The sequence below is a fragment of the Neorhizobium galegae genome (genome assembly GCF_021391675.1).
In the GTDB taxonomy this organism is placed as follows: Bacteria; Pseudomonadota; Alphaproteobacteria; order Rhizobiales; family Rhizobiaceae; genus Neorhizobium; species Neorhizobium galegae_B.
The window spans coordinates 1,860,573-1,916,107 of record NZ_CP090095.1 but is presented as its reverse complement, the minus strand read 5'-3'; the positions used below and the strand labels follow the sequence as shown (position 1 = coordinate 1,916,107).

54 protein-coding genes, 4 tRNA genes and 3 pseudogenes (2 of these 61 cut by a window edge) are annotated in these 55,535 nt (G+C 61.9%); 18 read left to right on the top strand and 43 right to left on the bottom strand.

Features of this window, described 5'->3' with window-relative positions; translation table 11 throughout:
- The 5 genes from LZK81_RS09625 to LZK81_RS09605 all read right to left on the bottom strand — a co-directional run.
- Window positions 1-251, bottom strand: partial view of an ETC complex I subunit gene (locus tag LZK81_RS09625; protein ID WP_038542496.1) — the 5' portion only. Its footprint begins 55 nt before the window's first position; the window shows 251 of its 306 coding nt (coding positions 1-251); the start codon lies at window positions 249-251; its stop codon lies off the left edge, out of view.
- Window positions 252-302: 51 nt separating this feature from the next.
- Window positions 303-379 (bottom strand) — tRNA-Pro (locus LZK81_RS09620).
- A gap of 96 nt (window positions 380-475) precedes the next feature.
- Window positions 476-1,288 (bottom strand): IS5 family transposase, encoded by an 813-nt coding sequence (locus LZK81_RS09615; RefSeq protein ID WP_046612902.1) that lies wholly within the window; start codon window positions 1,286-1,288, stop codon window positions 476-478.
- 93 nt (window positions 1,289-1,381) lie between these two features.
- On the bottom strand, window positions 1,382-1,861 hold the full coding sequence (locus LZK81_RS09610; RefSeq protein ID WP_233956018.1) for a DUF192 domain-containing protein: 480 nt from the start codon (window positions 1,859-1,861) through the stop codon (window positions 1,382-1,384).
- The gene (locus LZK81_RS09605; RefSeq protein WP_037084473.1) at window positions 1,861-2,439 is read right to left on the bottom strand and encodes a cold-shock protein; all 579 of its coding nucleotides are present in this window, start codon (window positions 2,437-2,439) and stop codon (window positions 1,861-1,863) included. The genes LZK81_RS09610 and LZK81_RS09605 overlap by 1 nt, the downstream gene beginning before the upstream one ends.
- A 222-nt stretch (window positions 2,440-2,661) precedes the next feature.
- Between LZK81_RS09605 and gloA the strand changes: the two genes are divergently transcribed.
- The 4 genes from gloA (at window position 2,662) to LZK81_RS09585 (ending at window position 4,256) form a co-directional block, all read left to right on the top strand.
- On the top strand, window positions 2,662-3,102 hold the full coding sequence (gloA, locus tag LZK81_RS09600; RefSeq protein WP_046606257.1) for a lactoylglutathione lyase: 441 nt from the start codon (window positions 2,662-2,664) through the stop codon (window positions 3,100-3,102).
- A gap of 168 nt (window positions 3,103-3,270) precedes the next feature.
- Window positions 3,271-3,825 carry a hypothetical protein gene (locus LZK81_RS09595; RefSeq protein ID WP_233956016.1) on the top strand — a complete coding sequence of 185 codons (555 nt, stop codon included), beginning with the start codon at window positions 3,271-3,273 and terminating at the stop codon, window positions 3,823-3,825.
- Window positions 3,826-3,946: 121 nt separating this feature from the next.
- Window positions 3,947-4,021: transfer RNA gene (locus LZK81_RS09590), tRNA-Glu, on the top strand.
- Between the two features lie 160 nt (window positions 4,022-4,181).
- A tRNA-Glu gene (locus tag LZK81_RS09585) sits at window positions 4,182-4,256 on the top strand.
- A gap of 49 nt (window positions 4,257-4,305) precedes the next feature.
- Here LZK81_RS09585 and recJ read toward each other — a convergent pair.
- The 5 genes and pseudogenes from recJ to LZK81_RS09560 form a co-directional block, all read right to left on the bottom strand.
- Window positions 4,306-6,139, bottom strand: a pseudogene (recJ, locus tag LZK81_RS09580) (single-stranded-DNA-specific exonuclease RecJ).
- Window positions 6,140-6,227: 88 nt separating this feature from the next.
- Window positions 6,228-6,506: a hypothetical protein gene (locus LZK81_RS09575; protein WP_233956013.1), complete on the bottom strand. Its 279-nt coding sequence runs from the start codon at window positions 6,504-6,506 to the stop codon at window positions 6,228-6,230.
- A gap of 131 nt (window positions 6,507-6,637) precedes the next feature.
- Window positions 6,638-7,960 (bottom strand): homoserine dehydrogenase, encoded by a 1,323-nt coding sequence (locus LZK81_RS09570; RefSeq protein ID WP_046624071.1) that lies wholly within the window; start codon window positions 7,958-7,960, stop codon window positions 6,638-6,640.
- A gap of 63 nt (window positions 7,961-8,023) precedes the next feature.
- On the bottom strand, window positions 8,024-9,241 hold the full coding sequence (locus tag LZK81_RS09565) for an LL-diaminopimelate aminotransferase (protein ID WP_046606252.1): 1,218 nt from the start codon (window positions 9,239-9,241) through the stop codon (window positions 8,024-8,026).
- Window positions 9,242-9,386: 145 nt separating this feature from the next.
- Entirely contained in the window at window positions 9,387-9,788 is a 402-nt protein-coding gene (locus tag LZK81_RS09560) for a hypothetical protein (protein ID WP_233956011.1), read from the bottom strand.
- A 123-nt stretch (window positions 9,789-9,911) separates the two neighbouring features.
- Here LZK81_RS09560 and LZK81_RS09555 point away from each other — a divergent pair, with 123 nt between their 5' ends.
- Together LZK81_RS09555 and sfsA are read left to right on the top strand one after the other, a co-directional pair.
- Window positions 9,912-11,759, top strand: a complete 1,848-nt coding sequence (locus LZK81_RS09555) for a PHA/PHB synthase family protein (protein ID WP_233956009.1) — start codon at window positions 9,912-9,914, stop codon at window positions 11,757-11,759.
- A gap of 12 nt (window positions 11,760-11,771) precedes the next feature.
- Window positions 11,772-12,500, top strand: a complete 729-nt coding sequence (gene sfsA / locus LZK81_RS09550) for a DNA/RNA nuclease SfsA (protein WP_233956008.1) — start codon at window positions 11,772-11,774, stop codon at window positions 12,498-12,500.
- On the opposite strand, the gene LZK81_RS09545 is transcribed toward sfsA, so the two are convergent.
- Together LZK81_RS09545 and LZK81_RS09540 are read right to left on the bottom strand one after the other, a co-directional pair.
- Complete coding sequence (locus LZK81_RS09545; RefSeq protein ID WP_046606249.1) at window positions 12,476-12,757, bottom strand: type II toxin-antitoxin system RelE family toxin; 282 nt, start codon at window positions 12,755-12,757, stop codon at window positions 12,476-12,478. The genes sfsA and LZK81_RS09545 overlap by 25 nt on opposite strands.
- Window positions 12,747-12,995, bottom strand: coding sequence for a type II toxin-antitoxin system Phd/YefM family antitoxin (locus LZK81_RS09540; RefSeq protein ID WP_038542472.1), 249 nt, complete (start codon window positions 12,993-12,995; stop codon window positions 12,747-12,749). The genes LZK81_RS09545 and LZK81_RS09540 overlap by 11 nt, the downstream gene beginning before the upstream one ends.
- Before the next feature lie 175 nt (window positions 12,996-13,170).
- Here LZK81_RS09540 and map point away from each other — a divergent pair, with 175 nt between their 5' ends.
- Both map and radC read left to right on the top strand, forming a co-directional pair.
- Window positions 13,171-14,007, top strand: a complete 837-nt coding sequence (gene map, locus LZK81_RS09535) for a type I methionyl aminopeptidase (protein WP_046606248.1) — start codon at window positions 13,171-13,173, stop codon at window positions 14,005-14,007.
- Between the two features lie 3 nt (window positions 14,008-14,010).
- Entirely contained in the window at window positions 14,011-14,814 is an 804-nt protein-coding gene (radC, locus tag LZK81_RS09530) for a RadC family protein (protein WP_046606247.1), read from the top strand.
- A 12-nt stretch (window positions 14,815-14,826) separates the two neighbouring features.
- Here the strand turns inward: radC and LZK81_RS09525 are convergent, their stop codons facing one another.
- Window positions 14,827-15,714, bottom strand: a complete 888-nt coding sequence (locus LZK81_RS09525) for an SDR family oxidoreductase (RefSeq protein ID WP_233956007.1) — start codon at window positions 15,712-15,714, stop codon at window positions 14,827-14,829.
- A 98-nt stretch (window positions 15,715-15,812) separates the two neighbouring features.
- Here LZK81_RS09525 and LZK81_RS09520 point away from each other — a divergent pair, with 98 nt between their 5' ends.
- Window positions 15,813-16,652 carry a helix-turn-helix transcriptional regulator gene (locus LZK81_RS09520; protein ID WP_233956006.1) on the top strand — a complete coding sequence of 280 codons (840 nt, stop codon included), beginning with the start codon at window positions 15,813-15,815 and terminating at the stop codon, window positions 16,650-16,652.
- Window positions 16,653-16,672: 20 nt separating this feature from the next.
- On the opposite strand, the gene LZK81_RS09515 is transcribed toward LZK81_RS09520, so the two are convergent.
- The 7 genes from LZK81_RS09515 to LZK81_RS09485 form a co-directional block, all read right to left on the bottom strand.
- A complete protein-coding gene (locus LZK81_RS09515; RefSeq protein WP_233956005.1) occupies window positions 16,673-18,484 on the bottom strand; it encodes an ABC transporter ATP-binding protein in 1,812 nt (603 codons plus the stop codon).
- Window positions 18,485-18,495: 11 nt separating this feature from the next.
- A complete protein-coding gene (locus tag LZK81_RS09510; RefSeq protein WP_233956003.1) occupies window positions 18,496-19,260 on the bottom strand; it encodes a DUF1028 domain-containing protein in 765 nt (254 codons plus the stop codon).
- A gap of 3 nt (window positions 19,261-19,263) precedes the next feature.
- Window positions 19,264-21,048 (bottom strand): gamma-glutamyltransferase family protein, encoded by a 1,785-nt coding sequence (locus LZK81_RS09505; protein WP_233956001.1) that lies wholly within the window; start codon window positions 21,046-21,048, stop codon window positions 19,264-19,266.
- A 19-nt stretch (window positions 21,049-21,067) separates the two neighbouring features.
- Window positions 21,068-21,943, bottom strand: coding sequence for an ABC transporter permease (locus tag LZK81_RS09500; RefSeq protein WP_233955999.1), 876 nt, complete (start codon window positions 21,941-21,943; stop codon window positions 21,068-21,070).
- Window positions 21,940-22,887, bottom strand: a complete 948-nt coding sequence (locus LZK81_RS09495) for an ABC transporter permease (protein WP_046606240.1) — start codon at window positions 22,885-22,887, stop codon at window positions 21,940-21,942. The genes LZK81_RS09500 and LZK81_RS09495 overlap by 4 nt, the downstream gene beginning before the upstream one ends.
- Before the next feature lie 84 nt (window positions 22,888-22,971).
- Window positions 22,972-24,477: an ABC transporter substrate-binding protein gene (locus LZK81_RS09490; RefSeq protein ID WP_233956516.1), complete on the bottom strand. Its 1,506-nt coding sequence runs from the start codon at window positions 24,475-24,477 to the stop codon at window positions 22,972-22,974.
- Between the two features lie 89 nt (window positions 24,478-24,566).
- Window positions 24,567-25,307, bottom strand: coding sequence for a FadR/GntR family transcriptional regulator (locus LZK81_RS09485; RefSeq protein ID WP_233955997.1), 741 nt, complete (start codon window positions 25,305-25,307; stop codon window positions 24,567-24,569).
- 216 nt (window positions 25,308-25,523) lie between these two features.
- Between LZK81_RS09485 and sthA the strand changes: the two genes are divergently transcribed.
- A complete protein-coding gene (gene sthA / locus LZK81_RS09480; protein WP_046606238.1) occupies window positions 25,524-27,008 on the top strand; it encodes a Si-specific NAD(P)(+) transhydrogenase in 1,485 nt (494 codons plus the stop codon).
- 114 nt (window positions 27,009-27,122) lie between these two features.
- Here the strand turns inward: sthA and rpsD are convergent, their stop codons facing one another.
- Entirely contained in the window at window positions 27,123-27,740 is a 618-nt protein-coding gene (rpsD, locus tag LZK81_RS09475) for a 30S ribosomal protein S4 (protein WP_046606237.1), read from the bottom strand.
- A gap of 297 nt (window positions 27,741-28,037) precedes the next feature.
- Here rpsD and LZK81_RS09470 point away from each other — a divergent pair, with 297 nt between their 5' ends.
- The gene (locus LZK81_RS09470; RefSeq protein WP_046606236.1) at window positions 28,038-28,283 is read left to right on the top strand and encodes a DUF982 domain-containing protein; all 246 of its coding nucleotides are present in this window, start codon (window positions 28,038-28,040) and stop codon (window positions 28,281-28,283) included.
- A 4-nt stretch (window positions 28,284-28,287) separates the two neighbouring features.
- Here LZK81_RS09470 and LZK81_RS09465 read toward each other — a convergent pair whose 3' ends face one another.
- The 9 genes from LZK81_RS09465 to LZK81_RS09420 form a co-directional block, all read right to left on the bottom strand.
- The gene (locus LZK81_RS09465) at window positions 28,288-29,802 is read right to left on the bottom strand and encodes an ATP-binding protein (protein ID WP_233955996.1); all 1,515 of its coding nucleotides are present in this window, start codon (window positions 29,800-29,802) and stop codon (window positions 28,288-28,290) included.
- Window positions 29,803-29,927: 125 nt separating this feature from the next.
- Window positions 29,928-30,560, bottom strand: a complete 633-nt coding sequence (locus LZK81_RS09460) for a LysE family translocator (RefSeq protein ID WP_233955995.1) — start codon at window positions 30,558-30,560, stop codon at window positions 29,928-29,930.
- Between the two features lie 10 nt (window positions 30,561-30,570).
- Complete coding sequence (locus LZK81_RS09455; protein WP_233955993.1) at window positions 30,571-30,942, bottom strand: GFA family protein; 372 nt, start codon at window positions 30,940-30,942, stop codon at window positions 30,571-30,573.
- 23 nt (window positions 30,943-30,965) lie between these two features.
- The gene (locus LZK81_RS09450) at window positions 30,966-31,604 is read right to left on the bottom strand and encodes a LysE family translocator (RefSeq protein WP_233955992.1); all 639 of its coding nucleotides are present in this window, start codon (window positions 31,602-31,604) and stop codon (window positions 30,966-30,968) included.
- Window positions 31,605-31,672: 68 nt separating this feature from the next.
- A complete protein-coding gene (locus LZK81_RS09445) occupies window positions 31,673-32,140 on the bottom strand; it encodes a GNAT family N-acetyltransferase (protein WP_046606231.1) in 468 nt (155 codons plus the stop codon).
- A 677-nt stretch (window positions 32,141-32,817) separates the two neighbouring features.
- A complete protein-coding gene (gene murI, locus LZK81_RS09435; protein ID WP_046624090.1) occupies window positions 32,818-33,615 on the bottom strand; it encodes a glutamate racemase in 798 nt (265 codons plus the stop codon).
- A complete protein-coding gene (locus tag LZK81_RS09430) occupies window positions 33,612-34,451 on the bottom strand; it encodes an RNA methyltransferase (RefSeq protein WP_233955990.1) in 840 nt (279 codons plus the stop codon). Before LZK81_RS09430 ends, murI begins: the two co-directional genes overlap by 4 nt.
- Window positions 34,452-34,511: 60 nt before the next feature.
- On the bottom strand, window positions 34,512-36,503 hold the full coding sequence (locus tag LZK81_RS09425; RefSeq protein ID WP_233955988.1) for an FUSC family protein: 1,992 nt from the start codon (window positions 36,501-36,503) through the stop codon (window positions 34,512-34,514).
- Window positions 36,504-36,635: 132 nt separating this feature from the next.
- A complete protein-coding gene (locus LZK81_RS09420; protein ID WP_046606227.1) occupies window positions 36,636-37,166 on the bottom strand; it encodes a hypothetical protein in 531 nt (176 codons plus the stop codon).
- Window positions 37,167-37,393: 227 nt separating this feature from the next.
- Between LZK81_RS09420 and LZK81_RS09415 the strand changes: the two genes are divergently transcribed.
- The 3 genes from LZK81_RS09415 to LZK81_RS09405 all read left to right on the top strand — a co-directional run bounded on the left by LZK81_RS09415 (window position 37,394) and on the right by LZK81_RS09405 (window position 39,842).
- Window positions 37,394-38,608, top strand: a complete 1,215-nt coding sequence (locus LZK81_RS09415) for an NADP-dependent isocitrate dehydrogenase (RefSeq protein WP_046608982.1) — start codon at window positions 37,394-37,396, stop codon at window positions 38,606-38,608.
- 73 nt (window positions 38,609-38,681) lie between these two features.
- Window positions 38,682-39,143, top strand: coding sequence for a GNAT family N-acetyltransferase (locus LZK81_RS09410; protein ID WP_233955986.1), 462 nt, complete (start codon window positions 38,682-38,684; stop codon window positions 39,141-39,143).
- A 69-nt stretch (window positions 39,144-39,212) separates the two neighbouring features.
- Entirely contained in the window at window positions 39,213-39,842 is a 630-nt protein-coding gene (locus tag LZK81_RS09405; protein WP_233955984.1) for a glutathione S-transferase family protein, read from the top strand.
- A 10-nt stretch (window positions 39,843-39,852) separates the two neighbouring features.
- Here the strand turns inward: LZK81_RS09405 and LZK81_RS09400 are convergent, their stop codons facing one another.
- The 4 genes from LZK81_RS09400 to LZK81_RS09385 form a co-directional block, all read right to left on the bottom strand.
- Window positions 39,853-40,743, bottom strand: coding sequence for a cell wall hydrolase (locus tag LZK81_RS09400; RefSeq protein WP_233955982.1), 891 nt, complete (start codon window positions 40,741-40,743; stop codon window positions 39,853-39,855).
- A 330-nt stretch (window positions 40,744-41,073) separates the two neighbouring features.
- Complete coding sequence (locus LZK81_RS09395) at window positions 41,074-42,696, bottom strand: ABC-F family ATP-binding cassette domain-containing protein (protein WP_233955980.1); 1,623 nt, start codon at window positions 42,694-42,696, stop codon at window positions 41,074-41,076.
- Between the two features lie 83 nt (window positions 42,697-42,779).
- Window positions 42,780-44,273 (bottom strand): trigger factor, encoded by a 1,494-nt coding sequence (gene tig / locus LZK81_RS09390; RefSeq protein WP_233955978.1) that lies wholly within the window; start codon window positions 44,271-44,273, stop codon window positions 42,780-42,782.
- 162 nt (window positions 44,274-44,435) lie between these two features.
- A tRNA-Leu gene (locus LZK81_RS09385) sits at window positions 44,436-44,520 on the bottom strand.
- 728 nt (window positions 44,521-45,248) lie between these two features.
- Here LZK81_RS09385 and LZK81_RS09380 point away from each other — a divergent pair.
- From LZK81_RS09380 to trmFO, 3 genes and pseudogenes are all read left to right on the top strand, one after another.
- On the top strand, window positions 45,249-45,395 hold the full coding sequence (locus LZK81_RS09380; RefSeq protein WP_065814773.1) for a DUF1127 domain-containing protein: 147 nt from the start codon (window positions 45,249-45,251) through the stop codon (window positions 45,393-45,395).
- A gap of 253 nt (window positions 45,396-45,648) precedes the next feature.
- Window positions 45,649-45,792, top strand: coding sequence for a DUF1127 domain-containing protein (locus tag LZK81_RS09375; protein ID WP_007762204.1), 144 nt, complete (start codon window positions 45,649-45,651; stop codon window positions 45,790-45,792).
- Window positions 45,793-45,940: 148 nt separating this feature from the next.
- Window positions 45,941-47,366, top strand: a pseudogene (trmFO, locus tag LZK81_RS09370) (methylenetetrahydrofolate--tRNA-(uracil(54)-C(5))-methyltransferase (FADH(2)-oxidizing) TrmFO).
- Here trmFO and LZK81_RS09365 read toward each other — a convergent pair.
- The 4 genes from LZK81_RS09365 to yajC form a co-directional block, all read right to left on the bottom strand.
- Window positions 47,344-47,796 carry a hypothetical protein gene (locus LZK81_RS09365; protein WP_046606412.1) on the bottom strand — a complete coding sequence of 151 codons (453 nt, stop codon included), beginning with the start codon at window positions 47,794-47,796 and terminating at the stop codon, window positions 47,344-47,346. The pseudogene trmFO and the gene LZK81_RS09365 overlap by 23 nt on opposite strands.
- 119 nt (window positions 47,797-47,915) lie before the next feature.
- A complete protein-coding gene (locus LZK81_RS09360; RefSeq protein ID WP_233955976.1) occupies window positions 47,916-48,770 on the bottom strand; it encodes a phytoene/squalene synthase family protein in 855 nt (284 codons plus the stop codon).
- A 3-nt stretch (window positions 48,771-48,773) separates the two neighbouring features.
- Window positions 48,774-49,160 (bottom strand): Mth938-like domain-containing protein, encoded by a 387-nt coding sequence (locus tag LZK81_RS09355; protein ID WP_046608989.1) that lies wholly within the window; start codon window positions 49,158-49,160, stop codon window positions 48,774-48,776.
- A 99-nt stretch (window positions 49,161-49,259) separates the two neighbouring features.
- Window positions 49,260-49,628, bottom strand: coding sequence for a preprotein translocase subunit YajC (gene yajC / locus LZK81_RS09350; RefSeq protein WP_046606219.1), 369 nt, complete (start codon window positions 49,626-49,628; stop codon window positions 49,260-49,262).
- A 196-nt stretch (window positions 49,629-49,824) separates the two neighbouring features.
- On the opposite strand from yajC, the gene LZK81_RS09345 reads away from it, so the two are divergent.
- Window positions 49,825-50,697 (top strand): ATP-binding protein, encoded by an 873-nt coding sequence (locus LZK81_RS09345; RefSeq protein WP_233955974.1) that lies wholly within the window; start codon window positions 49,825-49,827, stop codon window positions 50,695-50,697.
- A 74-nt stretch (window positions 50,698-50,771) separates the two neighbouring features.
- Here the strand turns inward: LZK81_RS09345 and LZK81_RS09340 are convergent.
- From LZK81_RS09340 to tatC, 5 genes and pseudogenes are all read right to left on the bottom strand, one after another.
- Window positions 50,772-52,392 (bottom strand): annotated as a pseudogene (locus LZK81_RS09340) (peptidoglycan DD-metalloendopeptidase family protein).
- A 147-nt stretch (window positions 52,393-52,539) separates the two neighbouring features.
- Window positions 52,540-53,178 (bottom strand): protein-L-isoaspartate(D-aspartate) O-methyltransferase, encoded by a 639-nt coding sequence (locus LZK81_RS09335; protein ID WP_370649346.1) that lies wholly within the window; start codon window positions 53,176-53,178, stop codon window positions 52,540-52,542.
- An 8-nt stretch (window positions 53,179-53,186) separates the two neighbouring features.
- On the bottom strand, window positions 53,187-53,957 hold the full coding sequence (surE, locus tag LZK81_RS09330; RefSeq protein ID WP_233955972.1) for a 5'/3'-nucleotidase SurE: 771 nt from the start codon (window positions 53,955-53,957) through the stop codon (window positions 53,187-53,189).
- Window positions 53,957-55,240 (bottom strand): serine--tRNA ligase, encoded by a 1,284-nt coding sequence (serS, locus tag LZK81_RS09325; RefSeq protein WP_233955970.1) that lies wholly within the window; start codon window positions 55,238-55,240, stop codon window positions 53,957-53,959. Before serS ends, surE begins: the two co-directional genes overlap by 1 nt.
- 55 nt (window positions 55,241-55,295) lie before the next feature.
- Window positions 55,296-55,535 carry the 3' portion of a twin-arginine translocase subunit TatC gene (tatC, locus tag LZK81_RS09320; RefSeq protein ID WP_046608994.1) on the bottom strand. The gene runs 585 nt beyond the window's last position, so 240 of the gene's 825 nt are visible here — the last part of the coding sequence; its start codon lies off the right edge, out of view; its stop codon occupies window positions 55,296-55,298.

The window sequence follows — 55,535 nt, the reverse complement described above, 5'->3', positions numbered from 1 at the left end:
ATCTGACGATTCGGATCCTTCGGCTGGATGACGCGGTATTCGATGCCTTCGCGCTTGGCATAGGCTTCCGCCTGTTCCTGGCTTTCGAAGGTCAGCCGAAGCTGCTGCTTCATGTCGCCGGAGGAGGTGTAGCCAAGGATCGGATCGATGCGGCGCGGCTGTTCCTGGTCAAATTCCAACACCCAGAGATGGGTCTTGGCCTTGCCGGACTGCATGGCGGTCTTTGCGGGACGATAGATCTTGGCGGCCATTCCTGTAACGCTCCATGGAATGGAACGGATAAGGAGCCTCACCTAAAAGCATGGTCGGAGTGGAGAGATTCGAACTCCCGACCCTCTGGTCCCAAACCAGATGCGCTACCAGGCTGCGCTACACTCCGTTCCTACGGTGGTTGCGAGATACACGGTTCCCCCTTGTGCCGCAACTGCAAAATGGACCCTTGGCCATTCGAAAGCCTAAGAGTCCGTCCGAGAATTCACGAGCGGCGTGCGATCCGTCTGACGAGGGTCATGATGGATGCGGCATAAAGGAAGGCCTTGGCGGACTTGATGGTTGCTTCCGGGTCTTTCCATAGCCGCCGGTTTCGGCTGATCCAAGCGAAGAAGCGCTCGACAACCCAACGCTTTGGATGAACGGCAAAGCCGACCTGATCCTTCGGCTTGCGGACGATCTCGACGTCGACCAGTGTCGCATTTTGCGGCCTGTCGCCAGAGTATCCCATGTCGGCAAATGCCTTGGCAACGAACGGGAAGGACTTCCGAGACAGTCGCAGAACCGGGATGGCACCATCGCGATCCTGAACGTCGGCCGGTTGAGGATCAAGCACGAGAGCACGTCCATCCATATCGACCATTGCTTGTCGCTTGCGGCCTTTGATCTTTTTACCCGCATCATATCCACGCGGACCGCCGCTCTCGGTGGTTTTGACACTCTGGCTATCCAACACAGCAGCACTTGGAGAGGCCTGGCGGCCGGTCCGCTCGCGATCCGCCATGACGAGGCAGTGATTGATCCGCGTGAAGACACCAGTGTCACGCCAGCGGCAGAAATACCCGAAAACCGTGCTCTTGGGCGGCAGGTCTTTCGGGATGAGACGCCAGGGAATGCCGCCCCGCAGAACGTAAAAAATGGCGTTGATGATCTCCCGCAGCGGCCAAGCTGGCTTACGCCCCCTTGGCGCAGGCTGCGGAAGAAGGGGCGCTATCACCGCCCATTCCGCGTCCGTCAGGTCGGTTTCGTATCGTGGCTGTTTGCGACTATACTGCCGCCGGGTGGTCGGGTTCCACATGGCGCTTCCATTCAGGCTTCAGACACCTTCTTGGAATCATCATCGGCCCGATCACTCAACCCAATTCTCGGACGGGCTCTAAGAGTTTGAGAATTACCACTGATTGCCGATGCGTTTGCTGATCACCTTGTCGCCCGCCTTGATGCCAAGCGACTTCGAGCGACCGGCATTGAGCTCCAGCACGAATTTCACAGGTCCGCGCGAATCGATGATGTCGCGGGAATAGGGCACCGCGTTCTCGCGGATATGCGAGATCGTGCCGTCGCCCTGGATGAACAGCATGTCGAGGGGCAGGATGGTGTTCTCCATCCACATCGAGACCGGCCGCGGCGTGCCGAAATCGAAGAGCATGCCGGCATCCGGGGCCATCACCTTGCGGTACATCAGACCCCGCTCGCGCTGGGCATCGGTGAAAGCGAGCTCGACGGAAAACTTGTAGGTCTGGCCGGCCGCAGTCCTGATCGAAAGCTCCTCGCGCGGAAAGGCCACGTCCTGCGCGACCGCGCTGCCCGCCAGGATGAGAAAAAGCGCCGCAAGGGCGCTTTTCAGAAACGATGAAAACGAGAAATGCATCAGTGCGACCGGCTCACGGGATTGGGATTGTCGGGGTGGATTTCCGCCGCCATCAGGCCCTTGTCACCCGGTCCGAAGCGCACCAGCACGACCTGGCCCGGACGCAGCTCGGTGAGGCCGAAGCGGCGCAGCGTTTCCATGTGCACGAAGATATCTTCCGTCCCCTCGCCGCGCGTCAGGAAGCCGAAACCCTTGGTGCGGTTGAACCACTTCACCAAGGCCCGTTCCAAGCCGCTGGTCGCAGTCACCTGTACGTGAGTGCGCACCGGCGGAAGATCCGAGGGGTGGACGGCGGTGGACTGATCCATGGACAGGATGCGGAACGCCTGGTACCCGCGATCCCGCTTCTGGATCATCGCGACGATGCGCGTGCCCTCCAGAATGGTCTGGTAACCGTCTCGACGAAGGCAGGTCACGTGCAGAAGCACATCCTGCATGCCGTTGTCTGGAACGATGAAGCCGAACCCCTTGGCCACATCGAACCATTTGACGACGCCAGTGATTTCGATCAGCTCGACCGGCTCGCCCGGGAGCTCTTCGAAACTGCCAACGTCTTTCGATGACATTCTGTCTGCCATATCCTGTCGGCCCCTCGATTACGCGTTACGACGTGACGATCAACTGATTCTTAGAGGATAGATTAACATCCTGCTAACCATCTAGCGCAAGTCCCTGCCTTGGCTTTATCCACCTTCATCTCTATCTAGAGTGGCTTGCTCCAGGCTGGCGTCTGCGCCATATCCAGCACGGACCCGAACGAGGTCTATCGGCGACTGGATTTATCGGAGGAAGACACCATAATGCGTTATCTTCATACCATGGTCCGGGTGAAAGACCTGGACGCCTCACTTCATTTCTACACCACCGTTTTCGGCCTGAAAGAGATCCGGCGCATCGACAACGAGAAGGGCCGCTTCACGCTGGTCTTCCTCGCGGCCCCCGACGATCTCAGCGAAGCCAAGGACGTTCTCGCCCCCTGCGTCGAGCTGACCTACAATTGGGACACCGAGGATTATACCGGCGGTCGCAACTTCGGTCACCTCGCTTATGAGGTCGATAACATCTACGATTTCTGCCAGCACCTTTCGGACAACGGCATCACCATCAACCGTCCGCCGCGCGAAGGCCGGATGGCCTTTGTTCGTTCGCCGGACGGCATTTCGATCGAACTCCTCCAGAAAGGCGACAACCTGCCGGTTGCCGAACCCTGGGCTTCAGCACCGAATATCGGCAGCTGGTAAAACTTTTCAACGCGGCGGCTTCTTTTTTACTCAACCGCCGCGTTCTTTCCCCAACCTTGCCCCAGGCTAACCTCGCCTGCCCCGGCCGGCTTGTTCATGGCGCTCTTCCGCGAGATGCTCGGACACGATGATTCGCGGCATGACGCCCGCGATGGGAGCCGACGGGGCATGCCTTTGCCAAAAACACCTTTCCTGTGTTCGAACGTCCGCGTGACGCTGGCGATCGTCTGCCTTTCTGCGCTGACGCTCAGTGGCTGCACCACCACGAAAAAGACGGCTGACGCCATGACGCCGGCGCCGCGCACCACGGCGGCGGCGAGCGCCAAGGGCATCCCTGGCAAGGGCGGCACCACGGCCTCGAACCGCCGTGCCGATCCGGCCATCCCCAAGGCAGAGGCGCAGTCAGCCCAGGCGCCGGCAGCAACCGCGCCGGCCGCCGTTCCCACCGCGGAAAATACCTTCCCGCCGGCGCCTGCACAGCCACAGCAGGCCTCGATCGCGGGCCTTGCGACGCAATCGACCGGCGTGCGCGCCGACAGCGGTACGATCTTTTCGGCGAACCCGCCGATGGCTGCGGCCGCCCCATCCGGCAACGGCCCGGTTCCGGCCAATCTGCCGCGGCGGAATTTCAACGCCACCACCGCCAGCGTCTACAGCATGCCGCAAGCAACGCCCGCCGCAGCCTGCGGGACCGACGCTCAGGGCACTCCTTTAAGCTGCTGATTTGACGCCATTTTCATTCAAACCGCCGGCGCCGGAGAAGCCGTCATTTTTTTGTAAAAAAGATGGCTTTGGCGCTTGCAGGAAAGAAATCCCCTCTCTATAAGAGCGCCACGAAGCGCAGGCGCCCTTCGTCTATCGGTTAGGACACCAGATTTTCATTCTGGGAAGAGGGGTTCGACTCCCCTAGGGCGTGCCACTTCCACCTCCCCCAAGCTTTTGTTTTTATTCCTGTATCCAGCCTTCGTGCGCCGTTTTTCAGCCGCGTGATTTTTTGCGTACGCAAGCGCTGGAAAATGCAATTTTGCGCTTGCGAGATAGAAACACCCTGACTATAAGGGCGCCACCACGAAGCGCACGCGCCCTTCGTCTATCGGTTAGGACACCAGATTTTCATTCTGGGAAGAGGGGTTCGACTCCCCTAGGGCGTGCCACTTCCTCTCTCCGCAAAAGCGGATTCCATCCCGAATTCGACCAGCTTCCCTACGGCGCCTTCACGGCGTCGAGCAGGCGAAGCTGCATCCGGCGCGTGCCCTGCCATTGATCGGCGCTGAGGCAGCCGGCAGCGTGAATCTGAGCACCCCTCGAATTCAGCAGCATATTGCCGAGCGGCGTTTCGGCGGCCCGGAAGGCGATCCCTTCGAGACGCGAGCCGTCGGCTGCCTCCAGCGTCACCTTGATATGTGCGGTGCCGACAAGGCGGGCATCCTTCAGCCGGTGGGCGGGGATGGCAAAGACCGGCTGTGAATGGCCCGAACCATAGGGACCGGCCTGTTCGAGCTGATCGAAGAGTTCGAGCGTAGCACCTGAGGCTGAAAGCGCACCGTCGATCTTCAGCACGTGATTGGCGACCAGTGCCGGAACGCCCTCGCCCGCCATTTCCTCGAAGAAGGCGCGCAGGCGGCCGAGATTGCTGCGCTCCACCGTCAGCCCCGCCGCCATGGCGTGGCCGCCGCCCTTGACGAGCAGGCCGGTATCCACCGCCGCGCGGACCATGCGGCCCATGTCGAAGCCGTTGATCGAGCGGCCGGAACCGGTACCCTTGCCGGACGGATCAAAAGCGATCGCGAAAGCCGGCCGCTTGAATTTTTCCTTCAGCCGCGCCGCGATCAGCCCAACAATACCTGGGTGCCACTTGTCGCGCGCCGTGACGATGACGTTGGCCCCCTCGCCGTTCCCGTATTCGGCCAGCACCTCGGCCTCCGCCTCGGCGAGCATGGCCGCCTCCATGGCCTGCCGCTCGCGGTTGAGCTCATCCAGCCGGCCGGCGATCACCTCCGCCTCGATCGGGTCTTCGAGGGTAAGCAGGCGGCTACCGAGTGCCGCATCGCCGATGCGCCCGCCGGCATTGATGCGCGGGCCGATCAGAAAGCCGAAATGATAGGGCGTCACCGGGCCGCCAAGCCCCGCCTTGCGAAATAGCGCCGAAAGCCCGGCATTGCCCATATGCCGGGCGGCAAGCAGGCCCTTGACCACATAGGCTCGATTGAGGCCCTTCAGCGGCACCACGTCGCAGACGGTCGCCAGCGCGACGATATCGAGCCAGGCGAGCAGGTCGAGCGATCTGGCGCGCGGATCGCCAATCTGGCGCATGTGGCGCGCGGCCGCGACCAGAACCAGGAAGACGACGCCAGCGGCGCAGAGGATGGCCCTGGCCCGAAAGATCGTCCTCGCGATTCGGATTGACGAGCGCCAGGCACGGCGGCAGTTCGTGGCCGAGCTGGTGGTGATCGATGACCACGACGTCGCAACCTTCTTCGCGCGCAGCGGCGAGAGCGTCATGACTGGTGGAGCCGCAGTCGACGGTGACGATGAGGCTGGCGCCATTGGCGATCAGCTGGCGGATCGCCGCCGGATTGGGGCCGTAACCTTCGAAGATGCGGTCCGGAATATAGATTTCCGCCTCGATGTCGAAATGGCGGAGAAACCGGTAGAGCAGCGCCGAAGACGATGCGCCGTCGACGTCGTAATCGCCGAAGATCGCCACTTTTTCCTGCCTGGCGATCGCATCGGCCAGCCGCAGCACCGCCTTTTCGCAATCGGTGAGCGTATAGGGATCCGGCATCAGCGAGCGAATCGTCGGGTCAAGGAAAGCGGGGGCATCGTCGAGCGTAACGCCGCGGCCGGCAAGCACGCGGGCGACGAGATCGGGAATGCCGTGGATCTGGGCGATCGCCAGCGCCCGGTTCTGGGCTGCCTGATCGAGACGCGACACCCAGCGCTGGTCGCCCGCAGAGCGTTCGACGCCGAGGAATGCGCGCGGGACGGGATCAACCGTTTCCACTGTCGACGAAAGCGCGGAGAAAATTCTGGTCATGGAGCGCTTTTAGCGTATCGCGAGAGCAAGAGGAATCGCTTTGACGGGATTGCCGGTCGGATCGCGCCATCATTCGATAACCGGCCGGTCACAGCATCGACCAGACGAATGCCGAGCCGCTGATGCCGGCCGCGACGGCGAAGAACACAAGCAGGAAAACAAAACTCCGCCGCCCTTCAAGACCGTCAACACGCGCCTGATCATTGGCATGGGCAAAACGCATGGACCGAGAACCATGTGGCTCGGGGAGGATTCTGCCGAGTTGCAGCCGGTATCCCTTGTTCCGCGTGGTCATTTTCCGCGTATTCATGGCCCGCATCTTCATGGCGATCGCGCAAGCCTCCTCGACAGTGATTGCCAGCGACAATCTACGTCCGGAGGCCCCTGAGCGGCCAGCCAGTGAGCCTTTGCGGCCTTGCTTTTCACAGACGTTCTGGAAAGGTTCCGGCGTTACCCACAGGAAACGGCAGCGCCGGCTTCTCGAAGCGATCTACTTTTTTAAAAAGCCTTGGGCCGTTCGATGCGAATCACCTGGGGCTCGCCGACGAGATAGCTTTCCGCCTTGATCGCATCGACGGCCTTGCGGATCGAATCCTCCATCGTCGCATGGGTGACGAGAATGATCGTCTTCGGCGTGTCCGTCGCGGCGTCCGGTTTGGCCCGCTGCATGATCGATTCCAGCGAGATGCCGTTCTCGGCCATGCGGGCGGCGATGCTGGCAAAGACGCCGGTGCGGTCGGCGACCGTCAGGCGGATGAAATAACCGCCCTCATGGCTCTGCATGCGGGCGCGCTTGTAGGGCGCCAGCGACGCCGCCGGTGTGCCGAGGACAGGAACCCGTTGAGCGCCCGGGCTGCTCTTGGCGATGTCGGCGATATCGCCGAGAACGGCGGAAGCGGTCGCATTGCCGCCGGCGCCGGGGCCGACCATCAGCAGTTCACCGAGGATATCGGATTCGATCGCCACCGCATTGGTGACGCCATCGACCTGGGCGATGACGGAGTCATGCGGCACCATGGTCGGATGGACGCGCTGCTCGATGCCGCTGTCGGTCAGCTGGGCGACGCCGAGCAGCTTGATGCGGTAGCCGAGATCGGCCGCCGCATGGATGTCCTCGATCGAGATATTGCTGATGCCCTCGAGGTAGATCTCGTCGGCGGCGATCTGCGTGCCGAAGGCGAGCGTCGTCAGGATGGCGAGCTTGTGGGCCGTGTCGTTGCCCTCGATATCGAAAGCCGGATCGGCTTCGGCGTAACCGAGCCGCTGCGCTTCCTTGAGGCAATCGGCAAACGACAGGCCTTCCTTCTCCATCCGGGTCAGGATGTAGTTGCAGGTGCCGTTCATGATGCCGTAGACGCGCGACACGGTATTGCCGGTCAGCGACTCGCGAAGTGCCTTGATGACCGGAATGCCGCCGGCGACGGCTGCTTCGAAATTGAGGAGGACACTTTTCTCTTCGGCGATCTTGGCAAGCTCGACACCGGACGCTGCAAGCAACGCCTTGTTGGCCGTCACCACATGGAGACCACGGGTCAGGGCTGCCTTTACGGAATCGGCGGCGGCACCCGAGGCGCCGCCTATCAGCTCTACAAAGACGTCGATATCGGCCTCGTTGGCCATCTTTTCCGGCGTATCGAACCAGGCGATACCGGAAATATCGATGCCGCGGTCGCGGGACCTGTCGCGCGCCGTGACCGCGGTAATCTCGATCGCACGGCCGCACGTCGTTGCCAATTCATTCGCGCGGGTCTGGATGATCCGGACGAGCGAGGCACCCACAGTGCCGAGACCCGCAATGCCGACTTTGAGGGCGTCTGCCATGCTATTCTTCCTGATTGCCTGGGAGGTGGCGGCCCAAGCGGGCCGCCGGAAATGCTGGTCCGATCAGCGGCGCGTGTTGAGCGAGATGACGTTGTGCATCGTCTCGTCGGCCGTCGACAGGAACTTCTTGATGTTGCGGGCCGCCTGACGGATGCGGTGTTCGTTCTCGACGAGTGCCAGACGAACATAGTCATCGCCCATCTCGCCGAAACCGATGCCCGGCGCAACCGCGACGTCCGCCTTCTCGACGAGGAGCTTCGAGAATTCGAGGCTGCCGAGGTGGCGGAACTTTTCCGGGATCTTCGCCCAGGCGAACATGGTGGCTGCCGGCGGCGGCACTTCGAAACCGGCCTTGCCAAAGGAGTCGACCATCACGTCGCGGCGGCGCTTGTAGACGTTGCGGACTTCCGCGATGTCGGCACCGTCGCCGTTGAGGGCATGGGTCGCCGCGACCTGGATCGGCGTGAAGGCGCCGTAGTCGAGATACGACTTGACGCGGGTCAGCGCCGAGATCAGCCGCTCGTTGCCGACCGCAAAGCCGATGCGCCAGCCGGGCATGGAGAAGGTCTTCGACATCGAGGTAAACTCGACGGCGATATCCATCGCGCCGGGCACCTGCAACACGGACGGTGGCGGTTCGCCTTCGAAGTAGATTTCCGAATAGGCAAGGTCCGACAGTACGATGATGTCGTGCTTCTTGGCGAAGCTCACCACTTCCTTGTAAAAATCCAGCGAGGCGACATGCGCCGTCGGGTTGGACGGGTAGTTGAGGATCAGCGCCAAGGGTTTTGGGATCGAATGCTTCACCGCCCGTTCGAGCGGCGGAAAAAAGCTGTCGTCCGGCTCGACCGACATGGAACGGATCACGCCGCCGGCCATCAGGAAGCCGAAGGCATGGATCGGATAGGTCGGGTTGGGGCAGAGGATAACGTCGCCGGGCGCAGTGATCGCCTGCGCCATGTTGGCGAAGCCTTCCTTGGAGCCGAGCGTCGCGACGACCTGGGTATCCGGGTTGAGCTTCACGCCGAAACGGCGGGCGTAATAGGCGGCCTGGGCGCGGCGAAGGCCGGGAATGCCCTTGGAGGACGAATAACGATGGGTGCGCGGGTCCTGGACCACTTCGCACAGCTTATCGACGATCGCCTTCGGGGTCGGAAGGTCGGGATTGCCCATGCCGAGATCGATAATGTCCGCGCCACCCGCTCGCGCGCTTGCCTTCAAACGGTTGACCTGTTCGAAGACGTATGGCGGCAGGCGTCGGACTTTATGAAACTCTTCCATCTTTCTCCCCGTGGAAGGCGCGCAGCGTCAGACGCGACGCGCCGGTGTCGCATGATTGGCGATTTTTTGCTTTGCGACCAAAAGCGCCGAAAGGCAAGTGCTATTTGCCGATACCGAGTTGCCCGGATGAGTTGGTTTGCCTGGACTACCTGGCGATATTGGCCAATGCGTCCTTGCCATGCTCGGCGGCGAGCTTGCGGTATTCGGCGACCCGGCGCTGATATTCGGCTTCCGAGATCGAGCCCGACCTGCGCAGGCGGGCGAGCGACGCAAGGCGCGGCTCGGACTTGTTGTAATCCTCGTCCTCGATCTGCTCGGCCGCAGCACGCAACGTCGGATCGAAGCTCGGATAGACGCCGGTGTTCTGCCTGGTGACAGGGCCTGGCGGCGGCGCGGTCTTGGTCTGGACGACCACGGCCGGCGGTGCGGTGTTCGGAATACCGTCATCCAGAGCAAAGGTGTTGCTGTTGCAGCCGGCCAGCAGAGAGAGCGCGCCAAGAGCGATGAAAAGCGGTAAGCTGCCGATCCGATGCCTCAGTTTTTCCATTTCCGTAACCCAGTTTCCGTCATCGGCCAAATGCACCTGAAGGCGCCGATCGCTGGCACTTGTATTCGCTTTCAGGCACAATGTACAAACGAAAACAACTAACAAACTGTGGGGAGGCAGCACGTGGCGGAAAAGACCGACGACAAAGGGCAGACCGGACAGGAATTTCCGGGATTCGACCCCAAATCGGTCGAGGCCTACGTGGTCAAGGACCCGCAGGCACTCGCCATGAACTTCGCCCGGGCGCTCGAAAACCTCGGCAAAGCGGCGTCGGAATGGCTCCGACCACGCGAAGGGGGACAGGTCACCGATTCGGTCGCAGACCCGGTGACCGACCTCGTGAAGACCCTTTCCAAGGTCACCGAATACTGGATCTCGGATCCGAAGCGGACGCTCGAGGCACAGACCCTGCTCTTCTCCAGCTATATCGGCATCTGGACGCGCACGCTCAATCAGTTTTCGGGGCAGCCGGTCGCGCCTGAAGCCGATACCCTGCCGAAGGACAAGCGTTTCGCCGACGATGACTGGATGAAGAACCCGTTCTTCGCCCTCCTCCGGCAGCTCTATCTCGTCACCGCCTCCTGGGCTGACAAGCTGGTCACCGAAGCCGACGGGCTCGACGAGCACACGCGCCACAAGGCCAGCTTCTACGTGAAGCAGATCACCGCCGCCCTTTCGCCGGCCAATTTCGCTCTCACCAATCCGGAGGTGTATCGCGAGACGGTCGCCAGCAACGGTGCCAACCTGGTGGCCGGCATGAAGATGTTCGCGGAGGACATCGCGGCCGGAGGTGGTGACCTCAGGCTGCGCCATACCGATGCGACCAAGTTCGCGATCGGCCGCAACATGGCGCTGACGCCGGGCAAGGTGATCGCCCAGAGCGAGGTTTGCGAAGTCATCCAGTACGAGCCCTCGACGGAAACGGTGCTGAAGCGCCCTCTCCTCATCTGCCCGCCGTGGATCAACAAGTTCTACATCCTCGACCTCAACCCCCAGAAGAGCTTCATCAAGTGGTGCGTCGACCAGGGCCACACGGTATTCGTGATCTCCTGGGTCAATCCGGATGAACGCCACGCGAAGAAAGACTGGGAATCCTACATGCGCGAGGGGATCGACTTCGCGCTGACCACGGTCGAGAAGGCTACCGGCGAAAAACAGGTGAACGCGATCGGTTACTGCGTCGGCGGAACGCTGCTTGCCGCGACGCTTGCCTATCACGCCCAGAAGAAGAACAGCCGCATCGCATCGGCGACCTTCCTCACCACCCAGGTGGATTTCACCCATGCGGGGGATCTCAAGGTCTTCGTCGACGAGGAGCAGATCGCCTCGATGGAAAAACAGATGAACGCGGTCGGCTATCTCGACGGCTCGAAGATGGCGACCGCCTTCAACATGCTGCGCGCCTCCGAGCTCATCTGGCCCTATGTCGTCAGCAACTACCTGAAGGGTAAGGAACCGATGCCCTTCGACCTGCTCTACTGGAATTCCGACAGCACGCGCATGGGGGCGGCAAACCACGCCTATTACCTGCGCAACTGCTACCTCAACAACACCCTCAGCAAGGGCGAGATGAAACTCGCCGGCAAGACGATCTCGCTGAAGGACATCAAGATCCCGGTCTACAATCTCGCCACCCGGGAGGACCATATCGCGCCGCCGAAATCGGTCTTTCTCGGCTCCTCGCTGTTCGGCGGGCCAGTGGATTTCGTGCTGACCGGTTCGGGCCACATTGCCGGCGTCGTCAACCCGCCCGACAAGCAGAAATACCAGTACTGGACCGGCGGCAAGGCCGAGGGCCAGTATGAAGACTGGCTGACCGGCGCCGAAGAAACCAAGGGATCCTGGTGGCCGCACTGGCATACCTGGGCCGAAGCGAAGGACGACGAGCGCGTGCCGGCCCGCAAGCCCGGCGGCAAGGCGCTGAATGCGATTGCCGATGCGCCCGGCACCTATGTGCTGGAACGCATCTGATCATTTTCGCAGATGCGCTTCGATCCCCCACTGGTCCCGGCGACCCTCCTGCAACGCTACAAGCGTTTCCTGTTCGACGCCGTGCTGGAGGACGGCACGCCGTTTACCGGCTCCTGCCCCAATACCGGTTCGATGCGAGGGCTGACGACGCCCGGCTCGAAGATCTGGGTGTCGCTGCATGACAGCCCCACCCGCAAATACCGGCACATGTTCGAGATGGTCGAGGTCGACGGAGAGCGCGTCGGCATCAATACCGGCCTGCCGAACCGGCTGACGGAAGAGGCGATCCGTACCGGGCTGATCCCGAGCCTTGCCGGCTATCAGACGATCCTGCGCGAACAGCGCTACGGCCGCAATTCGCGCATCGACTTTTTGCTGATCAGCGCCGGCCTTCCGAATGCGTATGTGGAGGTCAAGAACGTTCATTTCTGCCGCGAACCGGGATTGGCGGAATTTCCCGATACCGTCACCAAGCGCGGCGCCAAACATCTGGAAGAGCTGGGCGACATGGCGGAGGCCGGTCACCGGGCGGTAATGATCTACCTCATCCAGCGGTACGACTGCTCGCGCTTCCGCATCTGCGGAGATCTAGACCCATTCTATGCGCTCGCCTTCGAGCGCGCCAAATCCCGTGGCGTCGAGGCCTATGCAGTGCATTGCCGCGTTTCGCCGGAGGAAATAACGCCTGCGGGACTGATCCCGGTCGAGGATCTCGGCTATCGCTTTTCGGCCGCCTTATAGACCGCGTCTCGATCTCGCCGGCCGACGGCGATCACCAGGACGACCAGTTGCGTATCTCGAACCTCATAGACGAGGCGATAGCCAATGACGCGCAGCTTAATCTTGTAACGGTTCTTGGATCCATAAAGCTGGGCGGCAGCGACGCGCGGATTTTCGAGACGCTCGGTCAATTTCCTCTTGAACTGCTCACGGATATTCGAGTCGAGCTTGCGCCATTCCTTCAGCGCAACATCCAGAAACGCGAGCTCATAGCTCATCCAGCGTTACCTTGATGACAGTCTCGCCTGCGCGGCTGTCGGCTAGTGCATTGAGCTCAAGGTCTTCCAACCGGTCCATCATCGCTTCGTAAGCCTTTGCAGGCACGCAGTAGAAGGCGGGCTCGTTGCGATTGAGGATGGCGACTGGAGCTCCGTCTCCTGCTGCGACGGTACCCATAGGGTTGCGCTTCAGCTCGGAAACGCTGGCGGTGACTTCGGCGAGGACGATGCTGACCATGGCGGCTCTAATGCTCCAATTCGCACCTTATATAGACCTATGAGAAGCACTTTAAAAGGCTCGTTTCAGATCATCCCGCTGGGATTGCCGGCAAGAAAAGCGCTGAAATCTCCGATCGCCATGGACGAACCGGGCCTAGCTGCTTTATGAACGAGGAGATTGCGAGAGAAGAACCATGGTCAACTATATCGAGGCGGTTTCCGCCCCCCTGAAGAATACGGGCGCGATCCGCCTCTATAGTGCGGAGGACTTTGCCGGCATGCGCAAGGCCTGCCTGCTGACCGCGCGCTGCCTCGACGAGCTTGCGACGATCGTGCAGCCCGGCGTCACCACCAACGCGATAGACCGCTTCGTCTTCGAGTTCGGCATGGACCACGGCGCGCTGCCGGCGACGCTGAACTATCGCGGCTACACCAAATCCTCCTGCACCTCGATCAATCACGTCGTCTGCCACGGCATTCCGGACGACAAGCCTTTGCGGGAAGGTGATATCGTCAATATCGACGTCACCTATATCCTCGACGGCTGGCACGGGGATTCGAGCCGCATGTATCCGGTCGGCCAAATCAAGCGCGCTTCCGAGCGCCTGCTCGAAGTCACCTACGAATGCCTGATGCGCGGCATCGAGGCGGTGCGTCCGGGCGCCCGCACCGGCGCGATCGGCGAGGCAATCCAGACCTATGCGGAAGCGGAACGCTGCTCGGTGGTGCGCGATTTCTGCGGCCATGGTGTCGGCCGGCTTTTCCACGACTCGCCGAACATCCTCCATTACGGCCGTGCCGACGAGGGTCCGGAGATGAAGGAAGGGATGATCTTTACCATCGAGCCGATGATCAATCTCGGCAAGCCGCATGTGAAGGTGCTGTCCGACGGCTGGACGGCAGTGACCCGCGACCGGTCGCTGTCAGCGCAATACGAACATGCGATCGGCGTCACCGCCACCGGCTGCGAGATCTTCACCTTGTCGCCCGGAGGTTTCGACCGACCCGGCCTGCCGCCGCTTTCGAGGTAACGGATGGCCAGCCGCTCCGCTCCTCCGCCGGACGAACAGACGTCCTTCATCGAGGACGAGCGCGGCTTTTTCGCCGAACAGCTGACCAAGCCGAAAGCCATCAAGAAACCGGCGTCGATGGACGACGAAGAGCCGGGCGCGCATTACCACGGTCACCGCGAGCGCCTCAAAACCAAGTATCGCGAACATGGCGACACCGGGCTCGCCGACTACGAGATCCTTGAACTGCTGCTTTTCCGATCGATACCGCGCCGCGATACCAAACCGCTTGCCAAGACTTTGATCGCCCGGTTCGGAACGCTTGCCGGCGTTCTGGGCGCACCGCTCGGATTGCTACAGGAGGTCAAGGGCGTCGGCGAGGCGGTGGCGCTCGACCTGAAGCTCGTCGCGACCGTCGGTCATCGGATGCTGAAAAGCGAGCTGCGCGGCAAGCAGGTCCTATCCTCCTGGTCTTCGGTCATCGATTACTGCCATGCGATAATGGCCTACGAACCGCGCGAACAGTTCCGCATCCTCTTCCTCGACAAGCGGAATGCGCTGATCGCCGACGAGGTGCAGGGCCATGGTACCGTCGACCATACGCCGGTCTATCCGCGCGAAGTGGTGCGCCGGGCGCTGGAGCTCTCGGCGACCGCTCTTATTTTAGTCCACAATCACCCGAGTGGCGACCCCACCCCTTCCCGCGCCGATATCGACATGACGAAGACGATCGTCGACACCGCGAAGCCTCTCGGTATCACGGTGCACGACCACATCATCATCGGCAAGGATGGGCATGTCAGCCTGAAGGGCCTCAGGCTGATCTGAGTTTTTGCAGCCTCAGGCAGCGAAATAGGTTTCCCGATCGAGATCGGCGATCAGTCCCGGTTGTGTGGGTTCCCAGCCGAGCTGTTCCCGGGTCCAGGCGCTCGAAGCCCGGTTGTTGATTTGCGCAAAATGCGCAAACCAGCCGAAATGTTCGGCTGCCTCGTGATGGGATTTAGCAATGACAGGCAGGTTCAGACGTTTTCCTATCACGCCGGCAATGTCGCGGAACGGAATGCCCTCTTCGGCAACGGCGTGATACCGGCCACCAGCAACGCCCTTTTCCAGCACGAGCCTGTAGAGGCGGGCGGCATCGAACCGATGCACCGCTGGCCACTGGTTCAGCCCCTCGCCGACATAGGCCGAGGAGCCCTTCTGGCGGGCCATATTGATGAGGATCGGAACGAAGCCATGATCGCCATCGCCATGTACCGAAGGCGGGAGCCGGATGACCGATACGCGCGGACCCGACGTCACCGAAAATGCCGTCTTTTCCGAGACCCGAGGAACGGAGGAGCCATAGGCGGGCGGCGTCTCTTCGGTCGCCAACTGGCCCGGCGACAGAAGGCCGGTAGCGGAAGTGACGATCAGGGAACGGTCGGTGCCGGCAAGCGCATCGCCGAGCGCTTCGATGGCGCGCCGGTCGATCTCGCAATTTTCCTTGAATTTCGAAAAATCGTGGATGAAGCCCGTATGGATGACGGCGTCCGAGGCAGCGGCTCCGCTTTTCAGACTGTCCAGATCCTCCAGGGTGCCCCGGTGGATATCGGCGCCGGCGACCGTCAGCGCCGCGGCGGAGGCATCCGAACGGGCAAGGCCCAGGACCTGATGGCCTGCCTCGATCAGTTCCTTGACGACGGCCGAGCCGACAAACCCGGTCGCGCCGGTTACAAAAACACGCATGATAGTCCTCTTCAGTTGTCTGACGAGGCTGTGATAGGGTTTTCCGGATGGCGAAAAAGCCGTGACGACTTACTGGTATAAGCACTAACAGGCTGAGCATGCCGACAATTGAGGACGAAAACCTTCTCGGAAACTATCTGAAGGACCGCCGCGCGAAACTCAGCCCGGTCGCCTTCGGCATTCCTTCGACACGCCGGCGCACGCCCGGCCTCCGGCGCGAGGAGGTGGCACAGCGCGCCAATGTCAGCGCCACCTGGTACACTTGGCTCGAACAGGGCCGCGGCGGCGCGCCATCCGCGGATGTGCTGGACCGGCTCGCCAAGGCGCTTTCGCTGAACGACGCCGAGCGGGAGCACCTTTTTCTGCTGGCGCAGCACCGGCCGCCCGAGGTCCGATACGAGCATTCCGAACCGATCACGCCGCAGCTGCAACGGGTGCTGGATTCGCTGGAGTTCAGCCCGGCCCTTGTGAGGACCGCCCTGTGGGACATCGTCGCCTGGAACGATGCCGCTGCGATCACGCTGACCGACTATGCCAAGCTTGCGCCCGAACAACGCAACATCCTCAAACTTCTCTTCGGCAAATCGCCTGCCCGCGCGCATATGATCCATTGGGAGAGAGATGCCCGCACCGCCGTCGCGGCTTTCCGGTCGGAAGCGGCACGGGCCGGAAACACCGAAAAGGTCCAGTCGCTGGTCGCTGAAATCAGCCGATCGAGCCCGGAATTCGCGGCCATATGGCGGGACTACGCGGTTCAGAACTACGGAGAAGGCCTCAAGCACGTCCGCCATGCAACGGCAGGAGACCTCGCGCTCGAATACTCATCCTTTGCCGTCGACGGCCGGCCGGACCTCGGCCTCGTCATCTTCAATCCGGCGACCGCCGACGATACAGAACGGCTGAAGGCGCTGATCGCGAGCCGCAAGGCGGCCAGGTAACCGCCCTGCTTCTTGGCCATTCAAGCCACCTGCACCATGTGGCCCGCGGAAACCTCGCGATACTGGCGCGCCGGCGGCTGGAAACCCATCGGACGAACCGGGCTCTTCAGCTCGTCGTTGGAAATGCTTCGGCGGATACCGCGGCGGGCCGGGTCGGGCACCGGAACGGCTGCCATCAGCTTCTTGGTATAGGGATGCTGCGGATTATCAAAGACCGCGGCGCGGGGACCGATCTCGACGATCTCGCCAAGATACATGACCGCTACCCGATGGCTGACCCGTTCAACCACCGCCATGTCATGGCTGATGAACAGGAAGGCGAGGTTGAGGCTCTGCTGCAGGTCGAGGAGCAGGTTGCAGACCTGTGCCTTGATCGAGACGTCGAGCGCCGAGACGCTTTCGTCGGCGACGATCACCTTCGGATCGAGCGACAGGGCACGGGCAATCGCGATGCGCTGGCGCTGGCCGCCCGAAAATTCGTGCGGATAACGGCCCGCCATATCGGGCGAGAGGCCGACCTTGCGGAGCAGGTCGGCGGTCTTTTCCTTCGCCTCCATCGCATTGCCGAGCTTGTGCTTGACGAAGGGTTCGGAGATTGCAGCGCCGACCGTCATGCGCGGGTTGAGCGACGAGAACGGGTCCTGGAAGATCATCTGGATGGTCTTGCGCATGTCGCGCAGGCCCGTCTGATCGAGGCGCAGGACATCGTAGCCGTCGAGCGCCACGTCGCCGCTGGTCGGCTCGATCAGCCGCATGATCGATCGGCCGGTCGTCGACTTGCCGCAGCCGGATTCACCGACCAGTGACAAGGTCTCGCCCTGGAAGAGGTCGAAGGAAACATTCTCGACCGCATGGACGGAACCCGTCTGCGTCGCGAACAGGCCGGAGCGGACGGCGAAGCGGGTTACGAGGTTCTTCACCGCCAGAACCGGTGTCTTGCGGGTATCAACGGTGCCTGCGACTTCCTTGGGTTCGGCGGTCTCGCCGGTATTGATGTCGACGACCGGGAAACGGGTCGGCCATTTGCGGTCCTGCATCGAGCCGAGCCGCGGCACGGCCGACAGCAGCGCGCGGGTATAGGGATGTTTGCCGCGGTGAAAGATTTCTTCGGTCGGACCGCTCTCGACCGCCTCGCCGCGATACATGACGATGGTACGGTCGGCGATCTCGGCGACCACGCCCATGTCATGGGTGATGAAGAGCACCGACATGCCCTCCTCTTCCTGCAGGATCTTGATGAGGTCGAGGATCTGTCCCTGAATGGTGACATCGAGCGCGGTGGTCGGTTCGTCGGCGATCAGCAGCCTCGGTTTCGACGCCAAGGCCATGGCGATCATCACACGCTGGCGCATGCCACCCGAGAACTGGTGCGGGTAGTCGTCGAACCGGGCGCCGGCGTTCGGGATGCGGACCTTTTCGAGAAGCCGCACGGTTTCGGCGCGCGCTTGGGCCTTCGTCAGTCCCTTGTGGCGCGTCAGCACTTCCGAGATCTGCCGTCCGATCGTGAAGATCGGGTTGAGCGAGGTCATCGGCTCCTGGAAAATCATCGAGGCGTCGTTGCCGCGCACGCCCCGCATCTCCTTTTCGGAGATCGACAGGAGATCCCGCCCGGAGAGCAGGATGCTGCCCTCGATGCGGCTGGTATTGGCGGCCAGCAGACGCATGATCGAGAGCGAGGTGACGCTCTTGCCGGACCCGCTCTCGCCGACGATCGCCACCGTCTCGCCCGGGTGCACATCGAAGGAGACGTCGCGGACGACGCTTTTCCATTCGCCGTCGACCAGGAAGGATGTCGTCAGGTTCCTGACGGAAAGGACAGGTGTCTCGGTCATCGGGGCTTCCGTCATTGGGGCTTCCAGGGGGTGGCAAAGGAGACTGACGCACGGCCTTCCGCCTCACGGGCGGCTTCCAGCTCGGCGATCTTCTGGTCGATGACGCGGCGGTCGATCATGCCGTGCGGGTTTTCGCGGGTCGGCATGGTTTCGGCGACATGCAGGAAACGCTCCTGCGCCACCGCATAGAGCCGGCGCAGTTCGGCGAGCGGATCGGTGTGGTCGTCGGCATTGATACGCAGCCAGGGGTAATCCTGGTCGCGATAGAGAACCATCGCGGCGGACTGCTTGCCGCGCTTGTCGCCGCCGGCGGCCTCTCCGGCATCCATGGCAGCGAGCAGTCGCTCGGCAAGCGGCGCGCCTTCTGCCGTCTTTTCCTTGTAGACCCGCAGCGTCTCGGCGATCACCTGCGGACCCGCCAGCATGTTGCCTGCAACGGAGACGTTGTCGTCGACCAGATGGCCGGCCCAGTCGACGCAGATTTCGCCGGTATAGGCGGCATTGCGGCCGTTGGCGTCGATCAGATGGAACTGGCGCTGACGCCGGCCATCATCGCGCGCAGTCAGCGTCTCGATGATCTCGTCCGGCGACCTGCCCTCTTCCAAGAGCTTCAGTCCGTCGGTGCCGTAGAGCGGGCTAACGAAGGCCTGGGTGGCGACGGCCCCCACCCTGCCCTTGATATGCGGCACGGCGGCACCGACCGCGAAGAAGCGGCTGGCGACCGAAATCCCGAAGTGACCCGTTTGCGGATCGCGTGCGACGATCGACCATGTCATGGCTTATCTCCCGACCGCATAGGCCTGCATCAGGCGCGGTGTTGCAGCAGCCCGCAGCAATCCGTCCGCGTCGCGGCGTGCTGCGGTCAAACGGCCGACGCTCCAGGGATCGGCAACCGTAATCTGGTGGCCGCGGCTGCGCAGCTCGGCGAGCACGTCGGCACCGATATTGCTTTCCACCATGATGTTCCCCGGCTGGCTGGTGCGTGGATAGAAGGAGCCCGGGAAATGGGTGGTGTGGAACAGCGGCATGTCGATCGCCGCCTGCAGGTTCGGCTTGTGGTGGACGTAACGCAGGAAGAAGGGCAGCTGCCACTGGTCCTGCTGGTCGCCGCCGGGCGTACCGAACACCAGCGTCGGGCGACCCTGATGCAGGGCCAGCGACGGCGTCAGCGTCGTGCGCGGGCGTTTTCCCGGTTCCAGCGAGGTCGGCAGGCCGGGCTTCAGCCAGAACATCTGGGCGCGGGAATTCAGCGCGAAACCGAGGCCGGGCACGATCGGCGACGACTGCAGCCAGCCGCCGGAGGGCGTGGTGGAGACCATGTTGCCCCAGCGGTCGATGACGTCGATATGCACCGTGTCGCCGCGCTTTTCGGTGAGATGCGACATGGTCGGCTCGTAGACCGCGCCCTTGCCGCTGACTTCGGCCAGCATTCCCATGGTGAGATCGAACTGGTGGTCGTAACCGGGGACGCGGCCCGGCCGTAATTCGAGCGAGGCCTGGCTGCCGATGAGCTTGCGGCGCTCGGCATTATAGCCTTCCGACAGCAGGTATTCGGTCGGGATCTGCGCGAAATCCGGGTCGCCGTAATAGACTTCGCGGTCGGCGAAGGCGAGCTTCATGGCCTCGACGACGACATGCACGAAATCCGGTCCGGCCGGATCCATCGCCGAGAGGTCAAAGCCCTTCAGCAGCGCCAGCGATTGCAGGAGCACCGGCCCCTGCCCCCAGGCCGGCGTCTTGGCGACGGTCCAGTCGTGATAGTCATAGGTCTGCGGCGCCTCGACGGTCGCCTGCCAGTTGGCCATGTCGTCGGCGGTCAGCACGCCCTTGTGGCGGGCACCGCTCGCATCCATCACCTCAGCCGTCGAGACATAACGGTCGATCGCCTCCGCCACGAAGCCGCGGTAGAAGGCATCGCGGGCGGCTTCTATCTGGTTTTCGCGGCCGGTCTTGGCTTCGGCCTCGGCGATGACGCGCTTCCAGGTCTCGGCGAGCACCGGGTTTTTAAAGTTGCTCTGCGCCTCGGGAGCTGCGCCGCCCGGCAGCCAGGTCGCGTAGGAGGTCGGCCATTCCGTCTCGAAGAAGCTCGCCAGCCCCTTGATGGTGGCGGAAACGCGGGCAAGCATCGGGTGGCCCTGTTCGGCGTAGTAGATCGCCGGCTCGAGCACGTCGCGGACGCTCATCGTGCCGTAGTCGCGCAGCATCAGCATCCAGCCGTCGAAGGCGCCGGGGATGACTGTCGCGAGCAGCCCGTCGCCGGGGATCAGCTTCAGGCCTTCCGACGTGTAGTGCTCGATCGTCGCGCCAGCCGGTGCAGGTCCCTGGGCGCAGATGACTTCGACCTTGTCCTTCTTCTTCGAGTAGAAGACGGCCGGCATGTCGCCGCCCGGGCCGCAGAGATGCGGCTCGACGATCTGCAGCAAGAAGCCCGTTGCAACAGCCGCATCGAAGGCATTGCCGCCCTTTTCGAGGATTGCCATGCCGACGGACGAGGCGATCCAGTGGGTCGAGGTGACGACGCCGAACGTGCCGAGGATTTCCGGCCGTGTGGTGAATTCAGTCATGGGTATAAATCCTTTCAGATCATGCTTCGCGCGGGTCGAGCGCATCGCGCAGGCCATCGCCGAGGAGATTGAAGCCAATGACGACGAGGAAGATCGCCGCACCCGGCCACATCGCCATCCAGGGAGCCTGGCTCAAAAAGTTCTTGGCGACGTTCAACATCGAGCCCCAGGAGGGGGCTGGCGGCTGCTGGCCGAGGCCGAGGAAGGAAAGGCTCGCCTCGGCGATGATCGCGGTTGCGATCGTCAGCGTCGCCTGGACGATGATGGGTGCGAAAACGTTGGGCAGGATGTAGCGGGTCATGATTTCGAAGTGGTTCAGGCCAACGGCGCGTGCGCCTTCGACATAGTCCTCCGTCTTGACCGCCAGGACCTGACCACGGGTCAGCCGCACGAAGATCGGCATGGCGGACAGGCCGATGGCGATCATCGCATTCATCAGGCTCGGGCCCAAAAATGCCGCGAGCGCGATCGCCATGATCAGGAAGGGCATGGCGAGCAGAGCCTCTGTGATCCTCGAGATCACCATATCCACCCAGCCGCCGAAATAACCCGAGATCAGCCCGAAGGGCACGCCGATGCCGACCGCGATGGCGACTGAAAACACCCCGGCCATCAGGGATGCCCGGGCGCCCCAGATCATGCGGGACAGGATGTCGCGACCGAGATCGTCAGTGCCGAGCCAGTACATGGCCGAGGGCGCCTTGCGGATCGCCGTCCAGCTCGTGGCGACGGGATCGATGATCGGCAGAATCGGCGCGGCGGCTGCCAGGATCGTGAAGAACAGCACGACGACGGCGCCGACGAGCGCGCTCCGGTTCTTCTTCATCTTGCGCCAGGCGCGGCTCTTGTCGCGCTTGGCGACCGCCACGGGCGGTGCTTGGTCGATCGTGGTCATAGGGTGGCCCTCAGACGCGGATTGAGCAGGACATAAAGGACGTCGGCAATCAGGTTCATCAGGATGAAACCGACTGCCGTGCACAGCACGACGCCCTGCACGACCGCATAGTCGCGGTTGAAGACGGCATCGACGATGAGCTTGCCGAAGCCCGGTATGGTGAAGATCTGTTCGGTCAGGACCGCGCCGGCCAGCAGTTCGCCGAACAGCAGCGCCGACAGAGTCACGACCGGCAGAAGCGCATTGCGGAAACTGTGGCTCAGAATGACCTCCCGCGGAGAAAGCCCCTTGGCGCGGGCGGTGCGGATATAGTCGGCGCTGAGCACGCCGATCATCGCCGAGCGGGTATGGCGCATCAGGGTCGCGGCGAGCGCATTGCCGAGCACGAAGGCCGGCATGACCATGGTCTGCAGGGACCGGACGGGATCGACGAAGATCGACTCGAAGCCCGAGGCAGGCAGCCAGCCGAGCTGCACCGAGATCAACAGGATGAGCATGATACCGAGCCAGAAATTCGGGATCGACAGGCCGGTCAGCGCCAGCACGTTGGCAATATAATCGATGAACGTGTTCTTCTTGACCGCCGCCAGAATGCCGATCGGAATGCCGATCACCATGGCGAAGAACATCGCCATCACGGCAAGCTGAATAGTCACCGGCAGCTTCTGGAGGATCAGTTCCAGGACAGGCTGGTTGGTGCGCAGCGAAATGCCGAAGTCGCCTGTCAGCACGCCGCCGAGCCAGTAGAAATATTGAACCACGACCGGATCGTTCAGCCGGTATTTGTCGCGCAGGAATTCGATGACGGCAGGGTCACGCTCCTCGCCGGCCATGGCCAGAATGGGATCGCCGGGCAAGAGTTTCTGCAGTGAAAACACAAAAATGGAGATGATCAGCAAGGTCGGGATGGCGACCAGCAGACGCTTTCCGATGTAGACAGGCATGACGCCGTCCCCCGTTGAGCAACATTGTTACAAGGCGATGCGGAAAAGTGCCGCATGGGTCCACTCCCATGCGGCACGGGAGGCTTAGCCCTTCTTGACGCCTTGCAGGCGGATCATGCCGTCCGGACTGGCCACGAAACCGGTAATGTTCTTCTTGTAAGCCCAGATCCACGACTGATGGCCGAGATAGATGACCGGCATGTCTTCGTTGAGGATCACGGAAGCTGCATCGTATTTCTGCTTGCGCACCGCATCGTCGGTCGAGGCGCGTGCATCGTTGAGCAGCTTGTCGACCTCCGGGTTGCAGTATTTCACGTCGTTGATGCCACCCTTGCAGGTGATGAACTGGTGGATATTGCCGTCAGGATCGACGCGGCCGGACCAGTCAGAGCGGCTGAGCTGGAAGTTGCCGCGGGTCTGCTCTTCGAGCAGGGTCGCGAATTCGGTCGATTTCAGGCTGACGTCGAAACCGGCTTCGGCGACCATCGACTGCAGGATCTGCATCATCTGCTGGGCGACCGGGTTGTTCGGGATCTGCAGCTCGACAGGAACGCGGTCGAAGCCGGCGGCCTTGATCAGAGCCTTGGCCTTGGCGACGTCGCGGGCCGGAACCGGGATCGCCTTGTTGAACCACGGGCTGTTCGGCGGGAACGGCTGGTTGCCGCCGACGGCCGTGCCTTCATAAACGATCTGGTTCATCGCATTGCGGTCGATCGCCAGCGAGAAGGCCTGGCGCAGGCGCTTGTCCTTGCCGAACGGATTGTCGGCACGCGCACCGTTGGCGATATTGGCGTAAAGCGCCATGTAGCCGATATTGACGGTCGCATCGTATTTCAGGCCCGAATTGCCCTTGACGGCAGCAACATCGGTCGGAGCCAGGCGCTCGATGAAGTCGAGGTCGCCCGACTGCAAGTTGGCGAGGCGCACGGTCGTATCCGGGATCGGCAGGTAGGTGACCTTGTCAACGAAGATCTTGTCCTTGTTCCAGTAATCCTTGAATTTTTCGAGCACGATGCGGTCCTGCTGGACGCGCTCGACAAACTTGAACGGGCCGGCGCAGACCGGCTTGGAGCCGAAATTGGCGCCGAGCGCCTTGGCGGCAGTCGGCGAAACGATCATGCCGGCGCGGTCGGAGAGCTGGGCGAGCAGCGTCACGTCCGGAGACTTCAGGGTGAACTTGACTTCGAGGGGGCCTGTCGCTTCGACCTTGGCGACGGAGGTCAACTCGCTCTTGCGGCGCGATTCCGGCAGGGTCATGTTGCGTTCGATCGTGGCAACCACGGCGGCGGCATCGAGCGGAGTGTCGTCGTGGAACTTGACGCCCTCCCTGATCTTCATCGTCAATTCCTTGCCGTCGGCAGACCATTTCCACTCGGTGGCGAGTTGCGGAACGATCTTCAGGTCGGGCGAAACGTCGACCAGCTTGTCGCACAACGCCGTATAGACGATACGTCCGACGAAGGTGCGGGACTGGGCCGGATCGAGAACGTCGGCATCGTCCTGCAGGCCGATGCGCAAATCGACCGCAAGCGCCGGAAAGGCGAAAAGCGCCCCGGCCAGCAGCCCGGTCGTAAGCTTGGTAAGTCGCATCATGATGAACATTCCTCTCTTGTTTTTAGGTTCCTGTTTTTAGTCTTGGCCGGTTTCCGGCTTCTGGTGGTGGGCCGCGTGGCGGCCATTCAGCTTGCTTCGCTGAGCGATCCCTGTTCCACGGAGCCAAGGGACGTCGCGCGGATGAGCCGCTCCTGAAGCATCAGCAGGTGTTCGCGCATCGCCTCCCCCGCCTGCACCGGATCACGCGCGGCGATCGCCTCGATGATGGTCGTGTGCTGGGCAAACGAGATGTTGACCGCATTGCCGCTCGAACGGGCGCGCTCGCGGATCGCCCGCCATGCCTCGTCCTGGCGGACGCGATTGATGACGTCGAAGATCGACAGGAAAAGCTGGTTGCCGGCGCTCTGGGCGATCAGCCGGTGCAGCGTCCCGTCCCACAGTTCGCGGGCGTCGGCATCGCTGCTCTCGATGATCTTCAAGGCGATCTCGTGCATCTTGGCGATATCCGCCGGCTTGGCACGCATGGCCGCCAGTTGGGCGAGCTGTGGTTCGATCCTCAGACGGACTTCCATGATCTCCATGAAGTCCGTGCCGGCGACGATCGCGCCCACATGGTTGCTCCACTCGCTCGGCCTTTCGCCGATAAAGGTGCCTGAGCCCTGGCGGCGCCAGATGAGACCTTCGGATTCGAGCACCTCAAGTGCACGTCGCACCGCACGCCGGCTGATGCCGAGCAGGTCGGTCAAAGCGCGTTCGGTCGGCAGGCGGCCTTCAGAACCGAATTCTCCCGCCCTTAAAAGCTCTCTCAGGCGATCCAGCGCATAGCTCGAGTTGTCATGAGCCTCGCCGGCTCCATCCTGTACCATTTAGCGCACCAATTTTTAATTGGTTCGAATGGACGGCATTTCCAGACGTCCGTCAAGTTAATTTTTCGGCAATTTTCGCAGTGCACAAAATTGATGCAGGCAAATTGAAATCAAGGCTTGGACGAGCCGCAATCAAAACTTTAGAATAGGCGGCTACAAAGGGATTCGTGAATGCTGCCGCATTGCGGCAGCCGTAGATTCGGAGCGGAGCATCCCATGAACCAATACGACCTCATCGTCGTCGGCAGCGGACCGGCCGGCCGCCGCGCGGCCATCCAGGCAGCCAAGCTCGACAAGAAGGTTCTGGTCGTCGAACAGGGCAAGAGGGTCGGAGGCGTATCGGTCCACACGGGCACGATCCCGTCGAAGACGCTGCGCGAAACGGCGCTCAACCTGTCCGGCTGGCGCGAACGCGGCTTCTACGGCAAGGCCTACCGCGTCAAGCAGGAAATCAGCGCCGAAGATCTGCGCCGCCGCCTGCTGATCACCCTCGACCACGAAGTCGAAGTATTGGAACATCAATTCGCCCGCAACCGCGTCCAGAGCATCCGTGGCAAGGCGACCTTCGTCACGTCCGACACGATGGCAATCGCCAAAGACGACGGCGACGTCATGCACGTCATGGGCAAGTCCATCCTGCTCGCGGTCGGTACCAAGCCTTTCCGTCCTGATTACATGCCATTCGACGGCAAGACGGTTCTCGACAGCGACGAATTGCTCGAAATCGACCAGCTCCCCCGTTCGATGGTGGTCATCGGCGCCGGCGTTATCGGCATCGAATACGCGACGATCTTCAGCGCGCTGGATGCGGCCGTGACCGTCATCGACCCGAAGCCGACCATGCTCGACTTCATCGATAAGGAGATCGTCGAGGACTTCACCTATCAGCTGCGCGACCGCAACATGAAGCTGCTGCTCGGCCAGAAGGCGGACAAGGTGGAACGGCTGCCGGACGGCAAGGTCATGGTGCACGTGGACAGCGGCCGTCAGATCATCACCGACATGGTGCTGTTCGCCGCCGGCCGCATGGGCGCCACCGATACGCTGAACCTCGCCGCGGCCGGCCTCGAGGCCGACAGCCGCGGCCGCCTCAAGGTCAACCCGGAAACCTTCGAGACCTCCGTTCCGGGCATCTTTGCCGCCGGCGACGTCGTCGGCTTCCCGAGCCTTGCCTCGACCTCGATGGAACAGGGGCGCGTCGCGGCCCGTGTCGCCGTCGGCGCGATCGCCAAGGAACCGCCGAAATATTTCCCCTACGGCATCTATGCGGTGCCGGAAATCTCCACTTGCGGCCTCACCGAAGAGGAAATGAAGGAGCGCGGCATTCCCTATGAATGCGGCATCGCCCGCTTCCGGGAGACCTCGCGCGGCCATATCATGGGCCTCGATACCGGGCTCCTGAAGCTGATCTTCTCGCTGAAGACCCGCCGCCTGCTCGGCGTCCATATCGTCGGCGAAGGTGCGACCGAACTCGTCCACATCGGCCAGGCGGTATTGAACCTCAAGGGCACGGTCGAATATTTCGTCGAGAATACGTTCAACTACCCGACACTCGCCGAAGCCTACAAGATCGCCGGCCTCGACGCCTGGAACCGCATGGGCGAAGGCCCGAAGGAAGCGGTGGCTCCACAGGTGGAGACCGTGGCGACGGTTAAGGCCGAGACCGCGACAGCAGAGAAGAAAAAAGCCGTCTCCAAGTGAGGCGGCTCCTCTCGTGACCAGATGCCTCAGATAGGCGATCAGCCGAAAACAAAAAAGCCGCCTCGAAAGGCGGCTTTTCTTTTGTGTCGCAGAACCGCCCCGAAGGGCAATTCATCAACGCGAGTAGAATTCGACGACCAGCTGCGGTTCCATGATGACGGCGTAAGGAACGTCCGTCAGGCCCGGAACGCGGGCGAAGGTGGCAACCATCTTGTTGTGGTCGACTTCGATATAGTCCGGAACGTCGCGTTCAGCGAGCGAAACGGCTTCGAGAACCGTAACCATCTGCTTCGACTTCTGGCGGACTTCGATGACGTCGCCGGCCTTGCAACGGTAGGAACCGATGTTGACGCGGACGCCGTTGACGGTGACGTGGCCATGGTTGACGAACTGGCGGGCAGCAAAGACCGTCGGAACGAACTTGGCGCGGTAGACGATCGCGTCGAGGCGCGATTCGAGCAGGCCGATCAGGTTCTCCGAAGTGTCGCCCTTGCGGCGGTTGGCTTCGTCATAGATCGAGCGGAACTGCTTTTCGCGCAGGTCGCCGTAATAGCCCTTGAGCTTCTGCTTGGCGCGCAGCTGCACACCGAAGTCGGAAAGCTTGCCCTTGCGGCGCTGGCCGTGCTGGCCCGGGCCGTATTCGCGGCGGTTCACCGGGGACTTCGGACGGCCCCAGATGTTTTCGCCCATACGGCGGTCGATCTTGTATTTGGACGATTCGCGCTTGCTCATCGTATTTCCTTTCAACATGTTACACCGGCCTGTTGCCAAGCCGGATCAAGGAAACACGCCCTCCTCTGAGCCCTGATTTAAGAGCTCTGACAGGTCTCTCACGAAAGCGTCCGGAGAAAACCACGGGACATGTCAGTGAAACACCGGGTCTTTCGGCCCGGCGTTGGCGCGGTGTTTAGGCGGATGTCACAGGAATGTCAACCGCACCGGTCTCTTAACCTTTCGGCAAGGCTGTCTGCAGGCTTTTTTGACGCGGCAAGGCGTTGGCACCATCTTAAGGAAAGGAGGTGTTGTGTCATGAAATCGAAACTCTGGAGCAGCCCGATCAGGATCGAAAATCCCGAAACCGGCATGGTCCGCACCGTCAAGACGGTGCGCGATGCGAAAACCGTCCTCGACCGATTCTGGCCGGCCTATCACGGCAGCCAGCATCATCTTGCGGAACAAGTCTGCGACGAAGCATTGAAGGGAAAGTCGAGGCCGTCGGAAGCCCGGCGCGCCTTTATCGCCGCGGCGGTGGAAGCGCACTTTCACATCCACTGACGGCTCATTCGGCAGCCGCCCTCGCCTCGCCCTCATCCGGCGCGTCGGCACTGCCGGGCGAGGTTTCGACCTGCAGATCCGGGAAGGCAACGATGCGCTTGCCCGAAAAGTCCGCATGCACGACGATCAGACCCTGTTCCTCGAAATAACCGAGCAGACGGCGGGCGCGACGCGCCGAATGGGTGCCGTAGGCACGGGCGATCCGTGCATCCGAGGGACATGGCTCCCCTGATATCGCCGCCTTCGCCATCAGCAGGAAAACGCCCTGCAAGTCATCCGAAACGCCAGACGACAGCGACAGCGCTGTCCCCCATGCCTCGCTTGAGGCGGTTTCCACATCGACGCCCGAGCGGGCGATCGCCGTGCGGCGGCGGAATTCACCGAGCGACAGCGGCGGTCCGGGCAGGCGCCGCATCCGGGCGCGCACCAGAAAATCCTGATAGAGAACGGAATCCGTCCGGTAGGCGGATTGCGGATCGTCGAGAATTTCCGACAGGACGGCGGATAGCCGTTCTTCACGCTCTTCGGCGGACAGTTCCGGCTGGGAAACACGCGGCTCCTGCGGCGCCGGCACGGCGGCGGGTGTCGAGCGTGACAGTTCGGCCAGGATGTCGGTCGTCGGCCGCGGCGCCGGCGGGGCACGGCGGACCATCGGCCGGGTGAATTCTTCCGGATCCGGCGTGAAGATCAGGTCCTCGACGTCCTGCGGCGCATCTGGCAGCGGCATCAGCTTCGGGCTCGAAGAGCGCGCCGAGGTCTCGACCGTGCCGATGACGATCGGCAGCGGACGGCGCGACAGTGCCGGGCCGAGGGCGACGAAATTGCCACGTTTCAGATCACGGAACATTTCCGCCTGGCGACGGTCCATGCCGAGCAGGTCGGCGGCACGCGCCATGTCGATATCGAGGAAGGTTCGGCCCATCAGGAAATTCGACGCTTCCGCCGCGACGTTCTTGGCGAGCTTTGCCAGCCGCTGCGTCGCGATGACACCGGCAAGGCCGCGCTTTCGGCCACGGCACATCAGGTTGGTCATCGCACCCAGAGAAAGCTTTCTGGCGTCTTCCGACACATCGCCGCCGACCGATGGGGCAAACATCTGCGCCTCGTCGACCACGACCAGGACCGGATACCAATATTCCCGGTCGGCATCGAACATGCCGTTCAGGAAGGCGGCGGCGGCGCGCATCTGCTCTTCGAGATCGAGGCCTTCGAGCGTCAGGACGCAGGAGACGCGATTCTTGCGGATACGGTTGGCGATGCCGGCAAGCTCGGCCTCGCTACGCTCGCCATCGACCACCACATGGCCGAATTTTTCAGACAGCGTGACGAAATCGCCTTCCGGATCGATCACCACCTGCTGCACCCAGGGCGCGGACTGTTCCAGCAGGCGGCGCAGGAGATGCGACTTGCCGGAGCCGGAATTGCCCTGCACGAGCAGACGGGTCGCCAGAAGCTCCTCGATATCGAGCTTGGCCGGATCGCCCCCGGACACAATTCCCATATCGATGCCGACCTGCAATGCACTTACCTCGTATGCTGTCTCTTCGCGGTGACCGTTAGAAGCCGCGACTCCAGAACTCTAACAGAGATCGGGATTCGTTTCGCCGGGCAAGATCGAAAATGCACAGGCCTTTGCGAAACCGCTCAGGATGCCGCGCGACGATAGAATGCCAACGAGCCGGCAAGCGCCAGAAGCGCCCCGCCGCAGAGCCTGTCGAGCCAGAGCGCACCCTTCTTCTTGAGCAGATGCACGGCCCGCGAGCCGAGCAGCGCATAACCGAACATGACGGCCACATCGATCAGAGCGAAGACGAGCGCCAGGATCGCATATTGCTGAAACTGCGGCGCATCCGGGACGATAAATTGCGGCAGGAAAGCCGAGAAGAACAGGTATCCCTTGGGATTGGTCACCGCGACGAGGAAGCTCTTCAGGAAGATTGACGTAGCGGAACCCGAACCGGTCGAAGCATCGCCTGCCGTTACGTCAAGCGAGCCTTTCGAGCGGAGAAGCATGAGCCCGAGAAACGCGAGATAACCGGCACCCAGCCACTTGACGGCCGAGAACCAGAATTCGGAGGCCGCCAGCAGAGCGCCGAGGCCGAGCGCCACCGCGCCGATCAGCACGAAATCGGAGACCATTGCACCGGCCATGCCAGGCAGCGCGCGGCGAAGGCCGTAACGCGAGCCGTTGGTGAGCGCCAGGAGAACGGTCGGCCCGGGTGTGGCGATGCCGATCAACGCGACGATCGCAAAGGCAAGCAGGGGGACTTCACTCATCGCTCTTCTCCTACCAGAGGTGCCGGCCGTCGATGACCGTATGCGGCCAGTCCTCGGCATCGAAATCGTCGAACAGCCGGGCATTCACGGCGATACGTCGGGTCTTGCCATCCCAGGTGCCATCCTGCTGGAAATCCGGGCTGTCGCTATAGGTGGTGCAGCCGCATGTGCCGCAGAAATGATGCGCTACCGTCTTGGTGTTCCAGCGATAGATCTTGTCACTCCCGGCATCGGAGGTGACCTTTACCTGCTTCGGCTCGTAATAGGCATGCAGTGCGCCGCGCCTGGAGCAGAAGGTGCAGGTGCAGCGGGTGAGTGCCTGCGGCAGTTCACCCTTGATCTCGAAAACGGTCTCGCCGCAATGGCAACGCCCGGTGATCATCAGCTGTTCCTCCCCGATGAAGCTCAGGCGGCCGCGCGCTTGAAGCCGACCGACAGCAGGCCGGCACCGATCATCAATGAACCGCCGGTGCGGTTGACGATCCGCTGGACCTTCGGCTTGCGGATGGTGTTGCGCGCCATCGAGGCCAGCAGGCCGTAGAGCGTTGCATTGAGTGTCGCCAGCACCAGGAAGGTCACTTCGAAGACCACCATCTGGAAGAACAGCGGCTGGCTGAGGTCCAGGAACTGCGGCAGGAAGGCCACGAAGAAGACGATGCTCTTCGGGTTCAGCGCGGTGACCACATAGGTGTGCAGGAAAATCTTGAACGGTCTTACCGATGTCACCTCGGCCTCGCCCACCTCGGCAGTCCGTTCCGAAACAGGTGCACGCCACAGCTTGATGCCGAGATAGATGAGATAGGCAGCCCCCACCCATTTCAGCACCGTGAAGAGCGCAGCAGAGGTCGCAAGCAACGCGCCGAGACCGAGCATGGAGGCGGTCATTGCGGTGAAATCGCCAAGCGCCGTGCCGGCGACCGTGGCGGACGCCACCTTGCGGCCATGGCTCAGCGCATAGGAAATGACGAGCAGGATCGTCGGCCCCGGAATGGCCAGGAGAACCGACGAAGCGGCGACGAAAGCGAGCCAGTGTTCAAGCGACATGCGAATGTTCCTCCAGAGAATGAAGGGAGCAAGCCATCGAATTTTTCAGTTTGCAAGCGGTGTTTTATTCAGTCCCCGCGCACCCAGCGACAGAGCACATCCGGCTCCTTCTCTTCATTGGCCGCGCCATCGGTCTCCTCGATCTTTATAAAGCCGCGCGCTTCATAGAAACGGCGGGCTGCAGCATTGCGCTGGAAGGTCCAGAGAAAAAGCTGCGGATGGGCACCCTTGGCGATGTCCAGCAGCCGGGAACCGATCCCCTGCCCCTGCACGCCCGGCAGGATATAGAGCTGGTCGACCCAGTCCTCTCGAAAGGCGATAACGCCGAGCAAGGTGCCGTCCCCTTCGGCGCCCCAGATGTCGCAAGTCGCGAAGAGATGCCCTCTCCAGTATCCGCGATCCTCCTCCGGCGTGTGAAGCTGAGTCAGCCATGGCAGCCGCTCGTTGAAGGAAGCACGGTGAACGCTCGCAGCCTCCGCCATATCGCCACGGCAAAGTTTGCGGAAGACGGCCGTCATTCTTTCAGCTCCAGCCATGGAATCCTCCACGAGAGGCCCCGGCGGCAAGTCCGCTGGGGACCCATCTCAGCCCTTTCACAGCCGGATGTCCCAAAGGATGAACCGGACATTTCCGCGGTCGTCCTCGAGTTCGGGGAACCCGATATCGCGGCGCATCCGGTTGGAGAGATCAGAGACTTGGTTCCGTTCTTGACGACCTCTCCAGGCTGTCAGGAGCAGTGCACCGGCAGTCTTCCAGACGCCATGTTCGCGGCAGAGGTTATGAACCGCAGCCGAAAGGGTATCAGCAACCTTAAATTGTGATTCACGCATGATTTTCCGTCCCGGCGCATGTCGCGACCAGGTCCTCTGAGATGAAGAAAGACGTGCGGATGCGGACGAGGAAACGCGGTAAATCGCGTCGTCAGCCGGTCACGTCAGATCAATGGGAAAAGTGCCAAAAACGGCGGAAATCCAGTCTTATACAGCCTGGAAGCACATGCCGGCCGGCATCGATGTGCGATACACCGAGGCCACAATGGCCGTTCCGCCAGAAAAGCGCATAAACATGGTAATGGACTTCATTTCACGCCTCCTGTGTTCGATTTGCGGAATAGATAAATAATACACGAGACCACCCGATGAGCAAGCGCACAATCGCGAATTGTAGTCATCACGAAAAAGCGTGGCAAATAAGCCACATTGCTCGATGCCGCTCAGGCCCTCAGCCCAAAACCCTGCATCAGGCGGCGGGTGGCGAAGTCGGGATTGCCGGAGGTGAAGACCGCGAAGTCGTAATTGTCGGGATGTTCTGCTCCCTCGACCAGCGGCACTTTTCGACGCGCCTGCCTGGCGATCGCCTCGGCGGGGTCGAGCCAGTCGACCGGCCAGGGGGCAAGCCTGCGGAAGACGTTTGCCATGAACGGATAATGGGTGCAGGCGAGCACGACGATATCGGTCTTCCTGTCGTCCTTTTCGACGAAACAGGGGGCGATCTCGGCCAGGACAGCCTCGTCGGAAATCGTCTCACCGCGAATATAGGCTTCGGCCATGCGGGCAAGGTTCTGCGAACCGACGAGGCGCACGTGACACTGGGTGGCGAAGGACTGGATGAGGTCGCGGGTATAGGCGCGCTTGACGGTTCCCGGCGTCGCGAGAACGGAGACGAGGCCGGAGCGTGTGCGTTCCGCCGCCGGCTTGATCGCCGGTACTGTGCCGACGAATGTCATCTTCGGAAAAGTCTCGCGCAGATCGGCGCCGACCAAGGTGAAGGCGGTATTGCAGGAGATGACGCAGACTTCCGGATCGTATTCGTCGAGAAGTTTTGCAAAGAGGGTGATGATCCTCTCGCGCAGGGCCGGTTCCTCCCAGTCGCCATAGGGAAAACCGGCATCGTCGGCGACATAGATGAAGCCGCGTTCCGGGATCAGCACGCGCGCCTCGCGCAGTACCGTCAGCCCGCCGATGCCCGAATCGAACATCAGCACGGGCTTCGATTCATTCTTCTGCGTCATTCCCCGTAGTCTCCCCAGATGCCCCTTCTGGGCAGATCAGCCTTTTCAGGCTTCGGCCCGTCCTTTTTCGACCATCCGCGGGGAAAACGGTCGAGCGAGTTGATGACGCCCCGGAACACGCTGATCTCCTGCTCCGTAAAACCCCGCCGCGAGATGACGGCACGGAGGTTGTCGATCATTCTTGGCTTTTTCGCGGGCGGATGGAAATAATTGCGGGCGTCCAACGCCTCTTCCAGGTGCTCGAACAGGCCAATGACCTGTTCCTTGGTGGAAGGACGCTGCTCGATCGGCAGAAAGACCGTCTCGGCAAGATCGTCCATGCCGGATTTCATCCATTCATAGGACATCAGCAGCACGGCCTGGGCGATGTTGAGTGAGGCGAAGGCGGGGTTGACCGGAAAGGTGACGATCTCGTCGGCGAGCGCCACTTCCTCGTTGGTGAGGCCCCAGCGTTCGCGACCGAAGAGAATGCCGGTCTTTTCGCCCGCCCTGAATTTGGTGCGGAGCGTCTCGGCAGCGGTCACCGGCGAGCGCACCGGCTTGAAGCCGTAACGCTCGCGCGCCGTCGTCGCATAAACGAAGTTGAGGTCACTGATCGCCTCTTCGAGCGTTTCGAACACCTTCGTGCCATCGATGACGTGATCGGCCTTGGAGGCGGCCGAGCGGGCCTTTTCGCTCGGCCAGCCGTCTCGCGGGTTCACGAGGCGCAGTTCCGCGAGGCCGAAATTGGCCATGGCGCGTGCCACCATGCCGATATTCTCGCCGAGTTGGGGCTCGACCAGGATGACCGCCGGTCCTTCGGCTATGAGTTCGCGCTCGCTGTTGGTGCCTGACATGTCTGTTTCCGTATCCAAATCCAAGGCCGGAATACCGGTGACCGGGGCAATCGGCAAGCCTTATGCCGTTGCGGGATAAAGCCTGCCCAGCATGGTGCCGATCATTTCGACGCCAACGCGGCTGCCGTGCTTGAAGATCGGCAGATGGCGGCGGGCACCACGGCTCAGCTTGCGCTTCACCACGAAACATTCCGATCCACGCGCGGAAAGCGCGTCGATATTGCCCAACGTATCCTCCAGTGCCGTCAGCACAGGGCCTTCCGGCTTGTGTCCAGCCTGGACCGCGTTGCGGGCGAAGATCCGCGCCCAATAGGTGGCGCCGAGGAAGATACCGAGCGTCTGGCGAACCTCGCCCGGACGGCTGACGACCGACCAGGTGGTGCCAAGCGGGCGGGCGGCGAGCGTGACCTCGCGATAGGCGGCATCGAGCTTATGAGAAAGCGCAATGATCTCGAAACCGCTCCGGCCCTCCCTGACGGCGGAAAGAAGCTCGCGCAGACCATCGAACCAGCGCCCCAGCGCGAGATCGAGGGTCGAGCGGGTCGATGCCGGGAAGACGAGGAAGGCGACGATGGTCCCCGCAAGCGCACCGATCAGCGTTTCCTCGATCCTGAGCTGCAGGAGGTCGAGGGTCAGCACGCCGGTCATGCCATAGATCAGGCAGAGCACGATCGAGATGAAGAAGGTCATCGCCGCATAGGAGATCTGCAGGCAATAGAAGCCGAGGAAGATGCAGAGCACCGCGATCGGCGCGGATACCAACGGATAACCGCCGATCAGCGTTGCCAACACGAGGCCGGCCGCAATGCCGAGCAGCGTACCGATCGAGCGCTGAAGGGCCCTGATCGCCGCGTCGCCGCGCGACTTGGTGTTTGTGAAGATCAGGAAGGCGGTCAGCACAGCCCAGAACCAACGGTCGCGTGACAACATCAGGCCAAAGGCCATCGCCAGGCTCGACGCGATTGTGATCTGCACCGCGGATCGCATCACCGGGTTTTCGAGCGAAAAGTCGATCTTTGCCGAGGCCGGCGCGGCAGCTGCATCCTCTATGGCCCGGAAACGGTTGCGCCGCCCCTCCTCTATGGCTTCCGTCAAGGCCACCCTCGCCGTCTGCAGCCACATCAGGGCGCGGGCGTTCTCCGCCACCCGGTCGTCGCCGGCGACCGCCGGGCTGGCTGCGATCTTCTCGGCCATATCCCGGTCGTCCTCGATCAGGGCGTGAACGAGCAGGAAGGGCGGCAACGCCTCGAAGGAGAGCACGATCACGCTTTCCGCAGCGAGATGCACATCGAAGATCTTCATGGTGAGGGATGTCAGCGGCTCGTCTTCCGGATCGATCGTGCCGTCCGCGGTGCGCGGCAGAAAACCTTCCGCCATCAGCACCACGTCCTTCAACCGCTCCTCGAGCTGCCGCAATTCGCGCCGGTCGCCATCCGAGATGATCCCGCCGCTCGACAGAACCGCGAGCTTCATCAGGATATCGCCCACCCTGCCCTGGATCGCCACCAGCGACTGCAGAAGATCGCGCCGCCAGTCGTCCGGCAGGAGATAGGTGCGGACCAGATGGCCTGTGACAACCGCGATTACCGGACCGATGGCCCCCAAAGGAAGGTTGGAAAGGCTAGGCTTGAGATAGGCGCCCATGAAATAGGACGTAAACGCGAACATGCCGACTGCAAATCCGCGCGGTCCGTAGACGCGCCCGACGGTAGCGCCAGCAATAACGACCAGGAACATCGGATCGGAAATGTAGCGATAGTCTTCCAGTGCCGCGGCGAGCCCGACACAGATCAAGCTGACGACGCCGCCGATCAGCCGCGTTTTCAACTGGTCCGACGGCAGCCGGTCGCGCACCGCGACGCCACCTTCGATCGACAGGATGATCGCAAGTCCGTAGGCGATCGTCGGCAACGCCAGGCCGGCGATGTGGATGAGCGCAAGGCAGGCCACCGCGGCGATGACGGTCAGGGTCACGCGTCCTGCCATGCGCAGGCGCGACAGTGCCGGGTCGTTGGCGAGCAGCCAGTCTCGGATCTTCGCGGCAAACGTCATCGACCACCCCGGGCGGGTGCCGATACCCGCTCCTGGCCGCCGACTATATCGCCTGGGCAAGGTTTGGCGAGACCGTGCATGGGTCTGGGGTCAACGATCGAGAGAACGAGATGCCGCCCGATCACCGCCGGGTTACTCGCCCTTGGCGATCGACTGCATCTCTTCGATCACCGAATCCCGCTCGCCATCTGCAACGCGGTGGATGTCGTCGATGACCGGCTTGCCGGCTTCCTGGATGAGGTCGAAATGCAGTTCGTTGACACTGTCCTTCACCGCCGCCTCATCGACGCAGGTCCACATCTTGAAGGTCACCGTAACATCGGTCATGCCGTTGGCGCCCTGTGCCGAGGTCGTCTTGATGTCCTTCAGCGGACAGCCGTCCTGCGACGAGGTGATCACATCGTAGCCGAAGGGGTCGCCCGGCTGGTTGTTCTCCGTGTCATAGGCCGGGTGTTTGGCGGCTTCCGCATAGGCGCCCTGGAATTTCTTGCTGAACAGGCGCGACAACGGATCGGCATCGAAGATGTATTTCCATTCGCTGTCGACCGTATTCCAGTTGTCCTCGGTGATCTTCATCACCTCTTTCACGGGATCGGTCACATCAGCCGCCGCAGCGAAGGTCGAGATCAATGAAAAGGCAAGGGCAAGCGGCAAGGTCCGCATAAGATCAAATCCGGGTGTTGGAGAGCGATTTGGCCGGACATTAATCAGGCATTATGGTTTGGCAAGGGCAATCGTGCGCAGGTCCGGACGCACCGCGATTTCTCGCACGAAAAGCCGCATATGATGGCCTCAATACCTTTGCGTTCCAGCCCGGCGATGTTATAGCGCACCCACTGGTGTCCACCCGTCGGGACCTTGAGGTCCCTTCTACGTCCAAGAGGAATTCCATGCAAAAGATCAAGGTAGCCAACCCGGTCGTCGATCTCGACGGCGACGAGATGACCCGCATCATCTGGCAGCTCATCAAGGACAAGCTGGTCCTTCCCTATCTCGATCTCGACATCGAATATTACGACCTCTCGGTCGAGAACCGCGACGCCACCAACGACCAGGTGACGATCGACGCCGCCAACGCCATCAAGAAGCACGGCGTCGGCATCAAGTGCGCGACGATCACCCCGGACGAAGCCCGCGTCAAGGAATTCAACCTCAAGGAAATGTGGAAGAGCCCGAACGGCACGATCCGCAACATTCTGGGCGGCGTCATCTTCCGCGAGCCGATCATCTGCAAGAACGTGCCGCGCCTGGTTCCGGGCTGGACCAAGCCGATCGTCGTCGGCCGCCATGCTTTCGGCGACCAGTACAAGGCGACCGACTTCAGGTTCCCGGGCAAGGGCACGCTGTCGATCAAGTTCGTCGGCGAAGACGGCCAGGTGATCGAGAAGGAAGTGTTCAAGGCACCGGACGCCGGCGTGGCGATGGCCATGTACAACCTCGACGAATCGATCCGCGATTTCGCCCGGGCTTCGCTGAACTACGGCCTGATGCGCAAGTGGCCGGTCTACCTGTCGACCAAGAACACCATCCTCAAGGCCTATGACGGCCGCTTCAAGGATATCTTCGAGGAAATCTTCAACGCCGAATTCAAGGAACAGTTCGACGCGCTGAAGATCACCTACGAACACCGCCTGATCGACGACATGGTCGCGGCTGCGCTGAAGTGGTCCGGCGGCTATGTCTGGGCCTGCAAGAACTATGACGGCGACGTCCAGTCCGACATCGTCGCCCAGGGTTTCGGCTCGCTCGGCCTGATGACCTCGGTTCTGCTGTCGCCCGACGGCCGCACGGTCGAAGCCGAAGCCGCACACGGCACCGTCACCCGCCACTACCGCCAGCACCAGAAGGGTCAGGAGACCTCGACGAACTCGATCGCCTCGATCTTCGCCTGGACCCGTGGCCTGGCACATCGCGCCAAGCTCGACGACAATGCAGCCCTTGCCAAGTTCGCCTCGACGCTCGAAAAAGTCTGCGTCGATACCGTCGAAGCCGGCTACATGACCAAGGACCTGGCGCTGCTGATCGGTCCGGACCAGCCGTGGCTCTCGACCACCGCCTTCCTCGACAAGGTGGACGAGAATCTCAAGGTGGCCATGGCTTCCTAAGTCCGGAAAATCGGCTAATCATTCGACGGCGGGGAGCAATCCCCGCCGTTTTCTTTTGTGAGGGAGTTTCGCCATGACCGCCAAGACGACACCTGCGATCATCCGTCCGCTCGAGCCAGCCGACCGCACCGCCTGGGAGCCGCTCTGGGAAGCCTATCTGCGCTTCTACGAGACCGTGCTGCCGAAGGAGATGTACGACGTCACCTGGAGCCGGTTTCACGACCCCGCCGAGCCTATGCACGCGCTCGGCGCATTCGACGAGACCGGCAAGATGATCGCCATCGCGCATGTCGTCTTCCACAGATCCTGCTGGCTGCCCGAATGGACCTGCTATCTGCAGGACCTCTATGTCAAGAATACCTTGCGCGGCCGGGGAACCGGCGCAGCCCTGATCGAAGCGGTGGCGGACCTCGCACGGGCAAACGGCGCCGGTCGGCTCTACTGGCTGACGCAGGAGAGCAATGCCGCCGCACGGCGGCTCTACGACCGCATCGCCCAAAACTCCGGCTTCATCCAATACCGAAAGGCGCTCTAATTCGCCCTGGCACCTTGATTGGGAATTACGTTGCACCAAAACATAGGACATGACTTCAGGGAGGATCGCATGGCAGATGAACTGGTACTCTATACGAATCCGATGTCGCGCGGCCGGATTGCCCGCTGGATGCTGGAAGAGGTCGGTGCCCCCTATCGTACCGAAATCCTGCATTTCGGCACGACGATGAAGGGCGACACCTATAAAAGCGTCAACCCGATGGGCAAAGTGCCGAGCATCGTGCACGGCAAGACCGTGATCACCGAATGCGCGGCGATCTGCGCCTATCTGGCGGATGTCTTTCCGCAGGCGGGTCTTGCCCCCGCTCCCGCCCAGCGAGGCGATTATTACCGCTGGATGTTCTTTGCGGCCGGTCCGCTGGAAGCAGCCGTCAGCAACCGCGTGCTCGGCTTCGAGGTGCCGAAGGAACGTGAGCGGATGGTCGGTTACGGCACCTATCAGGACGTCATGGATACGCTGGAAGCGGCTGTCCGGGCGAACGCCTATATCGCTGGCGACACATTCAGTGCCGCAGACGTCTATGTCGGCTCGCAGCTCGGTTACGGCCTGCAGTTCGGCACGATCGAAAAACGCGCCGCATTCGAACAATATTTCGGACGGCTTGCGCTACGCGAGGCTTACCAGCGGGCCAACGACAAGGACAATGCCGCGGCTGCCGAGCTGCAGAAGGCAGGATAGCTTTCAGGGATCAGCGGTCGACACCGGCCGGCGATCGTTTTGGCGACGGGGTCGGTATCGGCTTCGCGTTGCCGGTGTCGAAACGCAGCATCCACTCATTGCTCATGGAGCTGGCAAGGATCACCGGCGCGACAGAAGGCTTTACAGGCTGAGTTCCAGCCGGCTGGATGCTCGCAGAACGGACTGCGACGGGATCCGGCCGCTCGATCGGAACCGGAACATTCGTCGCCACCATCGGATCCGTGCCGGTCGCCGGGATCGACGCAACGTCGAATTCCTTCGCCTGGATCAGGCTGAACGGGTCGGGATTGCTCTGCACCAGCGCGAGCACGTATTCATCTACGGGCTTCGGCGGTGGCGTCTGCAGATCCCCGTCCCTGTCGCGCTTCTCGTAGAACGCATTGCCGCCGGCAACCGTGACATAATGCATGTTCTGGTAGGGGAACCGTAAGCCGGCCGTGTGAAAGAACATCGCGTCCTTGACTTCCGGGTTCCGCTCGCCGCGAATGATCGCATCGACGGCGGCATCGAGTTCCGGAACCGTCGCCTCATTCATCGCGCGGGTCATCACGCCCGGTGCGAATTGCCGCTCCTGGGCGACGATGCCGCAAATAGTGGACGGATAGGCGTCCGAGGTCAGCCTGTTCATGATCACGGTGCCGACTGCCATCAGCCCTTCACGGCTCGAGCGCTGGGACTCGAAATACATTGCCCGCTTCATGCAATCGCGATCGGCCGGCGTGTAGTGGTAGACCTGTTTCTTGGAGACCGGCGCCGGCTTCACCGTCGTGGTGGCAGGAGAGATCGACGCCGTCGTCTGCGCCGACGTGCATGCCGACAGGAACATCATTCCAACCAGACCGATTGCCGGTCGGAGAAGGGCCTTATCGCTCGCCGTCATGAATATCCCCCCTGCGGTATAATTCCAGAAATCGCTACGGCGTGAAAAGGGATACCTTAAAAACTGATTCAGATCAAACGGCATATGAGACAATCAAAACTGTGCAGAAAATCGTTCCGGCTGCAGGTTGGCCTGACGGTAAGCCCCTTCGAACCGAGGTCTTTCCGCGCGTGCCAGAACGACGTCTTACGACGGTCTTCCTAACGGAAAGTTGACTTCCCGCCCTGCAGTTCAGGGATATCCGGCTGACAGTTGTCGCCGAAGCCACAGCGCCTGCCGGCCGGAAACGATGGAGTCCGACGCCGCTCCGCTTCCGCCCTGCCTTGATCCCTAGCTTCGCAGCCCCGGCGCCTCGTAACCGGTGCGCTCCACATATTCCGTATAACCGCCGTCATAACGGTGGATGCCGTCAGGCGTCAGTTCGAGCACGCGATTCGAGAGTTCGGCGAGGAAATGCCGGTCGTGGCTGACGAACAGCATGGTGCCTTCGTATTCCGACAGCGCCTTGATCAGCATTTCCTTGGTGTCGAGATCCAGGTGGTTGGTCGGCTCGTCGAGGACGAGGAAATTCGGCGGATCGAACAGCATCGCCGCCATCACCAGACGCGCCTTCTCGCCGCCGGAAAGCACCCGGCATTTCTTCTCGACGTCGTCGCCTGAAAAGCCGAAGCAGCCGGAGAGAGCCCGAAGCGACCCCTGCCCTGCGCGCGGAAACTGTTCCTCCAGCCATTCGAAGACGGTCAGGTCGCCGTCGAGCAGATCCATGGCGTGCTGGGCGAAATAGCCCATCTTGACGCTGGCGCCGATCGAGACGCTGCCTTCGTCCGGCTCGGTCGAGCCCGTCACCAGCTTCAGCAGCGTCGATTTGCCGGCGCCGTTGATGCCCATGATGCACCAGCGCTCGCGCCGCTTCACCATGAAGTCGAGACCTTCGTAGATCGAGCGGCTGCCGTATCGCTTGGCGACATTCCTGATGTTGACCACGTCTTCGCCGGAGCGCGGCGCCGGCTGGAATTCGAAGGCGACCGCCTGGCGGCGCTTCGGCGGCTCGACGCGCTCGATCTTGTCGAGCTTCTTCACCCGGCTCTGCACCTGGGCCGCGTGGGATGCACGGGCCTTGAAGCGCTCGATGAACTTGATCTCCTTGGCAAGCATCGCCTGCTGGCGCTCGAACTGGGCCTGCTGCTGCTTTTCGTTCTGAGCCCGCTGCTGCTCGTAGAAACCGTAGTCGCCGGAATAGGTGGTGAGCGACCCGCCGTCGATCTCGATGATCTTGGTGACGATGCGGTTCATGAACTCGCGGTCGTGCGAGGTCATCAGAAGCGCGCCGTCATACCCTTTGAGAAACTGTTCCAGCCAAATCAGGCTTTCGAGGTCCAGATGGTTGCTCGGTTCGTCGAGCAGCATGACGTCAGGACGCATCAGCAGGATGCGGGCGAGCGCTACGCGCATCTTCCAGCCGCCGGACAGCTTGCCGACATCGCCGTCCATCATCTCCTGGGTGAAGCTCAGGCCGGCAAGCACTTCGCGGGCGCGGCCTTCCAGGCCGTAACCGTCGAGCTCCTCGTAACGCGCCTGTACCTCGCCGTAGCGTTCGATGATCTGGTCCATCTCGTCGAGGCGGTCCGGATCGACCATCGCCGATTCGAGTTCATGCAGTTCGGCGGCGACGGTACTTACCGGACCTGCACCGTCCATCACCTCGGTGACGGCGCTGCGGCCGGCCATCTCGCCGACATCCTGGTTGAAATAACCGATCGTGACGTTCTTTTCGACGCTGACCTGCCCCTCGTCCGGCATTTCAGAGCCGGTGATCATCCGGAAAAGCGTCGTCTTGCCGGCGCCGTTCGGGCCGACGAGACCGATCTTCTCGCCACGGTTCAGCGCCGCGGCCGCCTCGATGAAGAGGATGCGGTGGCTGTTCGACTTGCTGATGTTTTCAATACGGATCATGGGCGGGCGGGCTCGAAAGGTTTCATCACAACAAAAAGCCGGGTCGTCGCCGACCCGGCTTTTCTACACAATCAATGCGAAGCTTATTCGGCGCTGTCTTCAGCGGCCTTCTTCTTCGGAGCAGCCTTCTTCTTCGGAGCGGCTTCTTCGCCTTCGGCGGCTTCATCAGCAGCCTCGGCCTTCACAGCCTTCTTCGGAGCGGCCTTCTTCTTGGCCGGCTTTTCAGCCTTCTCCGAGCCTTCCTCGTCTTCAGCCATCAGCTCTTCCTTGGTCACGACCTTGTCGGTGACCTTGATCTCGGTGAGCAGCTTGTCGATGACCTTCTCTTCGAAGATCGGCGCGCGCAGCGAAGCGGAAGCGCCGGGGGTGTTGCGGAAGAAATCGAGGATTTCCTTCTGCTGACCCGGGAACTGCTGGAGCTGCGCATAAAGGGCGCGCTGCATTTCTTCCTCGGTCACTTCGACGCCGGCCTGCTCGCCGATTTCGGAGAGAACCAGGCCGAGACGAACGCGACGTTCGGCAAGCTTGCGGTATTCGACGCGCGCATCTTCCTCGGTCGTCTCTTCGTCTTCGAAGGTCTTGCCGGACTGCTGCAGGTCGGTGTTGATCTGACGCCAGATATTGTCGAATTCGGCGTTGACGAGGCCCTGCGGGGTGTCGAACTGGTACATGCCGTCGAGCTGGTCGAGGATCTGACGCTTGACCTTCTGGCGGGTGACGTTGCCGTACTGGCTTTCGATCTGGCCGCGGACGATCTCCTTCAGGCGATCGACGGATTCGATGCCGAGCTTGGAGGCGAGTTCGTCGTTGATCTCGAGAGCGGCGGGAGCTGCGACTTCCTTGACCGTGACGTCGAAGGTGGCTTCCTTGCCGGCAAGGTTCGCAGCCGGATATTCGGCCGGGAAGTTCACGGTAATGGTCTTGTCTTCACCGGCCTTGACGCCGACGAGCTGGTCTTCGAAGCCCGGGATGAAGCGGCCGGAGCCGAGAACCAGTTCGGCATCTTCGGCGGTGCCGCCGTCGAAGGCAACGCCATCGACCTTGCCGAGATAATTCATGGTGACGCGATCGCCATCGGCGGCCTTGCCATCCTTGGTCTCGAAGGTGCGGGCGCTTTCGGCGATCTTCTCGATCTGCTCGTTGACTTCGTCTTCGGTGACTTCGACGACTTCACGAATGACGGAGAGACCGTCGGTCGGCTGCAGTTCGATCTCCGGGATGACTTCGTAGGAGAGCGTGAATTCGAAATCGACCTCGGCGTTGAGGATCTTTTCGGCTTCGTTCTCATCCTCGGTCATGGCGACCGACGGCTGGGTCGCCGACTTCTCGCCGCGGTCGGTGAGGATCTCGGTCGGACGTTCGCGGACGATCTCGTTGACGAGATCCGCCATGATCGACTTGCCGTACATCTTCTTCAGATGGGCGATCGGCACCTTGCCCGGACGGAAACCGTTGATGCGGACCTTGTCCTTGGCGTCGGCGAGGCGCACGTTCAGCTGCGCTTCCATATCCCGCTTGGGGATAACGACCTTGATTTCGCGCTTCAGCCCTTCAGCGAGCGTTTCGGTAACCTGCATTTTCATACCTTCATATCGTGGCGGCGGTGCTCAGACAGCCGTTGGTTTCAATGAGCACATCGCCGGAACTTTGAGAGACCGGCCGCGGCTTCAAGGAGCGCCGATCCTTTAGCCAGAACCGGCTCGGACCGCACTCCTGGCGGTTTTGATGCGGGGCGGTTCTGGTGCGGGTAGAGAGACTTGAACTCCCACGCCTTGCGGCACCAGAACCTAAATCTGGCGTGTCTACCAATTTCACCATACCCGCGCCCCAGCCGCGTCGAAAATCCTCGTCGCACAAGGCCTTCCGGAGCGCGCGTCTCTATATCACCCGTTTCGGCGCACGCAAAGGGAAAATGACGCTTTTTTGGCAGCTCCGAGAAACCGCGGTGGATAGGCGAATTTGCTCCTGCCGCACCCGGTCGAACCGGCGAATATCGGGATATTTAACTTTTTATTAAATTCTAATGTGTACATTGGAATCAACGGCGATGTGAGCCATGCAATAACCGCATGTCATCCATACGGATATTGCACTGCACAATTTCGCTGCCATCTCATAATATGCAAATACAGAGATTGATTGAAGATTTCGATCTCTCTGGTTTGGACGGTTTGGCGCCCGCCCTGAACGATGCAGATGCCCTCGGGGAGTTTCCCGTGACAGGAATTCGAGCCGCGCACTCCTCCTCCCAGCGCGGGCTTGATGGGACTGGCGATCCTCCTCCTCCCAAATCGCCAGTCGTTACAAATGACGCCCATCGGACCTCCTCCCCCGGTGGGCGTTATTTTTTGTTCTGCAGAATGCCACCTGCCTAAAACAAGAGCAAAATTTCAGCACTCCTGCATGGTAAACGGTCTCGTAATGCGCCGGATGCATAGGTGGCATTCCGAATAGGCGCTGTTACTTTTTGCAGCGCAGCATATATTACCGGTCATGAGATTGAAGTCAGCGCCGAACGGGCTGCTGGCAAGGGCCTAGAAAGGGACAAGATCATGAACATCGCACAGAAGCTCACCACCTGGCGCAAGTACCGCGAAACCGTCAACGAGCTCGGCCGCATGAGCGACCGCGAACTCAACGACCTCGGCATCGGCCGCGCCGACATCCGCCGCGTCGCCCGGACTGCCGTCGGCTTCTAAGCCTCGCGCGAACATTGCTGCACCATCCAAAAGCGCCTCCTTCGGGAGGCGCTTTTTCTTTTTGTTGTTCATGGAAATTCAAGGCCTAAAATTCCTGCCTGATTTTCGACCGGCGCCGCAAATTTCAGCGATCTCCTGCACATTTGCATGGCAGTCGCACATTTTTTGCACTGCACATTCTTATTATGCGGATGTATAAGACCCTCATCGCTGATGACGACAGAGCATCAGGAAAAATCTTGAGGAAACCACCATGAACCCGATCCGTATCGCCAAGAACTGGATCAGCTACCGCCGCACGATGAACGAGCTTGGAAATCTTTCGAGCCAGGCCCTCAGCGACATCGGTCTGACCCGCTACGACATCCGCCACATCGCGGCCCGCTCTTTCCGCTAATCCGCTTCTCGCAGGCGGACCCGCACGGTATGAGGCCGTCGCGGCGAGGATAAAGCGGTCCGAGAGGACATCCAAGGACGTATCAAAGGCACCTTATCGGGTGCCTTTTTGATTCCGGTCCGGCAAATGGCGTGATAATGAGCCGGCCATGAGCAATATTTCCTCCTCCCCCACCTCTCCTGCTGCCATCCATGTCGTCGGCGGCGGCCTCGCAGGTTCCGAAGCAGCCTGGCAGATCGCCTCGGCCGGCGTGCCGGTGATTCTCCACGAAATGCGCGGCGTGCGCGGCACCGACGCCCACAAGACGGAGGGACTTGCCGAGCTCGTCTGCTCGAACTCCTTCCGCTCCGACGACGCGACGGCGAATGCCGTCGGCGTCATCCATGCGGAGATGCGGCTTGCCGGTTCGCTGATCATGGCATGTGCCGACAGACACCAGGTACCGGCCGGCGGGGCGCTTGCCGTCGACCGCGACGGATTTTCCGACGCGGTCACCGAAGCGATCGAAAAGCATCCGCTCATCACCGTCGTGCGCGAGGAGGTCCAGGGCCTGCCGCCGAAGGAATGGGATCTGGCGATCATCGCCACCGGCCCCCTCACCTCGCCGGCGCTTGCAGCCGCGATCCAGACGGAAACGGGCGAGGACCAACTCGCCTTCTTCGACGCCATCGCGCCGATCGTGCACCGTGATCTCGATCGACATGGATATCTGCTGGTACCAGTCGCGCTACGACAAGGTCGGTCCCGGCGGCACCGGCAAGGACTATATCAACTGCCCGATGGACGAGGCGCAGTACAATGCCTTCGTCGACGCGCTGATCGCCGGCGACTCGGTCGGTTTCAAGGAATGGGAAGGCACGCCGTATTTCGACGGCTGCCTGCCGATCGAAGTGATGGCCGAACGCGGCCGCGAAACGCTGCGTCATGGGCCGATGAAGCCGATGGGTCTCACCAATGCCCATAACCCGACGGTCAAGGCCTATGCGGTCGTGCAACTGCGGCAGGACAATGCGCTCGGCACGCTCTACAACATGGTGGGTTTCCAGACGAAGCTGAAATACGGCGCCCAGGCGGACATTTTCCGGATGATTCCCGGCCTGCAGAATGCCGAATTCGCAAGGCTCGGCGGCCTGCACCGCAACACCTACATCCACTCGCCCGTTCTTCTCGACAAGAGCCTGACGCTGAAAAGCCGGCCGGGCCTGCGTTTCGCCGGCCAGATCACCGGCTGCGAGGGGTATGTGGAAAGTGCGGCGATCGGACTTCTCGCCGGCCGTTTCGCGGCTGCCGAACGCAAGGGCGAAACCCTCCCCGCACCGCCTGCGACGACCGCTCTAGGCTCGTTGCTCGGCCATATCACCGGCGGGCATCTGGTTTCGGACGACGAGCCCGGCAAGCGTTCGTTCCAGCCGATGAACGTCAACTTCGGGCTGTTTCCTGAGCTGGAGCCGGGGTCGATCGTCAAGCCGGAGGGCGTCAAGCGTTTCCGCGGCAAGGACAAGACGGTGATGAAGCGGCAGTTGCTCTCCGCCCGCGCGCTTCAGGATTGCGCTAGTTGGCTCGGTCGGGGGTGACATCCCCGGAAGGCGTCCCCGGCTTTTCCTCCAGATCACGATCGGCAACGGTGACATAGTTGTCGAGCAGCCAGAGGGCCACTTCGGCCGCCTCCTTTTCCGTCGCGAAGAGATAGGTGCCGTTCTGGGTCGACGCGTCCAGGAATTCGACGGTGAAACCCTTGGCGTTAGGCAATGGGGTGACGCGGACCCTGCCCGGCTCGATCAGAAAGCAGGCGTAGTGGTTGCGGTGGCTGCGCATGAAGCCGGCCTTGTTGTCGTGCAGGCGCACGAAGATGGCGTCGCCATTGGCTGTCACATGCAGGCTGCGGATGGCCTCATTGGGAAAGGCCCGGCCGAACTCGAGGATAGCCATCCCCGTGTCATGCAGGTTGCCGTCCTTGTCCCTGTCCTTGCCGGACATTCGCGTGACGTAATAGGCAAGCGCCATGAGGAGTACGAAGATGATCGACCAGACGACAACGGGGCTCACACCGCTTCTCCTTATGATGGCGCCGGATTTCTGCTTGCCTCCCTTAGCGGGCGAGCCTTGCGCGAATTTGACGCCCGTCAAAAGCGCCTGGTGACGGAGGCCTTCATGAGCCGCAATTGCCGCCGCCATTGCGGCAGTTGCAGGGCCGAGTCGAACACCGAAGCACCTGCACGCGACGCACTGCGCAGCACCGGTTCGGCAAGCGCCACAGTCAAATAGGCCGGAAAGACCGCTGCCGGGATAGTTCCCGACTTTCTCGCCTTGGCCAGATGCTCCAATCCGAGCCCGGCAAAGGCCTCGATCGCGGCCGAAATGCGCGACCTGTCCTCGCCGCGCAGAAATGTATCACGGTCGAGCCCGGTCGCCGAGAGAATATCGAGCGGCAGATAGAGCTGATGACGACGGCGATGGATCGGCATCAGGAGCAGGAAACCGGCGATCGCCTGCGCGACGCCGGCGTGGCCTGCCGTCTCGGCAGATCTTGCCGCATCGGCGGGAGAGAGGATCAGGCTCGCGAGCTGGATCAGCGCCGAAGCGGTCTCTCCGGCATAACCTTCGAGCGCGTTCCGGTCGGTGAGCGCATCGTCGTAGAGGTCGAAAATGCGCGCCTCGATCATGTCGACGAGCGTCTGGCGCGGCAGGCGATAGGTCTCGATCGCCTCGAGCAGCCCGGCGACGATCGGGTTGCCGGTGCTGTCGCCCGCAGCATTGCCTTCGAGGAGGTCGCGCCACCACTGCAGGCGGATTTCGCCCGGGAGCGGCTCACGCACCACGTCGCGGACTCGGGCGATCTCGGCGTTGAAGGCATAAAGGGCAGCAAGTGCGCCGCGCTTGTCCTCCGGCGACAGAAGACAAGCGAGATAGCGGTCGCGGTCCGTATCCCTAAGCGTTGCGAGGCAGATGTCGCCGTTCTGTCTGGCTGGATCGGCCATCTGTCAGACGGCAATCAAAGCTGCGGCGACGGCGCGCGATTCGGCGAGCATGATGTTGAACGTGCGCACGGCGGCACCGGTGCTCATCGGATCGGAGGCGATGCCCTTGGCTTTCAACGCCGCCTTCACATCCGCCGGTATCGGCTTGAGGTTGGCGCCCATGCCAACAAGCAACACTTCGATCTCGCTTGATTCGGCGAGCACCTTCATCAGGGAAGCGACCGTCAGCGGTTCACCTTCCTGCAATTCCCAGCCGTAGATGCCGGAGGGAAGGCAGAGCAACGAGCCTCGATGCGACATGTCGGCAAAACGGAAACCGCCATTGCCATATGCATCGATGGGAGCGCGACCGGGGAAATGGGCGTCGCGGATTTCGATGCCTTTCGCCATGGGTCACATGCCTTCTCGAAGAGGTTGCGAGCCGGAGATGATCCGGCTCTTTTGAGTTCGAGACCCTGTAGCAAACAGGGCCGCTGTATCGGCGAAGCTTTAGGAGGCCGTTCCGGTCTTTGCAGGTTCGGTCTTGACCGGCTCGCCCTTGACGCGGACTTCGGCGATATAGGCGCGCATGGCGCGGATCTTTACGCCTTCGGCGATTTCGACTTCCACTTCAGCGTCGTCGACAACCTTGGTCACCTTGCCGGTGATGCCGCCACCAAGAACGACCTGATCGCCGCGACGGATGTTTGACAGCGTCTCCTGGCGCTTCTTCGCATTGGCGCGCTGCGGACGGATCAGGAAGAAATACCAGACCACCATCAGCGGCGCGAACAGGAAGAGCATCTCAAGGCCGGAGCCGAACGCGGAGGCTCCCGGTGCTGCGGCTGGGGCCTGGGCGAATGCTTCGGTAATGAACATCGAAAACTCCTAAGATTACCGGAGACGCCGGGCCCCCGTTTCAAGCCGCCGGAATATAGTTGCGATAGGCCGGAATGCAACAGAAACACGCCGGCCGGCGTACCGAATCCACGGCTCTCAGGCTTTTGATGCACTAACGAGCATGTTACCGCAGCCAAAAGGCTCAAAAACTCGCCGATGCGACCGGAGAAACACCATGAGCAATGACATCAATACCCTGATCCTGACCGAAATCCGCAGGCTTGCGGATGCGCTGGAGCGGCTCGCCGGCCCTCCACCCGCCATCAACGACTGGAACGCTGCCGACTGCTTCGTCTGGGTACCGGCAAACCAGCGCCTGCAGCCGGTGCCGCGCCCGAACCGCGTCGCCCTGACACTGATCCGGGGCGTCGATCATGTGCGCGATATCCTGCACGAAAACACCCTGCGGTTTGCGGAAGGCTATGCAGCCAACAACGTGCTGCTGTGGGGCGCCCGCGGCATGGGCAAATCGTCGCTGGTGAAGGCGGTGCACGAGGACGTGCGCGCCGCGACTGCGATCTCGCTGAAACTCGTCGAAGTGCATCGCGAGGACATCGCCTCGCTCCCTGCCCTGCTCGATATCCTCAAGACTTCCGGCCAGCGCGTCATCGTGTTCTGCGACGACCTTTCCTTCGATCACGACGACACCGCCTACAAGTCGCTGAAGGCGGCGCTCGACGGCGGCATCGAAGGCCGGCCGGACAATGTTCTGTTCTACGCCACCTCCAACCGCCGCCATCTCCTGCCGCGCCACATGATGGAGAACGAGCAGTCGACGGCGATCAATCCGTCCGAGGCCGTCGAGGAAAAAGTGTCGCTGTCGGATCGGTTCGGCCTGTGGCTCGGCTTCCACAAATGCAGCCAGGACGACTATCTGAAGATGATCGATGGATATGCCGAGTACTTCGAGCTCGGCCTCGATCAGCAGATCCTGCATCACGAGGCGCTCGAATGGGCGACCACCCGCGGTGGGCGTTCGGGCCGCGTCGCCTGGCAATATATCCAGGATCTCGCCGGACGGCTGCGGAAACCGCTTTCCCGAGATTGAAACCTGAAAAAGCACCGAGAACGCAAAAAGCCCGGCACTGCCGGGCTTTTTCTCCGTCCCTTGAAACGCACTACTTATTCAAGGAAGGTAATCGGGTTGACCGGGGTCGCGTCCTTGCGGACCTCGAAGTGGACCTGCGGGCGTTTCGCGTCGCCGCTCATGCCGGAGGCGGCGACCGTCTGGCCGCGGGTGATTTTCTGCCCGCGCGTGACGTTGATGCTGCCGGCATGGCCGTAGACGGTGACCTTGCCGTCGTCGTGACGGACGAGAACCGTGTTGCCGAGCTGCTTCAGGCCGTTGCCCGCATAGATGACGACGCCGTTTTCGGCAGCCTTGATCGGCGTGCCTTCCGGAACCGAGATGTCGATGCCGTCATTGCGGTTGCCGTCGACGTTCTGGCCGTAACCTGCGATGACCGCGCCGTTGACGGGCCAGCGATACTTGCCGATTCCGGTAGACTGGGGCGCCACGGAAGCGACGTCGGACTTCTTCTCGACGTCGGCGACGGAAGCGCTGTCGACGGCGGCCTTGGCTGCGGCCGGCGCTGGCGCCACCTGGGCAACCTGAACCGGCGCTGCGGGAGCGGCCGGCTTCGGAGCCACGGCAGCCACCTTTTCGACCGGCTTCTGCGGAATGGACGCGGTCTTGACCGGATCGGCTGCCGGAGCGGCCGCGCCGTTTGCCACCTTCAGCGTCTGACCGATACGGACCCCGCCCGATGTCAGATTGTTGGCCGCCTTCAGCTGATCGACCGGCGTGCCAGTTTCGCGGGCGATCTTGGTGATCGTGTCGCCCGGCTTGACCACATAGGTGCCGCCGACAGGCTTGCCGCCCGGAGGCGTCAGCTTGGCAGGTTCGGCAATCGCCTTGTCACGCGCCGGGGTGGGCAGGACGGCGAGTTTCTGCTCGGGCTCTCGGGCAGGCGCCGGAGCCTTGTTCTGAAGGTCGATCGTGCCGGCGGCGTTCTTCGCCGAATTCTGCGCCGTGCCGAAGGTCGGGATCAGGACGGACTGCCCGGCAGCAACGGCGCCGCCGTTTGCCTTCAGGATTTCCTTTTCCGGAACCCCGTAACGCGTAGAAAGCGTCGAAACCGTTTCACCGGGCTTCAGGGTCACCTTGGGAGCATTGACCGTGGACCAGCCGGACATCGGCTTCGGGGTCGTGCCGGTGACGACATTGTCGGCCTTCAGCGTCGAGGCGGACGGAGCACCAAGCGTGTTGGCGGCCGGCTGACGACCCGGGAATGGCTGGGCGAGCGCCTCCTGGCGGGGCCGTATCGCGGCCCATCGGAGCGGCGCTACGCTGCGCCGTGGCGCCGGTCGGAGCTGCGAGTTCGGATCGCTGCACGGCAACGGGAGCGGATGCGGTACGCGCCGGAGAGGTGTAGCCGCCGGAATTACCGGGATACGGTTGAGCCATGGCGGTATTGCGCGAGCCGTAGTCGTTCCGCGGAATTGGCGGCAGCGCCTGAGCCTGGCCGGAGCCGAGATCGGCCTGCGGGGTCGGCGCGCGGCCATAGGCCCCACCGCCCTGCCGCTGCGGAATGGACGCCGTCGTTATGTTGTCGGATTTCGAAAAGAGCCCCGAGAAACGCGTCGCGTCCGAACTGCACCCTGTCGCTGCGCTGGCAAGCAGTGCCGCGACAGCAAATTTGATTACGGATTTTCCGAATTTCGGAGAACTCTTCATACGCATGACTCGCTTACAGATACGCCACCATCGTGAGAGTCATTAAAGCGCGTTAGTCTTACTGCACCGTTAAAGGGCAGGCATTGTCCTAAAATTTTAGGGAAATTGATAACCATGACGGCCGAAATGCCGTCGCGGCATGGAACAAACGGCCTAGAGCGCCGCCGCGATATGCGGAACGATCGGCAAAAAAGGCACCGGGAACAGATCCTCCCGCTCGAATCGGCTGCCTGTCTTGGTGAGGCGCACCATCATGCAGGACTCGCCGTCCGTGAGCGGCGCGACCATCGAACCGCCATGCGTGAGCTGCTCGGCATAGAATCGCGGCAGCGAAGAAAAGGCGGCCGTGACGAAAATGCGGTCGAAAGTGCCCTCGCCCGGCATGCCGTTGCCGCCGTCCGCCTGACGCACGACGACATTGCGCAGCCCCAGTGCATCCATGCGGGCGTTGGCGGCGGTGACCAGGGTGCGGTATCGCTCGACGGTCAGCACCCGCTCGGCGATGCGGGCTATGACGGCGGCGGTGAAGCCGCTGCCCGTGCCGATTTCGAGCACCCTGTGTCCGGGCTTGACCTGGAGGCGGTGCAGCAAGCGCACGGCAAGATCTGCGCCTTCCATGAACGAGCCGCAGTCGATCGGCACGGTGCGGCTGGAATAGGCGTCCTCGGCAAGCGATGGCGGCACGAACTGCGAGCGCTGCGTCTGTTCAACGGCGGTCAGCAGATCGAGGTCGGAAATGCCTTCCGACCTGAGGCGCAGCACGAGCGCCGCAAAACCTTCTTTTTCGACCATGCCCGATTTCAATCGGCAGCTCCGAATCCCAGTGCTTTCGCCACACGATCCTGAACCGAATGATCGGTCAGGTCCAGCTTGAGCGGCGTCACGGAGATCTTGTTCTCCTTCAGAGCCTGGATATCGGTGCCGTCACGGAAATTGCCCTTCCGCTCGCCGAAGCGGAGCCAGTAATAGGGTTTGCCGCGGCCATCCTCGCGGGCATCGATCGTCAAGCCGAAATCGAGCTTGCCCTGCGAGGTCACTTCGACGCCCTGCACGTCGCCCGGTTCGCAATTCGGGAAGTTCAGATTGAGGAAGGTGCCGTCCGGTAGGTCCACGTCGATGAGCTTGCTAATGAGATCCGCCGCGTAGGATTCGACGACTTCCCAAGGCACGGTGCGACCGTTTTCGCGACGCACGGCCTGGCTCAGCGAAAACGAGCGCACGCCCTGCAGCGTGCCTTCGATGGCGCCGGCGATCGTGCCGGAATAGGTGACGTCATCGGCCATGTTGGCGCCATCGTTGACGCCCGAGAGTACCAGATCCGGTTTTCCCGGCAGGACTTCGCGGATGCCCATGATGACGCAATCGGTCGGGGTACCGCGCAGCGCGAAATGCTTGTCGCCGACTTTGCGAAGGCGGAGCGGCTCCGAGAGCGTCAGCGAATGGGCAAGGCCGCTCTGGTCGGTTTCCGGCGCAACGATCCAGACATCATCCGACAGTTTCCGGGCTATCCGCTCGAGAACGGCGAGGCCTTCGGCGTGAATGCCGTCATCATTGGTCAGAAGTATCCGCATCAGGCCGCCCGCTCGATCTTGGTCAGGCCACCCATATACGGCAGAAGCGCGTCCGGAATTGTGACCGAACCGTCCTCGTTCAGGTAATTTTCCATGACTGCGATGAGGCAGCGGCCGACCGCCACGCCCGAGCCGTTCAGCGTGTGAACGAACTTCAGCGCCTTGTCATCCTTGGCTCGATAACGCGCATTCATGCGGCGCCCCTGGAAATCGCCGCAGACCGAGCAGGACGAGATTTCACGGTAGGTATCCTGACCCGGCAGCCAGACCTCGATGTCATAAGTCTTGCGTGCGCCAAAACCCATATCGCCGGTGCAGAGCGTCATGGTGCGGAAATGCAGGCCGAGGCGCTTCAGCATGTTCTCGGCGCATTCGGTCATCCGCTCATGCTCGGCGATCGACGATTCCTGGTCGGTGATCGACACGAGTTCGCACTTCCAGAACTGGTGCTGGCGCAGCATGCCGCGGGTATCGCGGCCGGCGGAACCGGCCTCCGAGCGGAAGGACGGCGTCAGCGCCGTGAAGCGTAACGGCAGCTTTTCCTGTTCCAGCATTTCCCCGGAAACGAGGTTGGTGAGCGTCACCTCCGCCGTTGGGATCAGGTAGCGGCCATCCGTCGTCTTGAAGAGGTCTTCCTCGAACTTTGGCAACTGGCCGGTGCCGTACATGGCATCCCCCTTCACCATCAGCGGCGAGGAGACTTCCGTATATCCGTGCTCCGTCGTGTGCATGTCGATCATGAACTGGCCGAGCGCCCGCTCGAGCCTGGCGAGCTGGCCGGTGAGGACCGTGAAACGCGAGCCGGAGAGTTTCGTGGCGCGCTCGAAATCCATCATTCCGAGCGCTTCGCCGATCTCGTAATGCTCCTTGGCAGCATGGTTCCAGCGCGGCTTTTCGCCGACGACGTGCTTGACCACGTTGTCGTGTTCGTCCTTGCCGACCGGTACGTCGTCGAAGGGCACGTTCGGGATGCGCGACAGGGCGTCTTCGAGGGCCGCAACGGCCTCGCGCTCTTCCTGCTCGGCAAGCGGCATCGTGTCCTTGATCGACCCGACTTCGGCCTTCAGCCTTTCGGCAAGCTCGGAATTCTTCTGTCCGAGTGCAATGCCGATCTCCTTGGAGGCGGCGTTGCGGCGGGACTGCATGTCCTGAAGCTTCTGGATGACGGAACGGCGCCTGTCGTCCAGCGCCAGCAGGGTTGCCGCCATGGGCTCTGCGCCGCGCTTGTTCAGCGCCGCATCCAAAGCCCCTTCGTTTTCACGGATCCACTTGATATCGAGCATCTTGCCTTGCCTTTAGAGCGAAACGCCGCGGACTCGCGAGGCAGGCCGAAGGGCTTCAGGCCTTGTCCGTCTCCGCAACATCCGAAGGTTCCTGCTCCGAAAGCTTGTCCTCGGCACGTTTGCGCTCGACGAGTCGTGCGGCGTAGATGGAAATCTCGTAGAGAAGGATGGTCGGCAGTGCAAGACCGATCTGGGACATCGGATCTGGCGGGGTCAGCACGGCTGCGACCACGAAGGCCAACACGATCGCGTATTTGCGCTTCTCCCGCAGCCAGTCGCTGGAGAGGATGCCAAC

Excerpts from the sequence above, each read along its gene's own strand:
- LZK81_RS09470 (WP_046606236.1), top strand. The coding sequence starts at position 28,038 with ATGAAATCGAAACTCTGGAGCAGCCCGATCAGGATCGAAAATCCCGAA.
- murI (WP_046624090.1), bottom strand. The coding sequence starts at position 33,615 with ATGACGCAGAAGAATGAATCGAAGCCCGTGCTGATGTTCGATTCGGGC.
- LZK81_RS09410 (WP_233955986.1), top strand. The coding sequence starts at position 38,682 with ATGACCGCCAAGACGACACCTGCGATCATCCGTCCGCTCGAGCCAGCC.
- LZK81_RS09380 (WP_065814773.1), top strand. The coding sequence starts at position 45,249 with ATGAACATCGCACAGAAGCTCACCACCTGGCGCAAGTACCGCGAAACC.
- surE (WP_233955972.1), bottom strand. The coding sequence starts at position 53,957 with ATGCGGATACTTCTGACCAATGATGACGGCATTCACGCCGAAGGCCTC.
- LZK81_RS09455 (WP_233955993.1), bottom strand. The coding sequence starts at position 30,942 with ATGATCACCGGGCGTTGCCATTGCGGCGAGACCGTTTTCGAGATCAAG.
- LZK81_RS09450 (WP_233955992.1), bottom strand. The coding sequence starts at position 31,604 with ATGTCGCTTGAACACTGGCTCGCTTTCGTCGCCGCTTCGTCGGTTCTC.
- LZK81_RS09510 (WP_233956003.1), bottom strand. The coding sequence starts at position 19,260 with ATGACATGGTCGATCGTCGCACGCGATCCGCAAACGGGTCACTTCGGG.
- LZK81_RS09545 (WP_046606249.1), bottom strand. The coding sequence starts at position 12,757 with ATGAGCTATGAGCTCGCGTTTCTGGATGTTGCGCTGAAGGAATGGCGC.
- LZK81_RS09360 (WP_233955976.1), bottom strand. The coding sequence starts at position 48,770 with ATGGCCGATCCAGCCAGACAGAACGGCGACATCTGCCTCGCAACGCTT.
- sfsA (WP_233956008.1), top strand. The coding sequence starts at position 11,772 with ATGCGCTTCGATCCCCCACTGGTCCCGGCGACCCTCCTGCAACGCTAC.
- LZK81_RS09560 (WP_233956011.1), bottom strand. The coding sequence starts at position 9,788 with ATGGAAAAACTGAGGCATCGGATCGGCAGCTTACCGCTTTTCATCGCT.
- LZK81_RS09425 (WP_233955988.1), bottom strand. The coding sequence starts at position 36,503 with ATGACGTTTGCCGCGAAGATCCGAGACTGGCTGCTCGCCAACGACCCG.
- LZK81_RS09420 (WP_046606227.1), bottom strand. The coding sequence starts at position 37,166 with ATGCGGACCTTGCCGCTTGCCCTTGCCTTTTCATTGATCTCGACCTTC.
- LZK81_RS09355 (WP_046608989.1), bottom strand. The coding sequence starts at position 49,160 with ATGGCGAAAGGCATCGAAATCCGCGACGCCCATTTCCCCGGTCGCGCT.
- sthA (WP_046606238.1), top strand. The coding sequence starts at position 25,524 with ATGAACCAATACGACCTCATCGTCGTCGGCAGCGGACCGGCCGGCCGC.
- LZK81_RS09505 (WP_233956001.1), bottom strand. The coding sequence starts at position 21,048 with ATGACTGAATTCACCACACGGCCGGAAATCCTCGGCACGTTCGGCGTC.
- LZK81_RS09570 (WP_046624071.1), bottom strand. The coding sequence starts at position 7,960 with ATGGCAGACGCCCTCAAAGTCGGCATTGCGGGTCTCGGCACTGTGGGT.
- LZK81_RS09445 (WP_046606231.1), bottom strand. The coding sequence starts at position 32,140 with ATGGCTGGAGCTGAAAGAATGACGGCCGTCTTCCGCAAACTTTGCCGT.
- LZK81_RS09485 (WP_233955997.1), bottom strand. The coding sequence starts at position 25,307 with ATGGTACAGGATGGAGCCGGCGAGGCTCATGACAACTCGAGCTATGCG.
- tig (WP_233955978.1), bottom strand. The coding sequence starts at position 44,273 with ATGCAGGTTACCGAAACGCTCGCTGAAGGGCTGAAGCGCGAAATCAAG.
- LZK81_RS09565 (WP_046606252.1), bottom strand. The coding sequence starts at position 9,241 with ATGGAAGAGTTTCATAAAGTCCGACGCCTGCCGCCATACGTCTTCGAA.
- rpsD (WP_046606237.1), bottom strand. The coding sequence starts at position 27,740 with ATGAGCAAGCGCGAATCGTCCAAATACAAGATCGACCGCCGTATGGGC.
- LZK81_RS09430 (WP_233955990.1), bottom strand. The coding sequence starts at position 34,451 with ATGTCAGGCACCAACAGCGAGCGCGAACTCATAGCCGAAGGACCGGCG.
- LZK81_RS09405 (WP_233955984.1), top strand. The coding sequence starts at position 39,213 with ATGGCAGATGAACTGGTACTCTATACGAATCCGATGTCGCGCGGCCGG.
- LZK81_RS09520 (WP_233956006.1), top strand. The coding sequence starts at position 15,813 with ATGCCGACAATTGAGGACGAAAACCTTCTCGGAAACTATCTGAAGGAC.
- LZK81_RS09500 (WP_233955999.1), bottom strand. The coding sequence starts at position 21,943 with ATGACCACGATCGACCAAGCACCGCCCGTGGCGGTCGCCAAGCGCGAC.
- LZK81_RS09335 (WP_370649346.1), bottom strand. The coding sequence starts at position 53,178 with ATGGTCGAAAAAGAAGGTTTTGCGGCGCTCGTGCTGCGCCTCAGGTCG.
- LZK81_RS09610 (WP_233956018.1), bottom strand. The coding sequence starts at position 1,861 with ATGCATTTCTCGTTTTCATCGTTTCTGAAAAGCGCCCTTGCGGCGCTT.
- LZK81_RS09615 (WP_046612902.1), bottom strand. The coding sequence starts at position 1,288 with ATGTGGAACCCGACCACCCGGCGGCAGTATAGTCGCAAACAGCCACGA.
- map (WP_046606248.1), top strand. The coding sequence starts at position 13,171 with ATGGTCAACTATATCGAGGCGGTTTCCGCCCCCCTGAAGAATACGGGC.
- LZK81_RS09605 (WP_037084473.1), bottom strand. The coding sequence starts at position 2,439 with ATGGCAGACAGAATGTCATCGAAAGACGTTGGCAGTTTCGAAGAGCTC.
- LZK81_RS09525 (WP_233956007.1), bottom strand. The coding sequence starts at position 15,714 with ATGCGTGTTTTTGTAACCGGCGCGACCGGGTTTGTCGGCTCGGCCGTC.
- LZK81_RS09365 (WP_046606412.1), bottom strand. The coding sequence starts at position 47,796 with ATGGCGCTTGCCTATTACGTCACGCGAATGTCCGGCAAGGACAGGGAC.
- LZK81_RS09375 (WP_007762204.1), top strand. The coding sequence starts at position 45,649 with ATGAACCCGATCCGTATCGCCAAGAACTGGATCAGCTACCGCCGCACG.
- LZK81_RS09595 (WP_233956016.1), top strand. The coding sequence starts at position 3,271 with ATGCCTTTGCCAAAAACACCTTTCCTGTGTTCGAACGTCCGCGTGACG.
- LZK81_RS09460 (WP_233955995.1), bottom strand. The coding sequence starts at position 30,560 with ATGAGTGAAGTCCCCCTGCTTGCCTTTGCGATCGTCGCGTTGATCGGC.
- radC (WP_046606247.1), top strand. The coding sequence starts at position 14,011 with ATGGCCAGCCGCTCCGCTCCTCCGCCGGACGAACAGACGTCCTTCATC.
- LZK81_RS09515 (WP_233956005.1), bottom strand. The coding sequence starts at position 18,484 with ATGACCGAGACACCTGTCCTTTCCGTCAGGAACCTGACGACATCCTTC.
- LZK81_RS09495 (WP_046606240.1), bottom strand. The coding sequence starts at position 22,887 with ATGCCTGTCTACATCGGAAAGCGTCTGCTGGTCGCCATCCCGACCTTG.
- gloA (WP_046606257.1), top strand. The coding sequence starts at position 2,662 with ATGCGTTATCTTCATACCATGGTCCGGGTGAAAGACCTGGACGCCTCA.
- serS (WP_233955970.1), bottom strand. The coding sequence starts at position 55,240 with ATGCTCGATATCAAGTGGATCCGTGAAAACGAAGGGGCTTTGGATGCG.
- LZK81_RS09490 (WP_233956516.1), bottom strand. The coding sequence starts at position 24,477 with ATGCGACTTACCAAGCTTACGACCGGGCTGCTGGCCGGGGCGCTTTTC.
- LZK81_RS09395 (WP_233955980.1), bottom strand. The coding sequence starts at position 42,696 with ATGATCCGTATTGAAAACATCAGCAAGTCGAACAGCCACCGCATCCTC.
- LZK81_RS09540 (WP_038542472.1), bottom strand. The coding sequence starts at position 12,995 with ATGGTCAGCATCGTCCTCGCCGAAGTCACCGCCAGCGTTTCCGAGCTG.
- LZK81_RS09400 (WP_233955982.1), bottom strand. The coding sequence starts at position 40,743 with ATGACGGCGAGCGATAAGGCCCTTCTCCGACCGGCAATCGGTCTGGTT.
- yajC (WP_046606219.1), bottom strand. The coding sequence starts at position 49,628 with ATGTTCATTACCGAAGCATTCGCCCAGGCCCCAGCCGCAGCACCGGGA.
- LZK81_RS09415 (WP_046608982.1), top strand. The coding sequence starts at position 37,394 with ATGCAAAAGATCAAGGTAGCCAACCCGGTCGTCGATCTCGACGGCGAC.
- LZK81_RS09345 (WP_233955974.1), top strand. The coding sequence starts at position 49,825 with ATGAGCAATGACATCAATACCCTGATCCTGACCGAAATCCGCAGGCTT.